Consider the following 55800-nt stretch of genomic DNA (forward strand, 5'->3'; position numbering starts at 1 on the left):
CAAGTGGCGTGCAGCCGGCTGCGGGTGGGACCCCGCCGGGCGGGGTGTCGTCGCCTGCGGCGCCGGGCGGTGCGACTCCGCCGGGTGGCGTGCACGTGCCCCCGGCGGTGGGCGGGATGCCGGCTGCGCCGGTGGTGGCTCCGGCAAGTGGCGTGCAGCCGGCTGCGGGTGGGACCCCGCCGGGCGGGGTGTCGTCGCCTGCGGCGCCGGGCGGTGCGACTCCGCCGGGTGGCGTGCACGTGCCTCCGGCGGTGGGCGGGGTGCCGGCCCTGCACCCGGCTGCGCCAGTGGTGCCTGCGGCGGCGACCCCGCCGGGCGGGGTGCAGTTGCCTCCGGGCGGCGTGCCGGTTTCGCACCCGGCTGCGCCGGTGGTGCCTCAGGTGGTGCCGAGTGCTGGTGTGCCCGCGGGTGGGACCCCGGCGGGCGGGGTGTCGGTTGCGCACGCGGCTACGCCGGTGCCGCCTTTGGCAGCTGGCGTGCAGTCGCCTGCGGCGGCGACTCCGCCGGGTGGCGTGCGCGTGCCTCCGGCGGCGGGCGTGACGCCGGCTGCGTCGCCGTCACCTTCGGCGGCCGGCGTGCAGTCGCCTGCGGCGGCGACTCCGCCGGGCGGCGTGCCGGCCCCGCACCCGGCTGCGCCGGTGGCGCCTGCGGTGGTGCCGCGTGCCGGTGTGCCTGCGGGTGGCGTACCGGCTGCGCCGGTGGCGCCTCCGGCGTTTGGCGTGCAGCCGGCTGCGGGGGCGACCCCGCCGGGTGGCGTACCGGCTCCGCCCGTCGCGCCGCCGGGAGCGACATCGGCCGCCGGGGTGCCCGTTGTCCCCGTCGCGCGGGTAATGGTGCCGCCCGGGGCGTACCCGGGCGGGCAGGCGGTGCGGCGGGGGCGGGGGAAAGTGGTGCTCGGGGGGTGGGTTGCCGCCGGGGCCGTCGTCGTGGGGGCCATCGCGTTCGGCGGCGGGTTCGGGCGCGGGGACAGCGTGGCCGCACGGCCCGACGCGGGGGCGGCCGCGAGCCCGAGCCCGAGCGCCAGCCCGAGTGCGGCGGCAGGCGCGGCCCGGGAGTACCGCGGGGTCGGGCTCGACGCGGGGAGCGGGCTCGTACTGGAGACCGATCCGCCGCAGGCCCGGCCCGGCGCCGAGAACGGCACGTTCGGTTACAGCCCGGACGGCGAGTCCTTCGTCTCCGACGGCGCCCGCGGCGCCCTCGTCCTCCTCGCCACCGAAGCCCCCGGCACCCTCGACGGCTGCCGCGACCAGGTCGACCTGGTGCCCTCCGTCAGCCGGCAGCAGCTCACCCCCGGCGCCCGCTTCTGCGTGATGGGCGCGGACGGCACCACCGCACTGGTGACGTTCCGTCAGTTCTCCGGAACCGCCGGCCCCACCGCCCACGCCACCCTCGACCTCACCGTGTGGCCCGCGCAGCAACTTTGACGCAGATTTCGCCGACCATGTGGCGCGAAAGGGCCCATTCGCGTTTACTGATCGACCCCGGACCCCATGACTCGGAGGCGCCGGGGCCTGAGTACGTGTGAGGCAGGGGCACATGGTGGTGGGGGAAACGCATGTGGTCGGCGCGGACCGCAGCGCATCGGGAGTACGGGTGGGGGCAGGGAGCGGCGGGGCGTTACGTGCCGCGGTGGCCCGCCTGGAAGGGGAACTGGCGGCGTACCGCCCGGCCTTACCCGATCGCGCCGTCGCCGAGGTCGAACTGGCCGACCTGGCACGGCAGGCCGCCGGCACCCCGGCGCCGGAACAGCTGCGGCACTCCCTGCTGCTGGTCGCGGCAGCGCTCGGCTCGGTCAGCGCGCTGCGGGCACCGCTGGCCGCCCTGCGCGATGCCGTCGAGCAGCAGCTCGCGTCCTAGGAAACAGCCGCCGCACTGCTCAGCGCCTGCGCCAACTCCCTTGCCACCCCGTGCAGTACGGGCACGATCTTCTCGGTGGCGGCGTCCGTGACCCGGCCCGCGGGTCCCGAGATGGAGATCGCCGCGGCCGTCGGGGACCCCGGCACGGTCACCGCCAGGCACCGCACACCGGCCTCCTGCTCGCCGTCGTCGACGGCGTAACCGTCGGCCCGGATGCGGTCCAGCTCGGTGAGGAAGGCGTCCGGCTCGGTGATGGTGCGCTCGGTCGCCGCGGGCATGCCCGTGCGGGCCAGCAGTGCGCGCACCTCGGCGGGCGGCACCTGCGCCAGCAGCGCCTTGCCGACCCCGGTGGAGTGCGGCAGCACCCGCCGCCCGACCTCGGTGAACATCCGCATCGAGTGCCGCGAGGGCACCTGCGCCACGTAGACGACCTCGTCACCGTCCAGCAGCGCCATGTTCGCCGTCTCGCCGGTGGCTTCGACCAGTTCCGCCAGGTACGGCCGCGCCCACGTGCCGAGCAGCCGGGACGCGGTCTCGCCGAGCCGGATGAGCCGCGGCCCGAGCGCGTAGCGCCGGTTGGCCTGCTGGCGTACGTATCCGCTGGCCAGCAGCGTCCGCATCAGGCGGTGGATGGTCGGCAGCGGCAGCCCGCTGCTCGCCGACAGCTCGCTCAGACCCACCTCGCCGCCCGCGTCGGCCATCCGCTCCAGCAGGTCGAAGGCCCGTTCGAGGGACTGGACGCCCCCGGCGCGGTCAGCAGACACGTGCGATCCCCTCTGGTCCGATCCTCGCGGAAGGTCACTTTCGCTGTGCGGAATCCTACCGCTCTTGACGCCCGGGCGAAGGGTATCCACCATGTCCGTCAACAGAACGTTGAATTCTCCCGCCGGGCAGTCAGGTGCCGGGCACACCCAGGAGGTCACCCGTTGGACGCCGTGGACGACTTGGTGCTGCGCTCGACCCGCGTCGTGACCCCGGACGGTGAGCGCCCGGCCGACGTCGAGGTCCGCGCCGGCGCCATCACCGCGGTCCGCGCCCACGACGCGCCGGTGCCGTCCGGCGTGCAGGTCGTCGACCTGGGCGACGACGTGCTGCTGCCGGGCCTGGTGGACAGCCACGTCCACATCAACGACCCCGGCCGCACGGAGTGGGAGGGCTTCGCGACCGCCACCGCGGCCGCCGCGGCCGGCGGGATCACCACCGTCGTGGACATGCCGCTGAACAGCATCCCGCCCACCACGACCACCGCCCACCTGGACGTCAAACGCGACACCGCCCGCGGCCGGGTGCACACCGACGTCGGCTTCTGGGGCGGCGCGGTGCCCGGCAACCTCGCCGATCTGCGCCCGCTGCACGACGCGGGCGTGTTCGGCTTCAAGTGCTTCCTGCTGCCGTCCGGCGTCGACGAGTTCCCGCAGCTGGCCCCGCCGGAGGTCGAGGCCGCGCTGACCGAACTCACCGGTTTCGGCGGCATGTTGATCGTGCACGCCGAGGACCCCGGCACGATCGGCGGCGCCCCGCAGCGGTCCGGGCGCCGCTACGCCGACTTCCTGGCCTCCCGGCCGCCGGCCGCCGAGGACCGGGCGATCGCGGGGCTGATCGAACTGGCGCGCAGGCTCGGCGCCCGCATCCACATCCTGCACCTGTCCTCCGCCTCCGCGCTGCCGCTGATCGCCGCGGCGAAAAGCGAGGGCGTCCGGCTGACGGTGGAGACCTGCCCGCACTTCCTCACCCTGACCGCGGAGGAAGTCCCGGACGGGGCAACGGAGTTCAAGTGCTGCCCGCCGATCAGGGAGGCCGCCAACCAGGACGCGCTGTGGCAGGCGCTCGCCGACGGCACCATCGACTGCGTGGTCTCGGACCACTCGCCCTCCACGATCGACCTCAAGGCGAAGGACACCGGGGACTTCGCCGCCGCCTGGGGCGGCATCTCCTCGCTGCAACTGGGCCTGCCCGCGGTGTGGACCGAGGCCCGCCGCCGCGGCCACACCCTCGCCGACGTGGCCCGCTGGATGTCCGCGGGGCCCGCGGCGCTTGCCGGCCTGCCGGCCAAGGGCGCCATCGCCGCGGGATACGACGCCGACTTCGCGGTGCTCGACCCGGACGCGGCCTTCACCGTCGACCCGGCACTGCTGCGGCACCGCAACCCCATCACCGCCTACGCCGGCCGCACCCTGCACGGCGTGGTCCGCGGCACCTGGCTGCGCGGACGGCCGATCGCGGCCGACGGCGGCGTCACCGGGCCGCCCACCGGCCGGCTGCTGACCGCGCGGCGGCCGTAGTCAAAGAGCCCCGGTAGCCGCGACACCCCGGCACGCGCGAGGGGTGACGCACCGGCGGACCGGTGGCGTCACCCCTCGTACGCCCGCAAGGAGCAGCCGTCAGGCCGCGCGGCGGGCCTTGCGGCGGTGGGCGGCGATGATCTCGGCGTAGCGCCGGCCGCTGCCCTTGATGGTGCGCTTCTGCGTGGTGTAGTCGACGTGGACAAGGCCGAAGCGCTTGTCGTAGCCGTACGCCCACTCGAAGTTGTCCAGCAGCGACCAGGCGTAGTACCCGGCGAGCGGGACCCCGCGGCGGACCGCGCGGGCGCAGGCCGCCAGGTGCTCGTCCAGGTAGGCGACCCGCTCGGGGTCGTCGATCTGGCCGTCGGCGCCCACGGTGTCGCGGTAGGCGGAGCCGTTCTCCGTGACGAAGATCTTGCTCGCGCCGTACTCCTCGGACAGCCGGACCAGCAGCTGCTCCAGGCCGTCCGCGTTGACCTCCCAGTCCATCGCCGTCCGCCGCACACCCGGCAGGTAGACCGACTTGGCGTGCGGGGCAGGCCCGGTCGGGTCGTCGGTGATGACGTTGCGGAAGTAGTAGTTCAGGCCCAGCCAGTCCAGCGGCGCGGCGATCGACTCCAGGTCGCCGTCCTTGATCGGCAGGTCCACACCGTAGAGGTCGACCATGTCCTGCGGGTAGCCGCGGCCGTGGATCGGGTCGAGCCACCAGCGGTTGGTGTGGCCGTCGGCCCGGCGTGCGGCCGCGACGTCGGCGTCGCGGTCGGTGGCCGGCTCGCACGGGCTGAGGTTGTTCACGATGCCGACCCGCAGGTCGGAGTGTGCGGCCCGCAGCGCCTGCACGGCCAGGCCGTGTCCGACGTGCAGGTGGTACGACGCGCGCACCGCCGCGGTCAGGTCCGTCCAGCCGGGGGCCATGGTGCCCTCCAGGTGGCCGATCCAGGCCGAGCACAGCGGCTCGTTGAGCGTCGCCCAGTCCTTGACGCGGTCACCGAGCGCCTCCGCGACCACGGCCGCGTAGTCGCCGAAACGTTCCGCCGTCTCGCGCTCGGGCCAGCCGCCCCGGTCCTGCTGGGCCTGCGGGAGGTCCCAGTGGTAGAGGGTGGCGTTGGGCGTGATGCCCGCTTCGAGCAACGAGTCGACCAGCCGGTCGTAGAAGGCCAGACCGGCCGCGTTGACCGCCCCGCCGCCCTGCGGCATGACCCGCGGCCAGGCGATGGAGAAGCGGTAGGAGTCGAGGTCGAGGGTCTTCATCAGACCCAGGTCCTCGGCCGTGCGGTGGTAGTGGTCGCAGGCGACGTCGCCGGTGTCGTCGCCGTCGATCTTGCCGGGGGTATGGGAGAAGGTGTCCCAGATGGACGGGGCCCGGCCGTCCTCGTCCACCGCGCCCTCGATCTGGTACGCGGCGGTGGCCGCTCCCCAGACGAAATCGGCGGGAAGAGCGCTGAGGTCGTTCACAAGCTGCCTTTCGGGAGGGGTTACTTGACGGCGCCGGCGGTCAGCCCGGCGACGAGGTAACGCTGCAGGAGCAGGAATCCGGCGACGACGGGCAGGCTCACGACGATGGAGGCCGCCATGACCTGGTTCCAGTACACGTCGTTCTGGGTGGCGTACTCGCGCAGGCCGACCGCCAGCGTCCTGGTGGACTCGTTGGTCATGACCGACGCGAACAGCACCTCGCCCCAGGCCGTCATGAACGCGTAGACGCTCACGGCGACGATGCCCGGAACCGCGGCCGGCACGACGACCCTGAACAGCGCGCCCAGCGGGCCGCAGCCGTCCACCTTCGCGGCCTCGTCGAGATCCCGCGGGATCGAGTCGAAGTAGCCCGCCAGCATCCAGATGGAGAAGGGCAGCGAGAAGGTGAGGTAGGTGATGATCAGGCCGAGCCGGCTGCCGTTGAGCGTGAGGCCCGTGCTGTTGCCGATGTTGACGAAGATCAGGTACAGCGGCAGCAGGAACAGGATGCCGGGGAACATCTGGGTGGACAGCACCGTCACGGTGAAGACCTTGCGGCCCAGGAACCGGTAGCGGCTCACCGTGTAGGCGGCGAAGATCGCCAGTATCACGGAGAAGGCCGTGGCGCTGATGCAGACGATCACCGAGTTCACGAAGTAGTGCGCGAGCGGGATCGTCTTCCAGATGTCGATGTACGGCTTGAACGTCAGGCTGTGCGGTATCCACTTGAACGAGCCCTGGACGTCCTGAAGGCTCTTCAGGGACGAGCTGAGCATCACGTACACGGGGACCAGCACGAAGGCCAGCAGCAGTGTCAGGACGACCCGCCGGGTCCACAGGAAGGACTTCGGCTGCGCCATCGGGGACGGCTGGTCGGTGAACCTAGACATCGTTCTCGCTCCTTCCCCTGGACGTGACCAGCAGGTACACGGCCGTCACCACGAGCAGGAAGAGCAGCAGCAGGACCGACATCGCCGAGCCGGAGCCGAAGTTCCAGTTGATGAACGAGGACTGGTAGATGTGGATCGAGATCAGGTCCGCCTGGTGCGGCGGGTTCTGACCGAACATCACGAACGGCGTGTTGAAGTCGTTGAACGTCCACAGGAAGAGCACCAGGACGATCACCTGGTTCACCGGCCGCAGCGACGGCATGGTGATCTTCCTGATCTGCTGCCAGACGCCGGCGCCGTCCATCGCGGCGGCCTCGTACAGTTCGCGCGGGATGTTCTGCAGACCGGCCATCAGCGCCAGGAAGGCGAACGGCCAGGACTTCCAGACCGACACGATGACCATCGCCCAGAAGCTGTTGTCGCCGATCAGCCAGAACGACTTGCTCGACGTCAGGTGCAACTGGTCGTGCAGGACGTGGTTCACCAGACCGGTGTCCTGCTGGAACATGAAGGTCCAGGTGATCAGCGCCGCGTACGCGGGCAGCGCGTACGGCACCAGGAAGAGGGTGCGGATCAGGCCGCGGCCGCGGAACTTGTCCTGGAGGAGGATGGCCGCGGCGGTGCCGAGCAGCCAGGACAGAGCGACCGACAGCAGGGTGTAGCACAGCGTCACCCAGAACGAGTGCAGCAGTGCCTCACCGATCGGCTGGTGGATCTTTACCGCGGCTTTGTAGTTGTCGAAGCCCGCCCAGGGGGCGCTGTTCCAGTGGTGGATGTAGAACAGCGTCAGGTTCTTGAAGCTGATCAGGATGCCGAAGAACATCGGCACGATGTGGATCAGCAGTTCGGCGAGAATGGCGGGCAGCAGGAGCAGGTAGGGCAGTCCGCCTTGGCGGAGCCGTTCGACGATACGCGGCCGGAGCCGGCCCCCGGCAGCGGACTTGCCGCTGCTGGGGCCGGCTTCGGGCGTGCGCCTCGGGGGGGCGGTGGCAGTCATGGAGGAAAGCCGATCCTTAGGACGCGGGCATCTGCTGCTGCGCCTTGGTCAGCGCGGCCTTGACGGAGTCGTCCGTCACGGCCTTGCCGGCTGCGGCGTCGGCGAACAGGCTCTTGACGGCGGGACCGACCAGGTTCTCGAACTGGCTCTCGTTGGCGACCTGCGGCAGCGGGGCGGCCGACTTGGCCAGCACCTCGGCCAGCACCTTCAGGTCCGGGGTCTGGAAGGCCGGGTCGCTCTGCGCCTCGGTGACCGGCGGGATCGAGCCGTACTTGCCGTTGAGCACCTTCTGCTCGTCGGTGCTGGTCATGAACTTCACGAACGCCTCGGCGGCGTCCTTGTGCTTGGTGTCCTTGAAGATCGCCATGTTGATACCGGCGACCATCGAGGTCACACCGGCGTCACCGGTGGCGCCCGCGGTCTGCACCGGCACCGGCACCACGCCGTACTGGTCGGGCTTCATGCCGTGCGAGGCGATCGACGCCGACGCGGTCTGCCACATCATCATCGCGGCCTTGCCGGTGGCGAAGTCGGTGATGGTCTGGTTCTGGACGTACTCGGCGTTGCCCTTCGCGGCGATCTTGTTCGCGGCGATCATGTCGACGTACTGCTTGACCGCGGCGACCTGCTGCGGGCCGGTGAAGGTCGGGGCACCCTTGTCATCGAACCAGGAGGCGCCGCGCTGCTTGGCCAGCACGAAGATGTGGTGGATGTTCTCCGCGCCGTTGGCGCCCTCGACGGCGATGCCGTAGTGGCCGCCCGTGGTGAGCTTCTTGCCGTCGGCGACCAACTCGTCCCACGTGGCGGGGGGGTTGGCGATGCCGGCGTCGGCGAACATCTTCTTGTTGTAGTACAGGCCGTACGCCATCGAGTACAGCGGCACGGCGGCCGGGTCCTGGCCCGCGGCACCGGCGGAGGCGATCGCGGCCGGGGCGAACCGGTCCTTGCCGCCGATGGTCTGGAAGGCGGCGTCGTCCCACGGCATGAGCGCGCCGGTCGCCTGCAGCGAGGCCGACCAGGTGTTGCCGATGTTCAGCACGTCGGGGCCCTGGCCGGAGGTGGCGGCCGCCAGGATGCGGTTGAGCAGGTCGGCCCAGCCGATGACCTCCAGCTTGACCTTGATGCCGGTGGACGCCTCGAACTTGTCCAGCTCGGTGGTCAGGGTCTTCTTGTCGGCGTCCAGGCTGGTGCCCTGGTTGCTGGCCCAGTACGTGATCGTCTGGCCCTTGAGGCTGTTGGCGTCGGCGGTCTTGCCGCTGCCGGAGCTGCCGCTGCTGTCGTCGTCGGAGCCGCCGCCGCACGCGGCGAGGGTGAGACCCAGCGCGGCCACGAGGGCGGTGGCCGCGAGGAGTCTGCTGGAGGTGCTGGATGAGCGCATGACGGGTTCCCTCTCAGGTGGGATCGCTTCAGGAAGTGAACAGCGCCTGTGTCTTAATTCAGGGCGTGATTTAACTTGTGAGAAAAGGTGGCGTCAAGACCTTGTGCAGCGATAGATTCACGCCGGACCCCCCGGGAGGGAGACGAGATGGCTGAGCGAGGCAAGCGCACCGTACGTGACCTGCGGCGCGGCAACCGCGCATCGCTTCTGCGTCATTTGTATTTCGAAGGTCCCCTGAGCCGCCAGGAGCTGGGCCGGGACACGGGTCTGAGCGCAGGGTCGATCAGCAACGTCGTTGGAGAGTTGATCGCGGACGGCATGGTCGAGGAGGCGGGAGCCGTCGAGTCGGACGGCGGCCGCCCCAGGATCCTGCTCCAGGTCGCCCCCGGGTACGGCTACGTGGTCGGCGTGGACGTCGGCGAGACCAGGGTCAGGGTCGAGCTCTTCGACCTCGCGCTGACCGAACGGGCCGCAGCCGACCTGCCGTTGTCCGACAGCGGCCACGACGTCGACCACGTCGTGCGCCTCGCGCTTGAGGGCATCGAGACGGTGGTCCGCGAGGCCGGCATCGACGATCGCGAGGTGCTCGGCGTCGGCATCGGCGTCCCCGGCATCGTCGCCCAGGCCGACGGGCCGGATGCCGTCCCCGGTGACGGCGAGGGCATCGTGGTGCACGGCCAGACCATCGGCTGGGACGCCGTACCGCTCGGCCGGCTGCTGCGGGCCGGCACCGCGCTCCCGCTGTTCATCGACAACGGCGCCAAGACCCTGGGCCAGGCCGAGATGTGGTTCGGCGCGGGGCGCGGCTCGGGCAACGTGGTGATCGCGCTGATCGGCTCCGGCGTCGGCGCCTGCGTCGTCACCAACGGCAAGCCCTACCACGGCGCCAGCAGCAGCGCGGGGGAGTGGGGCCACACCACCCTGCGGGTCGGCGGCCGCACCTGCCGCTGCGGCTCCCGCGGCTGCCTGGAGGCCTACGTCGGAGCCGAGGCGCTGCTCGGCCGCTGGCCCGGCACGCCCGAAGGGGTCAGCGAGGAGACCGCGCTGGCCGAGCTGCTCGCCGCCGCCGACCACGACCCCGAGGCCGACGCGCTGCTCGCCGAGGCCGCCGAATACCTGGGCGCGGGCATCGCCGACCTGATCAACCTCTTCAACCCGCACCGCATCGTGATCGGCGGCTGGGCCGGGCTCATGCTCGGCCCCCGGGTGCTGCCCACCGTCCGCGAGGTCGCCGCCGCCTACGCCCTGCACCACCCCTGCGCCCAGACCTCCATCGAGCTGGGCCGGCTCGGCCCGGACGCGGTCACCGTCGGGGCGGCCACCCTGCCGCTGGCCCGCTTCCTCGACACCGGCGGCGAGCGCCCGGTCGGCCTGCCGGCCCAGGCCGAGCCCGAGCGGCAGGGCGACCCCGGGGCCCTGCGGAACCGAATCGCCAGGGCGGTACGTTGACCGGACGGCGCGAAGAGCGCCGGTATCGCCCCATTCGGCCCCCCACGTCCCAAGGAGTACCGCTGTGACCCTGCAGCAGGAGATCGTCGGCAATGCCATGCAGATGGCCGTCTGCACCCTGAACCCGGGCCAGACGGTCTACTGCGAGGCCGGGAAGTTCCTGTTCAAGACGACCAACGTGTCGATGGAGACCCGCCTCGGCGGCCCCGGCACCCGGGGCGCGGGCGGCGCCCCCGGTGTCGGCCAGCAGGGCGGCGGCGGGATGGGCGGGCTGCTGCGGCAGGCCATGGGCACCGCGATGCAGGTCGGCCAGCGGGCGCTGGCCGGCGAGTCGCTGGCGTTCCAGTACTTCACCGCGTCCGGCGGCGAGGGCACCGTCGGCTTCGCCGGGGTGCTGCCCGGCGAGATGCGCGCCCTGGAGCTGACCGGGTCGCGGGCCTGGTTCGCCGAGAAGGACGCCTTCGTGGCCGCGGAGGAGACCGTGCAGTTCGGTATCGCCTTCGCCGGCGGCCGGCAGGGCATGAGCGGCGGCGAGGGCTTCATCCTGGAGAAGTTCACCGGCCACGGCACCGTGATCATCGCCGGCGCCGGCAACTTCATCGACCTCAACCCCGCCGACTTCGGCGGCCGCATCGAGGTCGACACCGGCTGCATCGTCGCCTTCGAGGAGGGCATCCAGTACGGCGTCCAGCGCATCGGCGGCCTCAACCGCCAGGGCATCATGAACGCGGTCTTCGGCGGCGAGGGCCTCTCGCTCGCCACCCTGGAGGGCAACGGCCGGGTCATCCTGCAGTCCATGACGATCGAGGGCCTGGCCAACGCGCTGAAGAAGGCGCAGGGCGGCGACAAGCAGGGTCCCACCGGTGGCCTGTTCTCCACGCACGCCGGGTGAGGTTGGCGGCCGCCCCTTCCCTCTCATGCTCCTCTCATGTCACGGTGCGGTGACAGCTGTCCGATGGACCGGCGGTGAGCCCCCGCGCGGCCGGTAGCGTGCTGATCGCGGTCCCCATCCACCGCGCCATCCGGGCAGTACCATCCGGCAGCACCGTCAGGAAGGACCGCTCCTCCGTGTACCGCTGGGAGACCACCAGGGCCGCACTCGCACAGCGCGTCTTCGCCACGATCCGCAGCCGTACCTACGACCAGGCCGCGGCCACCGCCGACACGCTGCTGTCGGCCGGGCTCACCACCCTGGAGATATCGCTCACCACGCCCTTCGCGCTCGAAGCGGTCACCACGCTGGTCCGCGAGGTCGGCGACGACGCGGTGATCGGGGCCGGCACGGTGGTCGACGCGGTGTCCGCGCGGATGGCGATCGACGCGGGCGCCCGCTTCCTGCTGGCGCCCAACCTGGACGAGGCGGTGCTGCGCACCGGCCACCGCTACGGGGTGCCGGTCTTCCCCGGGGTGGCCACCCCGACCGAGGCGGTGCGGGCGATGGAGCTGGGCGCGGACGCGCTGACGCTCTACCCCGCGTCCTCGATGACCCCGCGCTGGGTCGCGGACCTGCGCACGATACTGCCGCAGGCGCCGATCATCCCGATCGGCGGCGTCACGGTCGCCGAGGCCCCCGAGTGGATCGCCTCCGGCGCGGTGGCCGTCGGCATGGGCTCCGCCCTCACCGACGGCGACCGCCCCACGGTGACCAAGCGCCTCACCGACCTCCTGGACCGCCTCTCCGACCCGACGTAGGGCGCGGGGGGCGCGGCCGGAGCGGCGGCCCGCGGCACGTAAAATTGCGCGGCCGGGGGGAGGATCCCCCCACGTCAGCCTGGAGGCAGCCGTGATCGTCGCCGTACCCGGTTCGAAGTCCGTGACGGCACGCGCCCTCTTCCTCGCGGCGGCCGCCGAAGGGGAGAGCGTCCTGCGCAGGCCGCTGCTCTCGGACGACACCGACGGTTTCGCGCAGGGCCTGACGGCACTCGGCTACGACGTGCACCGCGCCGCGGACGAGTGGCGGATCACCGGCCGCCCGCAAGGCCCCGCCCGTGACACCGCCGAGGTCGACTGCCGCGACGCCGGTACCGCGGCCCGCTTCCTGCCCGCCCTGGCGGCGGCCGCCGAGTCCGGCACCTACCGCTTCGACGCCTCGGCCCAGATGCGGCGCCGCCCCGTCGCGCCGCTCACCGACGCGCTCCGCGCGCTCGGCGTGGACCTGACGCACGACGAGGCCGAGGGCCACCTCCCGCTCACCGTGCGGGCGGCCGGCATGAAGGGCGGCGAGGTGGTGCTCGACGCGAGCCTGTCCTCGCAGTTCCTGACCGCGCTGCTGATGACCGGGCCGCTGACCGCGGAGGGCCTGCGGATCAGGGTGACCGGCATCGTCTCGGTGCCGTACGTCGAGATCACCCTCGCGATGATGCGCAGCTTCGGCGTGCAGGTGACCCGCGAGGGCGACACCTTCGTCGTGCCGCCCGGCGGCTACCGGGCCGCGGACTACGCGGTCGAGCCGGACGCCTCTGCCGCCAGTTACGTCTTCGCCGCCGCCGCCCTCGCGGGCAGGACCGCGACCGTCCCGGGCCTCGGCAAGGGCGCGCTCCAGGGCGACCTGCAGTTCGTCGAGGTGCTGCGCGCGATGGGCGCGGACGTGGAGATCGGCGAGGACGCCACGACGGTGACCGGCACCGGCCGGCTCGCGGGCGTGACGGTCAACATGCGGGACATCTCCGACACGATGCCCACCCTCGCGGCGATCGCCCCCTTCGCAGACGGCCCCGTGCGGATCGAGGACGTCTACAACACCCGGGTCAAGGAGTGCGACCGGCTGGACGCCTGCGCGGAGAACCTCAGGGCGCAGGGCATCGCCGTCGAGACCGGCAGGGACTGGATCGAGATCCACCCCGGCACCCCGGCCCCGGTGGAGATCGCCTGCCGCGGCGACCACCGGATGGCGATGAGCTTCGCGGTCGCGGGCCTGCGGACGCCGGGCACCACCTTCGACGACCCGGAGTGCGTGAAGAAGACCTTCCCGGGCTTCCACGAGTTCTTCGCGGAGCTGCGGGCCGGCTGGGGCGTGTGAAGGACGCGGCGACTCGCCGACGGGACGACCGTGTCCCGAAGAAGCGTTTCGCCGCGTATGTCCGACTTTACGGTGGTCCCTGTTCGACTTCCCCTCCACGAAAGGGATCACCCGTGCGTATCCGTACGACTCTCGCCGCCGCAGCCTGCGCGGTCGGCATCGCGCTGTCCTTCCCGGTCTCGGCCCACGCGGCCGACGGCCAGTTCTACTACACCTACGGCGACGGCCAGGTCGGCGTCCTGGACAGCCCGGCCAGCGGCGAGTGCGTCACGCTGCCCGAGGTCGCCGACGAGAGCGTGCCGCCCGCCTTCGCGCCCCAGAACGCGACGGCGTCGACGGCGACCGTCTTCACCGGAACCGACTGCACCGGCGACTACTTCAGCCTGCGCCCGCAGGGCAACCCGGCCTCGCCGCGGCTGGTCCTGCGATCGGTCGTCTTCTCCTGACACGCGTCCCCGCCGGCCGGACGCGGCCGGCGGGGGCAGGGACCGGCGGGTCGCTCTCTCGGCCGGCCGTCATACAAGGGCGCCGCCCACCAGTTCGCGGCCGAGGTCGGCGACCCCGACGACCAGGCCCAGGCCCGCAAGATTCTCCTCTTCTTGGGCGGTCTGCTCCAAGAACCCCCAACGAAGTGGGTGGCGGGGATCGGTAGGCTCGGTGGCCATGAGTCAGAGCGGTTCGCAAGCGGCAGCCTTCTTTCGAGATGTTCGCCAGAGCCGAGTGGTCTGGCTCGTCCGGGGTGACGGCGGGAGCCCGACTCACCTCTCCGAGGACGGCAGGCGAAGTCTTCCGTTCTGGTCGACCTCGGCCCGCGCCGAACGGGCAGCGAAGATCTGGGGGCATGGGCTACGCGTTGGATCCATGCCCTTGGACACCTGGTGCGAGCGCGTACTGCACGATGCCACACGGGATGGACTCGTGATCGGCATCAACTGGAGCGGACCGCGCCTGGTCGGCTGGAGCTTCACTTCCGTTGAGGTTCTCAACCGGCTGGGGGCGCCTGACTAACCCACGGCATCGCTCGCCGGAGTGCGCAGCCGCCGCCGGCAGCTGAGGGCGCATCCGCAGCCGGCGGAACCAGTGCAGGTGGGCGAACGGGCGCTCCAAGAACCAGCGGTGCCTGCTGAGGCCGGGTTGGCGAGCCGGACGGGTACTGCCGGCGCATGGTGGCTCCCCGATCGTCCTGATTCGGTAACGACGTCCCGGGCTGGCGTGGTGTGTCCCTACTGTGGGCGATCTGCCGGGCAGGGGGCCCGGTCGTGAACCAGGGGACGCTCATGTACTACACCCGTACCGCTGCCGTGCTCGCCGCATCCGGGGCTGCCGCCCTCGCTCTGGCCGCAGCCCCGGCGCAGGCCGCCACCGGCTCGGTCCACCTGTACAGGATCTACTACAACAGCCCCGGCACCGACACCCGCTCGGGTGCGAGCCTGGACGCCGAATACATACAGATAAAGAACACCACCACGAGGAGCGTCTCCCTCAGGGGCTGGACCGTCACCGACGCCTCCGCCCACAAGTACGCCTTCAGCACCTACACCCTCGGCGCCGGAAAGACCGTCACCGTCCACACCGGCAAGGGCACCAACACCACCGCCAACCGGTACTGGGGCAGCGGCAACTACATCTGGAACAACGACAAGGACACCGCCACCCTCAGAACCTCCACCGGCGCCAGGGCGAGCACCTGCTCCTACAACAGCACCAAGGCCAGCTACAAGATGTGCTGACACGCTCTCGTGTCCGGGCTCGCCGGCTCAGAGCGGCGAGCCGGGCCACGAGGCGCCGACGGTGTACCGCCTCCTACCCGCCCTGGTGGAGCGTCACGGCGAACAACTGGAGCCGCGTCTGGTCGGGCAGGGTGATCGAGCGCGGCGTCCGGGCCGGGTCGAGCGCCAGCGTGTCGGCGTAGACGTCGACGCTCGGACCGTCGCGGCCCGCGTCGGCGCGGTAGCGGTACGGCGCCGCGACGGCGACGTCCTCGCCGGTCCGGGGGCCTGTGGCCCAGTCACCGACGTGCAGGGGCAGTGACGCGGTCGAGCCGTCGGCGTAGGTGACGGTGGCGGTGGCGTCCACCGCCCCGCCGCTCGCGGCGGACAGCAGGCGCAGGTCGCCGGCGTGAAGGCCGGGTAGGGGGAGTGTCTGGCCGTGCGCCGTGACCGTGTTGTCGGCCCCGTCGGTGCCGGAGGGGAAGGCGAACGGCGTCCCGGCCAGGACAACAGGACCGGCCGCGGGCAGCGTCTCGGCCGCGTAGCTCCACCCGAGCCCGTCGAAGTCGCCGTCACCGGGATGCGCGGCGGACGCGATCGAGTCGTGGTCGTACGCGGCGGTGAGGTCCAGCGTGCAGGCGTCGTCGGTCTGCTCGCAGCCCACCCGCTCGACATCGAGGGTCGCCTCCGCGGTGGCCGTGCCGCCGGTAGTCGTGCGGACGGTGAAGGTGACGCGGTGCGTGCCGGCCGCCGTCGTCGCCGGCACCTGGACTTCCTGCGGCAGGTCGAGCTGCGCGAAGCGCCCCTGGCTGGGAAGGGCGAACGAGCTCTGCCGGCTTGCGCCGTCGAGGGCGACGGAAAGCGTCCCGCGGACCGTACCCGGACCCTGGACGGTCGCGCGCGAGGTGAAGGACACGGTGGCCGGGCGGCCGGCGATCACGACGGTGCGGGCGGGCGCGGCGGCCACCGACAGCGAGCGTGCCGGCGGACCCTGCGGCGCCGGCCGCACCAGGCCGGGACGGCCGAGCGCGCTCAGGTCGATCGCGTCGGCCATGGCCTGGTAGCCGACGTCGCCGGGGTGCAGGTGGTCGCCGCTGTCGTACTCGGGCAGCATGCGGTGCGGGTCGGCCGGGTCGCGCACGGCGGCGTCGAAGTCGACCACCGCGTCGAAGGCGCCGCTGGACCGGATCCAGTCGTTGACGCCCTGGCGGGCGGCCTCCTCGTCGGGGTCGTAGGTGTTCCAGCCCTCGAAGGGCGTGACGGTGCCGCCCAGTACCCGCAGGCCGGCGGTGTGCGCCCGGTCGGCGATCTCCTGCAGACCCGCGATGATCTTGTTCGGGTCGAGCTGGTGCGGCGTCTGCTGGATGTCGTTGATCCCCTCCAGCACGATCAGTGTGCGGGCACCCGACCGCTGCAGGACGTCGCGGTCCAGCCGGGTCGTCGCGGCCACGCCGGCCCCGTCGAGCAGGATCCGGTTGCCGCTGATTCCGGCGTTGAGCACGCCGAACCCGGCGGCGGGGCCGTGGCTCGCGCTCAACCGCGCCGCCAGACGGTCCGGCCAGCGACGGTTGGCGTCGGTCGTGGAGTTGAACCCGTCCGTGATGGAGTCCCCGAGGGTGACCACGGCGCCGGCCTCGGCCCGGACCGGCTCCACGTCCACCTCGGTGACGTAGTGCCAGGACTGCGTGGTCGACGGCAGGCCGTCCGCACCGGTGTCGCTCGCGTGGTCGGTGCCGTCGGTGGCGAAGTAGGACGTCGTCGCCCCGAGGGAGTGGTAGGTCACCGGGCCGGACGGGTCGGGCGTGTAGGTGGTGACGAAGAGGTTGGCGGCGTCGGCGATCGGCAGGGCCACGGGGTCGCTGTAGCGCTCCTCGCCTGCCGCGATCGTCACGGCCCGGCTCCCGCCGAAGGTCACGTCCCGCAGGGTGCCGGGCGCTATCGCCGCGCTACCCGGCAGCCGCTGCAGGCCCACCGTGGTGTGCGCGAACAGGACGGGCTTGGTACCGAAGGCGTTGGACAGCTTCACCCGCACGCGCTGTCCGCTGACGCTCGTGTGGACGAGGTTGCGGATCGTGTATCCGGCGTAACCGGTCTCGCCCGTCCCGCCGTTGGCCGCGGCCGACCATGTCCCGACCCAACTGCCGTCCCTTGCGGGGGCCGACGCCGTTTCCGGTTCCGCCGCCGATGGTTCTGCCGGTGGGGATGCCGTTGCGGGTGCCGTCACTGGGGCCGCTGCCGCGGCGGACAACGGGAAAACCGCGGCCAGCACGAACAGCACGAACAGCGTTGCGTATCTGCGCATGGACACTACCTCCGAACTCGTCTCATTCCCGGTTCTTTCGGTGTGCGGCAAGCCCGTCGGCCGCCACGCCTCATCGAATGGCAACGTTGTCAACGCGTCTGACGGCCCGAAAGTAGCAGGACGCGGGCGTGCCGCCAAGGAGTCGGGAGCCGACGAGCGGGGGTTTATTTCCGGTCCTTGGGCTGGGGCGGGGTGATTGAGGTGTTGTCGGTGGTGGTCCGAGTGGTCCGAGTGGTCCGTGGGGTGGGACGCCTGCCGGCGCGGCCGTGCCGGGATCGGCCACGGCGCGGCCGCGCCGCCTCAGTCCGCCGAGTGGGTGGTGGTGCCGGGGTCGTCCGGCAGTGGGATCCAGCGGTGCGACCAGGCGATGATCGCTGACAGGGCGGGTTCCAGCGGGGCAGGGTTTCCCGGAGGCGACCGCTTACGTCCACGATCCCGCCGACGGCGGCCTGATAGCGCGACGCCGCCTGCGAGTGAAGGAGGACGCACCGCTAGCAGTGCACCTGCACGGCATGCGGATGCTGTGGGTCCACAAGTCGAGCGGCCGCTTCACCCCGTTGGTGACAGCCTACGACTGGCGCTGACCGGCCCGGACCCACGCCCGCGGTAGGGTCCAGGCATCCGGACGGCATGATCCACAGGGGGAGATCCACTATGAGCAGCAAGAGCACGGGGCACGAGGGGTTCTCGGCCGAGGAGCGGGCCGCGATGAAGGAGCACGCGGCCGAGCTGAAGACGGCGGCCCGCCGCAGCGCGCGGGGCGCCGACAAGGCGGCGGAAGCCGAGCGCGACGTGGTGGAGAAGATCGCCGAGATGCAGGACTCCGACCGGATCATGGCCGAGCGCGTCCACGCCGTCATCACCGCGAACGCGCCCTCCCTCGCCCCGAAGCTCTGGTACGGGATGCCCGCGTACGCGCGCGACGGCAAGGTCGTGTGCTTCTTCCAGAGCGCGGAGAAGTTCAAGGCGCGCTACGCGACCCTCGGCTTCAGCGACCAGGCGAACCTGGACGACGGCACGATGTGGCCGGCCGGCTTCGCCCTCACCGAGGTGACGCCCGAGGTGGAGCAGCGCATCGCGGCACTGGTGAAGCAGGCGGTGGCTTGAACCGTACGGGTGTCAGCCGACCAGCGCCCAGACGAGCTTGCCGACTCCCTGGCGTGAACTGACGCCCCACCGCCGCTCGGTGAGCACATCCACCAGCGCGAGGCCGCGGCCGCCTTCGTCGTCGTCCGCGGCCCGCTGCATCTGCGGCAAGCGGTCGTTGGCGTCGTGCACCTCGATCCGGATGCCGTCGGGCGTCCGCTCCAACCTGGTCTCCACCAGGCGCCCCGCCGGCGTACGGGCGTACCGCACGGCGTTCGTGAGCAGCTCGGAGAGCACCAGCTCCGCCGGCTCGGTGAGGTGGTCGAGCCCCCACGCGCTGAGCGTGCCCCGCAGCTCGCGCCGCGCCCGCCCGACAGAGCGCCCACTGAGCGGCCACCGGGCCACGACTGCGTCCGGGCGGGTGTCGACGCCGACCTGACGGTCCGTCGCGGACTGTTCCATGGGCTGCTCCTCCGTGCGTACTGCGGCACTCTGTGTGCCGGACTACGCACACAGTGACGTGTCCGGGGATAGCCTTGACAGGAGGCTGCCCTCTCCATCGGGCACTGGAGGAACGGGAGTTCCGCGTGAGCCGTGACCAAGACCCCGACCAGCCGGTGAGCCCGGCGGAGTTCTTCGGACGGGAGATCCAGCGACGCAGGGAGCTGATGGGCTTGACGCAGGCCAAACTCGGCGAGCAGATCGTGATGTCGCCACAGATGATCGCCCACTTCGAGGCGGCCCGCCGCAAGCCGCGCCTGGACGACGCGAAGCGCCTTGACCAGGCACTCTGTTCGGACGGCTTCTTCTTCCGCATGCGCCGAGCGCTGGATGACCGGCGGTTCGCCGACCACTTCGCCACTGCCGTGGAGTTGGAACAGCTCGCCACCGTGATCAAGTGCTTCGCACCGAGCCTGGTGCCCGGACTCCTGCAGACCGAGGACTACGCGAAGGCGGTGTTCCGGGCCGGGGCCGTGAACCCTACTGGGCGCGATGTAGAGAAGCTCGTGGCCAACCGGCTGGAGCGCGCCAAGATCCTGGACGGGCAGGGCGGCCCCTGTATGTGGGCGCTCCTGGACGAGCACGTCCTGCGGCGCCCCGTGGGCGGTCCGGCAACCATGGCCCGACAACTGCGTCATATCGCGGGACTCATCCGGCGTGGACGCGTCCGTACGCACGTCGTTCCGTTCTCGGCCGGAGCGCACGCTCTGCTGGAGAGCATGCTCGTCCTCATGTGCTTCGCCGACGCCCCGCCGGTGGCGTACGTTGAGGGAGTCCAGACCGGCCGGGTTCTGGACGATCCAGCGGTAGTCGACAAGTGCAGCTCTGCCTATGATCTCGCTCTGGGGGACGCCCTGTCGGCGGAAGACTCGCTGGCTCTCATCGAGGAAGTGGCGGACACATATGACCGGGACTGTTGAGCACGACCTCAGCGTTGTGCGCTGGCGCAAGTCGAGCTACAGCGGCGCCAGCAACGGCGACTGCGTCGAGGTCGCGGACGGCATCGTCGGCGCCGTGCCCGTGCGGGACAGCAAGGACCCGCAGGGTCCGGCCCTGGTTTTCCCGGCCGCAGCCTGGGCAGCATTCCTCGCCGATGTGAAGGCGGGCCGCTTCGCGGCCTGACGACCGTGCGTAGGACAAGGAGGGCCATGACCTCTTGGCACATCCCTGATGCGTCCGCGCTGACGACGTGGCGCAAGTCGAGCTACAGCGGCGGGGACAACGGCAGCTGCGTGGAGGTCGCGGACGGCGTCCCCGGGGTCATGCCCGTGCGGGACAGCAAGGATCCCCAGGGTCCGGCCCTGGTCTTCCCCGCTGCGGCGTGGGCCGCATTCGTGGCTGACGTCAAGGCGGGCCGCTTCGCGGCGTAGAGGGTCAGCGCGGGGTGTTCCAGAGGCGCACGTTCTGCGTGTCGCCGCTGGCGAGCCGCGTGCCGTCGGGACTGAAGACGACCGAGTGGGCCTCGCCGGACGAGCCGTGCCAGGTGGCCGTGGTGGTCGCGCTCGGGACATCCCAGAGCGCGACCTGGCGCCGTGAGCTGCCGGTGGCCAGCCTCGTGCCGTCGGGGGCGAATGCCAGGGACCTGATCCGGCCGCCGACGCCGTTCCAGGCGGGGACCGGGGACTGCGTGGCGACCTCCCACATCCGCACCCCGGAGTTGCCCGCGGCGGCAGCCAGCCGCGTACCGTCGGGGCTGAACGCGAGCGCGTGGATTCGGCCGTCGCCGCTGGGCCACTCGGCGACCGTCCCGCCCGCGGCGACATCCCACAGCCGGACGACCTTGTTGTTGCCGCCGGTTGCCAGGAGCCTGCCGTCGGGGCTGAAGGCCACCGCGTGGACGCAGCGGGTGTGCCCGCTCAACTCGGCGGTCGTGCCGCCCGATGCGGTGTCCCACAGCCGGACCGCCCCGTCGTCGCCCCCGCTGGCCAGCGTCCTGCCGTCCGGGCTGAACGCCAGCGTGCGGACCCAGCTGCGGTGGCCGGTCAGCGTCCTGGCGAAGGGGCGCCCCGCGGAGAGGTCCCACAGCCGTACGGTCTTGTCGTCGCCCGCGCTGGCCAGGGTCGTGCCGTCCGGGGCGAAGGCGAGTGCGCGGATCCAGCCCCTGTGGCCGTCCAGCGCGGTGCTGGTGACGCGGCCGGCGGCGAGCGCCCACAGCCGTACGGTCTTGTCGTCCCCGGCACTGGCCAGCGTCCTGTCGTCCGGGCTGAAGGCCACGGCCCTGACCAGGTCGGTGTGTCCCTCCAGCGCCTCGGGGTCGGAGATCCAGGTGACCGGGGGCCGTTCGCGGACGACCGCAGGCGCCGCCGGAACCGCGTCGCGCGGCACGTCGAGCAGGGCCAGCGCCTGGGCGGGCGCCGGGCGCCGGCCGGGGTCCTTCTGCAGCAGTTGGGTGATCAGCGGGGCGAGCCGGCCTGAACGCCGGGGCGGCTCGGCCTCGTCGTGGACCACCGAGGTCACCACGTCCGGCCGGAAGGGCAGTTCGCCCTCCAGCGCCTCGTACAGCGTCACGCCGAGCGAGAACAGGTCGCCCGCACCGCCCGCCTCGGCTCCGCCGATCCGCTCCGGCGCGACGAACCCGGGCGTGCCGACGAGCACGCCGACCGACGCCAGGGTGCCGTCCGCGCCCCGCGCGGCGATCCCGAAGTCCGTGAGCAGCACATCGCCGTTGCCCACGAGGATGACGGCGGCCGGCGTGATGTTGCGGTGGACGACGTCGGCCGTATAGGCGGCGGCGAGCACTTTGAGGACGGCCCTGGCCACGTCGGCCGCCCGGTCCACCGACAGCGGCCCGTGCGCGGCGAGGTGCTCGCGCAGCGAGCGCCCGTCGACCAGTTGCATGACCGTCCACGGTGCGTCGTCGTCGAGGACGGCGTCGTAGACGGCGACGACGTGCGGGTGGTCGCGCAGCCGCGCGGCGTTGCGGGCTTGCTGTGCCACCCGGGCGAACACCTCGGCGCGGTCGGATGTGGCGGGGAGCAGGAAGCGCTTGACCGCCACGTCGATCCGCAGGTGCTCGTCGTGCGCCCGCCACACCTCGCCCGCCGCGTCCGCCCCGAGCCATACGACCAGCCGGTAGCGGCCGCCGACCACCCGGCCCGGCTCCACCTGATCCGCCACGTTCCCTCGTCCCCCCACCGCAGTTGTCTCCCGCACCAGCAGCGTAGGGACCGCGGCCGCCGAACCGCCGTGCCCTGAAGGGGTTGTGACCATCACGCGACACACCCGCGCGACGGGGCCGCCCGCCGTTCTCCCGGCGGCCACCTGCATCGCCGCGGGGGCGTTGTCAGTGGCCGGCCGTAGGGTCGCAGGTGACGAGGGACCGTACCGCCGGGAGGCACCATGACCACGCTGGAGAATCGACCGCACACCGCCCTGCTCGTGATCGACGTCCAGAACGGCGTCGTGGCCGGGGCACACGACCGGGACACCGTCGTGGGCAACATCGCCGTCCTCGTCGACCGGGCGCGGGCCGAGGGCGCCCCCGTCGTGTGGGTGCAGCACAACAGCGACCAGCTGGTCAGCGGCACCGAGAGCTGGCATTACGTTCCGGAGCTGGTGCGGGCGGAGGCCGAGGCGCTGGTGCAGAAGACCTACCCCGACTCCTTCGAGGCGACCGACCTGGAGTCCGTCCTCGCCGGAGCGGGCATCGGCCGGCTGGTGGTCGCCGGCGCCCAGACCGACGAGTGCGTCCGGTCGACGCTGCATGGCGCGATCACCCGCGGCTACGACGTGACGCTGGTCGAGGACGCCCACACCACCGAGGACCTGACGTCCTTCGGCGCCCCGCCGCCGGACAAGGTCATCACCCACACCAACCTCTACTGGCGCTACCACACCGCCCCCGGGCGGCAGGCGGGCACGGTGACCACCGCCGACGCCGAGTTCGGCCCTGCGGCCAAGCCAGAGGAGTAGGGGGAGTCACCCGGCCGCACCCAGGACCTGGTCGACGCGCTTCATCATCTCGTCGTGCACGGACTTGGCCGCCCGGAAGTCTGCGGGGTGGGCCGCGATCCACTTCTGCTGGAAGCCGGCCTCCGCGGCCAGCCACACGTCGGTCAGATGCGTCTGCTGCTTGCAGGCCGCGTCGGCCGCTGCCATGGCCGACTCGGCGGGGGAGACGGTCGGCGCCCCGGCGTCGAAGCCGGGATTCCCCAAGGGGTCGGTGAAGGTGTAGCCCTTGGCGGCAAGGCACTTCGACCAGGCCGTGCGGGCGGCGACGACCGCGGGGTCCTGCTGCGACTGCTCGAAGGAGGTCGAGGCCAGCGCCCGCACGGCCTCCGTGTCGTCGCCCGTCGCCCCCTGCACGGTGAAGGTGGCGTCGCCCGCGCTCAGGCAGCCGTTGGGCGGTATTGGCTGCCCGGAGGCAGTGCGCAGCGCGGGCTTGCCTTTCGGGTCGGTGCCGAAGCGGACCTCCTGCTCCGCGGGGCTCTCCTTGCCCAGGCCGTGGTCGTCGGCCTCGTCCTGCGGCACCGCGGTGCCGCTCGCGGCGGACACCAGGTGGTAGCCGTAGCGGGCGGCGACGGCCACGTCGGTGACGCCGTATCGGCGCTTGTTCTCGTAGAGCCCGAAGTCTCCCAGGTGGTTGCGGGCGGTGCGCACGGCCACCGCCTTGTCGGCGGCGGCGTCGTAGCGGTAGCCGAAGCTGCGCATGCACCGGCCGGCGAGCACGCTGCGTGAGTGGTCCAGCCGGTCGCGCTCGGGGACGGTCAGCGCGTACGCGTCCACCGGCAGGGCGATCTGGTCGTGCGTCGGCCCGCCGCGGAGCGTGGCGAAAGCCCCGGCCGCGGGTTTCACGGCAGCGGTGGTGGTGGTGCCGCCGCTGCCCTGCCCCGAGCCGCAGCCGGCCACCGACGCCGCCACTGCCGCCGTCATCGCAGTGGCGGCGACGGCGAGGCGGCCGCGCCGACCGGAAGGGGAACTGCCGTACATGGACGTCCTTTGCCGCTGGAGGGTGGTGCGGCCGTCCCGGGCGGTGACGACGCTCACCGCGCCTGGGACGGCCGCACCCGCGAGGTGTGTCTGCCCGGGCGTCCGGTCAGACAACGAAGGAGTAGGCGGCCTTGTTGGTGTAGGCGAGCTTCCCGACCTGCCCGTGGGACTCGTGGTCGGAGTTCCCCGCGTAGCTGTAGCCGGCGTAGACGGTGCAGGAGTTGGGGGCGTAGGTGCTGCATGCGAGGGCTTGCGCCATGTGGTAGACGGCCGTGTTCTCACCGGTGCCCGACGAGCCGAAGTAGTAGCCGGTGAGGTCCTGGCTCGAACTGCTTGTGGACCAGATGGCGTACGTGCTCCCGACGCTCGGGCCGGCGAAGAAGCACGCCCTCTTCCCGGTCGCCTGGCAGCGCGCCGACGTGCCGTTCGCGCCGATGGCCGCCGTCAGGACCATCGGCCTGACGACGCTCGGCTTCGCCGACGAAGGGGCCGCCGCCTGGGCGGGCGCGGTGATCGCGACCGGGGCGATCACCGCCGCCGCACCGACCAGGACACTTGCCACACGACGATTCAGCATGGGGTTCTCCGTCCGTACAGATCCTATGAGGATCAAAATGACTAAGCTGCATGTTCGAATGCAGCGAATCGCCGGAAAATCTTCATCGTCCGACGTCAGGCTCCGTCCGGTCGAACTCAGGGGAAATATTCGACCCGCGGCAGGGAGATCATGACCACTGTCCGGATCAAAAGGGAACCAGCGGGAAGCGGTGACGCAGGTCACAGTCGGACCGCGTCACATGTGAGGCGCGAAGCTTTTCCGGCAAGCGGAACGACCCCGTTTCCGGGGTGCGCCTGTGCGGGCGTGAGAGCGCTTTCGGAAAGCGGAATCCGCGGCTGGTTTCCGGCTACGCGCGTACCGCCCACCCGGCGGGGCGGGCGGTGACGGATGTGACAAGCGTCACAGGGTGGGGCGGCTTCCTGGTGCCGGGCGGGACGCCTCGTAGGCGGTGCGGGCCGTGCGGGTGGCCGGGCGGGTCGAGACCTCGGCCACGGGCACGTCCCACCAGGCCTCGGCCGGCGGGGTGGGGCGGGCGGGGTCGGTCTCGACGTAGACCGCGGTCGGGCGGGGCGAGGTGCGGGCGGCGGCCAGCGCCGTCCGCAGCTCCTTCGCGCTGCCGGGGGTGAAGACCTCAAGGCCGAGGCTGGCCGCGTTCGCCGCCAGGTCGACCGGGAGCGGGGCACCGGTGAAGTCGCCGCCCGCGCCGGGGAAGCGGTAGGCCGTCGCGAAGCCCTCCGCGCCGACCTGGGCCGACAGGCCGCCGATCGAGGCGTAGCCGTGGTTCTGCACGATCACCAGGTTGACCGGCACGCCCTCCTGCACCGCGGTGACGATCTCCGTCGGCAGCATCAGGTACGTACCGTCGCCGACCAGCGCGAAGACCTCGCGGTCGGGTGCCGCGAGCCGTACACCGATCGCGGCCGGGATCTCGTAGCCCATGCAGGAGTAGCCGTACTCGACGTGGTACTGCTCCGGGTCGCGCGAGCGCCACAGCTTGTGCAGGTCGCCCGGCATCGACCCGGCCGCGTTGATCAGGACGTCCCGGTCGCCCAGCACCGCGTCGAGCGCGCCGATCACCTCGCCCTGCGAGGGCGGCCACGGCCCGTCCCCGTCGCCGAGGACCGCGTCGGTGACGGCCCGCCAGCCGGCGACACCGTAACTGCGCTGCGGGGCGCGGTAGTCAGCCAACTCGGCTGCCAGCGCCACGAGTCCCGCCCGCGCGTCGCCCACCAGCGCCAGACCCGACATCTTGTGGCCGTCGAACGCCGCCGCGTTGAGGTTGACGAAGCGCGCCCCGGGCGCGAAGAGCGAGCCCGACGCCGTGGTGAAGTCCGTCCAGCGGGTGCCGACGCCGAGCACCACGTCGGCCTCCCGCGCCGCCGCGTCCGCGGGGGCCGTCCCCGTGTGGCCGATCGCGCCCAGCGCCTGCGGGTGGTCCCAGCGCAGCGACCCCTTCCCGGCCTGCGTCTCCGCCACCGGAACACCGGTCGCGGCGGCGAACTCCGCGAGCTCGGGCGCGGCTTCGGCATGGCGCACACCGCCGCCCGCCACGATCAGCGGCCGCCGGGCCGACCGCAGCAGCGCCGCGGCCTCGGCGAGCGCCGCCGCGTCGGGCAGCGGCCGCCGTACGTGCCAGACCCGCTCGCGGAACAGCTCGTCCGGCCAGTCGTACGCCTCGGCCTGCACGTCCTGCGGCAGCGCCAGGGTCACCGCCCCGGTGTCCACCGGGTCGGTCAGCACCCGCATCGCCTGCAGCAGCGAGGCCGGCAGCATCTCGGGGCGCCAGATCCGGTCGAAGTAGCGGGACACCGGCCGCAGGGCGTCGTTGACCGACACGTCGTACGCCCACGGCACTTCGAGCTGCTGCAGCACCGGGTCGGCGGGCCTGGTCGCGAAGACGTCGCCGGGCAGCAGCAGCACCGGCACCCGGTTGACGGTCGCGAGCGCCGCCCCGGTGACCAGGTTCGTCGCGCCGGGGCCGATCGAGGTGGTGCAGGCCAGCGTGGACAGACGGTGTTTCACACGGGCGTAGCCGACCGCCGCATGCACCATCGCCTGCTCGTTGCGGCCCTGGTGGAAGGGCATCGCCTCCGGTCCCGCCTCCAGCAGCGCCTGGCCGACGCCGGCGACGTTGCCGTGCCCGAAGATGCCCCACATCCCCGCGACCGTGCGGTGCCGCACCCCGTCGCGCTCGGTGAACTGCACGGACAGGAAACGGATCAGCGCCTGCGCGACGGTGAGCCTCATGAGCCGTCCTCCCGAGACGGGGCTTCGTACAGCGGCAGCCGCGGGTCGACGTCCCGGCCCGCCCAGCTCTCGCGTACCCACGCGTGCGCCGGATCGTCGGTGATCAGCCAGGACCGCGAAGGGCCGGGACCCGCCATGACGTTGAGGTAGTACATGTCGTAGCCGGGCACCGCCATGCTCGGGCCGTGCCAGCCGTCCGGGATCAGCACGGCGTCACCCGAGCGGACCTCGGCCAGCACGTCGGTCGAGCCGTGCGGCGACGGGTAGACCCGCTGGTAGCCCATCGCGTCCTGCCCGCCGGACAGTTCGTAGTAGTAGACCTCTTCGAGCCGCGACTCGTGCGGCCCCGCTTCGTCGTGCTTGTGCGGCGGGAAGGACGACCAGTTGCCGCCCGGCGTGAGCACCTCGACCGCGATCAGCCGGTCGCACTCGAAGACGCCGGCCGCGGCGAAGTTGTTGACCTGGCGGCTCGCGCCGCCCGCGCCCCGCAGCTCCACCGGCACGCCGGACGCCGGGCCGTAACTGGCCGGCAGCCGGCGCGAGCAGCGCGCCCCGGCCAGCGCGAAGCGGCCGCCGGCCGCCGACGCGACGGTCGCGTGCGCGTCCCGCGGCAGGTAGCAGAAGTCCGTCACCCCGGAGAAGACGTCGGCGCGGCCGTGCAGCGCGAAGGCCTCACCGTCGGCCAGCACCGTGCACGCACCGGCCAGCGGCAGCACCACCCACTCGCTGTCCCCGGTCGTGAACTCCCGCTGCTCGCCCGGCTCCAGGGTGAACACCCGGAGCGCCGAATACGCCCAGCCCGCCGTCGTGGGGTCGATCCACAGGTCGTAGCCGTCCCGGGCGCCGCGGCCCGCGGGGAGGTGCGTCATGGCTGGTCAACTCCCGGGTGGGGGCCGCGGGTTCCGCCCGCGGCGGGCTGCTCGCGCAGGAACGACTCGATCTCCGCCCGGGTGGGCATCGCGTCGGCGCAGGCCAGCCGGGAGGCGACGATCGCGCCCGCCGCGTTGGCCGCCCGCAGCACCTCGGGCAGCGGGTCGGCCGCGAGCAGGCCCGCGCACAACGCGCCGCCGAAGGCGTCGCCCGCGCCGAGGCCGTTGACGACCTTCACCGGCAGCGGCGGTGCCACGTGCTGCTCCCTCGCGGTACGCACCAGGGCGCCCGCCGGCCCCTGCTTGACCACCGCCGTCCCCACCCCGCGGCGCAGCAGCAGCCCGGCCGCGGTCTCCGGGTCCGCGCTGCCGACCGCGACCTCGACCTCGGCGAGGTTGCCGACCGCGACCGTGGCGTACGACAGCGCGCGGGCGTAGAGCGCGGGGGCCTCGGCCGGGTCGGCCCAGAAGCCGGGCCGCCAGTCCAGGTCGAACCAGACCTCGCCGCCCGCGCGGCGCTCCAGCGCGGCGAAGACGGTGGAGCGGGTCGGTTCCACGGCCAGCGCGGAGCCGGTGATCCACAGGGCACGGGCGGTGCGGAGCGCCGCCGCGGTCGCGGGCTCGTCCAGCGTGGCGGGCGTCAGGCACTCGTCGGGCGCGACGGGGCGGCGGTAGAAGTGGATCGGGAAGTCGTCGGGCGGGAACAGCTCGCAGAACACCACGGGGGTCTGGGTGCCGGGCACGGTTTTCAGGAGGGCGGGGTCCACGGCGAAGCCGGTGAGGGCGGTGCGTACGAAGGTCCCGAACGGGTCGGGGGCGACGGCGCTCAGGACTGCCGTCCGCAGGCCGAGGCGGGACGCTGCCACCGCGACGTTGGCGGCGGTGCCGCCGAGGTATTTCGCGAAGCTTTGGACGTCGGCGAGGCCGACGCCGCTCTGCTCCGGGTAGAGGTCCACGCCGACGCGGCCGAGCGTGACCACGTCGTACGGGGCTGCGTCTTCCTCCCCGCTCGTCCTCCGGACGGGCTGGGTTTGCTCGGCCTCTTCCTTGGCCTCGGTCATGGCTGGGGGTTCCAGGACTGGAGCCAGGTCAGGGAGGTGCGGACGTCGGTCAGGGGGCCGGTGCCGGGTGGGGGAGGGGTGGGGAGGACGGTGTCCTGCTCCATCACGTACCAGCCGGCGTAACCCGCGGCCTCCAGGGACGTGAGCAGGGCCGGGAGGTCCAGGTCGCCCGCGCCGAGGGGGCGGTAGAGGCCCGCGTCGACCGCGGCTGTGTAGGTGGTGCGGCCGGCGCGGACCGCGTCCGCGGCCGCCGCGTCGACGTCCTTGAGGTGGACGTGCGCCACCCGCGCGGCCGCGCGCTCCGCGAGGGCGACCGGATCGGTGCCGCCGACCAGCAGGTGCCCGGTGTCCAGGCACAGGCCGATCCCGCTGCCGTCGAGCACCCGGTCGACCTCCTCGGGGCACTCGACGACCGTACCGACGTGCGGGTGCAGCGCCGCCGTGACGCCCAGCTCCGCGGCCAGCGCCGCGATCTCGTCCAGCCGGCCCAGCAGGGTGCGCCACCCGGCCGCGTCCACCTCGGGACGCCCGTCGTAGCCGTCGCGCCCGGTCGCCGCGGCCAGCACCAGCGTGCGGGCGCCTGCCGTGGTGAAGCGGTCGAGCGCGGCCCGTACGTCCGGCAGCGGGTCGTGGCCGGGGTCGTGCAGCACCGCGGGCACGAAGCCGCCCACCGCGGTGACGCCGTAGGCGGCGAGCAGCGGACCCGGCAGGAAGCCGTCCGGGCCGAACTCGCTCGCCGTGATGCCCAGCTCCTTCATCTCGCCGAGCACCCGGTCGGGGGTCAGCTGATGCCCCCAGCCGGGGACTTCGCACACCCCCCAGGAGATCGGCGCCGCCGCGATCCGGTCCCGCCTCACGCCACCCCTCCCTTCCGCCCGCCGCTCAGCGCCGGGCCGCGCGCGTCGCCCCGGCAGGCCCGGGCCGCCGCCTCGACCTCGGCGACCGGCACCGGGCGCCGCTCGCGCCGGGAGACCTCGCAGGCCTCGGCGACCAGCAGCGCCCGCAGCGCGTCCCGACCCTCGCAGGGATTGGCCTCCACCCCGCGCGCGACGCGCAGGAAGGTGTCCATTTCGGCACGGTAGGCCGAGCCGAAGCGGTCCAGGAAGCCCGACCAGGGATTGCGCGGCGGGGCGGCCGCGCCCGGTTCCACCGAGGTCAGCGGGGTGCGGGCGGCCACGCCGACCGCGACCTGGTCCTCGGTGCCGGCCAGCTCCATCCGCACGTCGTACCCGGCGGCGTTGTAGCGGGTCGCCGTCGCGGTGGCCAGCACCCCGCCCTCCAGGGTGAGCAGCACCGCCGCGGTGTCCGCGTCGCCCGCCGCCCGGAAGAAGTCGGCGCCGACGTTCGCCCCCGCCGCGTACACCTCGGTCACCGCCCGTCCGGTCACCCAGGCCAGCATGTCGAAGTCGTGGATCAGGCAGTCCCGGTAGAGCCCGCCGGACAGCGGGACGTACGCGGCCGGCGGCGGCGCCGGGTCGGAGCTGACGGTGCGTACGGTGTGCAGCCGGCCGAGCCGCCCCGCGGCGACGGCCTGCCGGGCGGCGGCGTAGCCGGGGTCGAAGCGGCGCTGGAAACCGATCTGCAGCACCGCGCCCGCCGCCTCGGCCGTGTCCAGCGCGGCGACCGTACCCGCCAGGTCGAGCGCGATCGGCTTCTCGCAGAAGGCCGGCACCCCCTCCTGCGCCGCCCGGGCGATCAGCCCCGCGTGCGCGGCGGTCGCCGAGGCGATGACCAGCGCGTCGGGCCGGGCCGCGAAGAGCCCGTCCACCGGCAGCGCGCGGCCCCCGGCGGCCGCCGCGACCTGCCGCGCGCGGCCCGGGTCCGCGTCGGCGACCAGCAGCTCGCCGACGTCGGGATGCGCCCGCAGCGTCCCGGCGTGGAAGCCGCCGATCCGTCCTGCGCCGATGAGTCCGATCCGCATACCTGCTCCTGCCCCTTCGGAAGAGGAGACGTGACGGCTGTCCGCGCCGTCCCAACCTTCCGCGCCACCCGCACCTGTGTCAACGCTTTGTCCGGACATAAGGACTTCCCGTCATGATGCCGTCCCGCTACGCTCCCAGCGTGCCCAAGCACGAGCCCGCACAGCTGCGGCTCGCCGTGGACCGGGCGAGCCCCGTCCCGCTGTACTTCCAGCTGGCCCGCCAGCTGGAGGCGGCGATCGAGGACGGTGAGCTCACCCCGGGCAGCCTGCTCGGCAACGAGATCGAGCTGGCCGCCAGCCTCGGCCTGTCCCGCCCCACCGTCCGCCAGGCGATCAGGTCGCTGGTCGACAAGGGCCTGCTGGTGCGCCGCCGGGGCGTCGGCACCCAGGTCGTGCACACCGGCGTGGCCCGCCCGATGGAGCTGACCAGCCTCTACGACGACCTCGCCGCCGCAGGACTGCACCCCACCACCCGGGTGCTGCACAACACCCGCGGCCCCGCCCCGGCCGAGGTCACCGCAGCCCTCGGGCTGCCGGAGTCCTGCCAGGTCAGCGTGGTGCACCGGCTGCGGCTCACGCGCGGAGAGCCGATGGCGTACCTGCGCAACTACCTGCCGAGCGACCTGCTCGACCTGCCCACGGGCGAGCTGGAGAGCAGCGGCCTGTACGCCCTGATGCGGCGGCACGGCATCACCCTGCACAGCGCCCAGCAGACCGTCGGCGCCCGGTCGGGTACCGCGGAGGAGTGCGGCCTGCTCGGCGAACCCGCCGGGTCGGCGCTGCTCACGATGCGCCGGGTCAGCTACGACGACCGCGGCCGGCCGGTCGAATACGGCGCCCACGTCTACCGGGCCTCGCGCTACACCTTCGAATTCCGGCTGCTGGTCCACGGCTGAGCCGTATACCGCAGGCCCAGCCCCCGCCCGAGCCGCCCTGCGGCAGGGACGCCGTAACTCTTGACGGATACTTGGCCCGCCGGGATGGTCGTCGCTCGAAGCGTTTCGCAGCACTCCCCTCACGGCTGTACCAGGAAGAGCAGGGAAAGGCGGGGCCTCGTGGCGATGGCAAGGGCGGGAACGAAAGCGCTGGGCGCACTGCTGGCGGTGGTGCTCGGCGCGGCCGGCCTCGCCGGATGCAGCAGCACCGGCGGCAAGCGCGCGGAGGACCGGGCCAAGAAGCTCGCGGCGAACGGGTCCGCGGTGGACACCCCGAAGTGGACCGTGGCGATGGTCACCCACTCGGGGGCGGGCGACACCTTCTGGGACATCGTCCAGAGCGGTGCCAAGCAGGCAGCGGCCAAGGACAACATCAAGTTCGTCTACTCCAGCAGCGACCAGGGCGACCAGCAGGCCCAGCTCGTGCAGGCGGCCATCGACCAGCACGTCGACGGCCTGATCGTCACCCTCGCCAAGCCCGACGCGCTGAAGGCGGCCGTCGCCAAGGCGGTCAGCGCCGGCATCCCGGTGATCACCATCAACTCCGGCGCCGCCCAGTCCAAGGAGTTCGGCGCGCTCACCCACATCGGCCAGGACGAGACGATCGCCGGCAACGCGGTCGGCGACGAGCTGAACACCCGCGGCAAGCAGCACGCCCTGTGCGTCCTGCACGAGCAGGGCAACGTCGGCCTGGAGCAGCGCTGCGCGGGTGCCAAGGAGAAGTTCCACGGCAAGATGGACAACCTCTACGTCAACGGCACCAACATGCCCGACGTGCTGTCCGCGATCCAGGCCAAGCTCCAGTCCGACAAGTCTATCGACTCCGTCGTCACCCTGGGCGCCCCCTTCGCCGACACCGCGGCCAAGGCCAAGTCGCAGTCCGGCTCCAAGGCCGAGATCGACACCTTCGACCTGAACCCGCAGGTCGCGACCTCGCTGAAGAACGGCACCATCGGCTTCGCCGTCGACCAGCAGCCGTATCTGCAGGGCTACGAGGCGGTGGACCTGCTGTGGCTCTACCGCTACAACAAGGACACCCTCGGCGGCGGCCAGGCGGTGCTCACCGGCCCGCAGATCGTCACCAAGGACGACGCCGACGCGCTGCTGTCGTACGCCAAGCGGGGGACCCGATGACCGGCCTGGTCCTGACCGCCGACGAGCGGCTGGCGCCGCGGTCCATGGCGCGGCGGCTGCTCGGGCGGCCGGAGCTGGGGGCGGTCGTCGGGGCCGCGGCCGTCTTCGTGTTCTTCTCCGTCGCCGCCGACTCCTTCCTGCAGTGGTCCAGCTTCGGCACCGTCCTCTACGCCTCCTCCACCATCGGGATCATGGCGGTGCCCGTGGCGCTGCTGATGATCGGCGGCGAGTTCGACCTGTCGGCCGGTGTGATGGTGACCAGCTCCGCGCTGGCCTCCTCGATGTTCAGCTTCCAGATGACCGCGAACGTGTGGGTCGGCATCGGCGTCTCGCTGCTGGTGACGCTGGCGTTCGGCGCCTTCAACGGCATCATGCTGGTGCGCACCAAACTGCCCAGCTTCATCATCACGCTGGGCACCTTCCTGATGCTGACCGGCCTGAACCTGGGCCTGACCAAGCTGATCAGCGGCACGGTGGCGACCAAGTCGATCGGCGACATGGAGGGCTTCCCCGCCGCGCACGACGTCTTCGCGTCGCACTGGACCGTGGGCTCGGTCGACCTCCAGGTGACCATCCTGTGGTGGTTCGGCCTGGTCGCGGTCGCCACCTGGGTGCTGCTGCGCACCCGGGCCGGCAACTGGATATTCGCGGCCGGCGGCAACGCCGACGCGGCCCGCGCGGTCGGCGTCCCGGTGGCGCGCACCAAGGTCGGGCTGTACATGGCGGTGGCCTTCTGCGCCTGGATCTCCGGCCAGCACCTGCTGTTCTCCTTCGACGTGGTCCAGTCGGGGGAGGGCGTCGGCAACGAGTTCCTCTACATCATCGCGGCCGTGATCGGCGGCTGCCTGATGACCGGCGGCTACGGCAGCGCCATCGGGTCCGCGGTCGGCGCGTTCATCTTCGGCATGACCAACAAGGGCATCGTCTACGCCCAGTGGAACCCTGACTGGTTCAAGTTCTTCCTCGGGGCGATGCTGCTGCTCGCCACCCTGCTCAACGTCTGGGTCCGCAGGCGGGCGGAGGCCACCGCATGACCGCGATCACCGACAAAGGCACCGGCACCGGCAAGGCGGCGGCGCCGCTCGTCGCGCTGACCGACGTCTCGAAGTCCTACGGGAACGTCCGCGCCCTGCGGGACGTCTCTCTGGAAGTGCACGCCGGAGAGATCACCTGTGTCCTGGGCGACAACGGTGCGGGAAAATCCACCCTCATCAAGATCATCGCCGGGCTGCACCCGCACGACTCCGGCGGCTACGCCGTCGCCGGCGAGCAGGTCAGGCACGCCTCGCCGCGTGACGCCCTCGACCGCGGCATCGCCACCGTCTACCAGGACCTGGCCGTGGTGCCGCTGATGCCCGTATGGCGGAATTTCTTCCTCGGGTCCGAGCCCACCAGGGGCCGCGGCCCGCTGCGCCGCCTCGACGTCGCCGAGATGCGCGGGACGACCCATGCCGCGCTGCTGCGGATGGGCATCGACCTGCGCGACGTCGACCAGCAGATCGGCACCCTTTCGGGCGGCGAGCGGCAGTGCGTGGCCATCGCCAGGGCCGTGCACTTCGGCGCCAGGGTACTGGTGCTCGACGAGCCCACCGCCGCCCTGGGCGTCAAGCAGTCCGGGATGGTGCTCAAGTACGTGGCCGCGGCCCGCGACGCCGGGCTCGGCGTCGTGCTGATCACCCACAACCCGCACCACGCCTACCTGGTCGGCGACCGCTTCATCCTGCTGAAGCGGGGCACGATGTCGGGCAGCCACCTCAAGCGGGACATTACGCTTGACGAGCTGACCCGGGAGATGGCCGGGGGCAGCGAGCTGGACGAGCTGACGCATGAGCTGAGCCGCACACCGGCGGCCGGCAAGGCGGCGGCCGGGGACCCACCGGCCGAGGACCTGCCGGCTGCCACCGACCCGGAGAAGCGCGCTTGAGTGCCAATCGTGAACGTGTGTACCGCGGCAGTGCCGCCCGAGCGACGGTGTGGCGCAACGTCAGCGGCGCCGAGCGCCGGGAGAGACGCAGCCACCTGACGGCCCCCAGGGTGCCGACCGTCGGCATCGACATCGGCGGCACCAAGGTGATGGCCGGGGTGGTGGACGCCGACGGGGTCATCCTCGAACAGCTGCGCACCGAGACCCCCGACAAGTCCAAGAGCCCCAAGGTGGTCGAGGACACCATCGTGGAGCTGGTCCTCGACCTGTCGGAGCGGCACGACGTGCACGCGGTCGGCATCGGCGCGGCCGGCTGGGTGGACGCCGACCGGTCCCGCATCCTCTTCGCCCCGCACCTGTCCTGGCGCGACGAGCCGCTGCGCGAGCGGCTCGCGGACCGGCTGCTGGTCCCCGTCATGGTCGACAACGACGCCAACACCGCCGCCTGGGCCGAGTGGCGCTTCGGCGCCGGGCGCGGCGAGGCCGACCTGGTGATGATCACCCTGGGCACCGGCATCGGCGGCGCGATCCTGGAGGACGGCCAGGTCAAGCGGGGCCGCTACGGGGTCGCAGGCGAGTTCGGCCATATGCAGGTGGTGCCGGGCGGGCACCGCTGCGCCTGCGGCAACCGCGGCTGCTGGGAGCAGTACAGCTCGGGCAACGCGCTGGTCAGGGAGGCCCGCGAGCTGGCCGCCGCCGACTCGCCGGTCGCCTACGGCATCATCGACCGGGTCGGCGGCCACGTCGGGGACATCACCGGGCCGCTGATCACCGAGCTGGCCAGGGCCGGCGACCCGATGTGCGTCGAGCTGTTCCAGGACATCGGCCAGTGGCTCGGCGTCGGCATCGCCAACCTCGCCGCCGCGCTCGACCCGTCCTGCTTCGTCATCGGCGGCGGCGTCAGCGCCGCGGACGACCTGCTGATCGCCCCCGCGAGGGACGCCTTCCGGCGCACCCTGACCGGCCGCGGCTACCGGCCGGAGGCCAGGATCGCCAAGGCCGAACTGGGACCCGAGGCCGGCATGGTCGGCGCCGCGGACCTGGCCCGGCTGGTCGCCCGCCGCTTCCGCCGCGCCAACCGGCGGCGCGTCGAGCGCTACGAGCGCTACGGCAGGTTCGCGGGCCGGCAGGAGGCCGACTCGTGACGACGACCCCCGAGCGGGAGGCCGTACCGCAGTATTCGGACGGCGACGGGACCGCCGCCGTGCCCGCCGACGGCAGCACCGACACCGAGCGGGCGCCCGGCGGACCCGGCGGCGAAGGCCCGGGCGGTCCCGGCGGCGAAGGCCCCGGGGGCAGACGCGGCAGCGGCGGGGGCTCCGCGCTGCCGCCGCCGCGCGACCTGCCCAGCTGGGTGCGCTGGGTGGTGGTGCCGCTGCTGGTGCTCGTCCCGCTCGGCTACGTGATCATCTCCGCCGCGCAGAGCCGCAACAGCGGCCAGGACGTCCAGAAGCAGGCCGCCGCACGCCATCTGACCTGGGTCGTCCCCAGCGAGCTGCAGCGCCGCATCTACCAGGTGCCGATCCCCGACGGCACCGTCCACGACGGCTACCTGGAGACCAACTCCTGGGACACCAGCGAGTTCTACTGCCAGTTCACCACCACCGCCGGCGGCCTCGACACCTTCCTGGCCCAGCTCGGCACCAGCAGGGCCGCACTGCGCGACGGCAAGGTCGCGATCAGCGACGAGCAGGCCGCGCAGGTCGGCTGGAACTTCGACATCCCCGACCACGACTGGTCCGGGATGTCCTCCCACCAGGCCGGGGACAAGCCGGACCACGACATCACGGTCGACCTCACGCACGCCGACACGCCCGTCGTCTACGTCGTGTCGACCGTCAACTTCCAGCACGGCTTCGGGGGTGGGTGACCCGGTGGCCCCAGGAGTCGGTAGCGTGAAGCGATGAGCGAGCTGACGACCGACGCGCCCTTCGGCGCCGCAGCCGACTATGCGGCCGGCTACCCGGCGGACCGCATGGCCGACTACGACGACATGGACGACATGTACGCAGGAGCGCCTCCGCTGCAGTACCGCTTCGACGGACCGGAGAGCGCCCCGGTGATCGTGCTCGGCCCCGCCCTGGGCGCGACCTGGCACATGTGGGACCGGCAACTGCCGATGCTCACCACCGACTGGCGGGTGCTGCGCTACGAGCTGCCCGGGCACGGCGGCGCGCCCGCCGAGCCCGCGTCGTCCGTGGACGACCTGGCGCGGCGGCTGCTCGCCGTCCTCGACGACGAGGGCATCGACACCTTCGGCTACGCCGGCTGCGCGCTCGGCGCGGCCATCGGCGCCCGGCTGGCGCTGCTGCGGCCCGACCGGGTCGCCGCGCTCGCCCTGGTGTCGGCCGCCGCCCGCTTCGGCAGCGCCGACACCTGGCGGCAGCGCGGTGTCGTGGTCCGCGCCAACGGCCTGGACCGCACCGCGCAGACCGGCCCCAAGCGCTGGTTCACCGACGCCTTCCTGGCCACCCAGCCGGCGATCACCGAGTGGGCCGTGCAGATGGTCGCCAGCACCGACCCGGCCTGCTACGTGGCCGCGTGCGAGGCGCTCGCCGCCTTCGACATCCGCGACTCGCTCGGCAGCATAGGAGTGCCCACCCTGGTGGTGGCCGGCGCCGACGACACCGAGACACCGCCCGCCGACGCCCGGCTGCTGGTCGCCGGCATCCCCGACGCGCGGCTCGCCGTGGTGCCCGCCACCGGCCACCTGGCGCCGGTCGAGGAGCCCACAGCGGTCGGCGAGCTGCTCGCCACCCACTTCGGCACCGCCTGGCAGGACCACGCCCCCGCCGCGGTGCCGCTGCCCCCGCCGCCGGTCTCGCCGGTGCCGCCCGCCCGGCTGCCGGCGTCGGTGCCGCCCGACCGGCTCGCCGAGGGCACCCGCATCCGCGGCGAGGTCATCGGCGGCAGCGCGGCCACCGACCGGCCGCTGGCGCCCGCGGGCGACGGCTTCGGCAGCGGCTTCGACGCCTTCGCGACCCGCTACTCGTGGGGCGAGATATGGTCCAGGCCCGGTCTCGACCGGCGGACCAGGGCCTGCGTCACGCTCACCGCACTGACCGCGACCGGCCAGCTCGCGGAACTGGCCGACCACGTCAGGGGTGCGCTGCGGATCGGCCTGAGCCCGGCCGAGATCGAGGAGGTGCTGATGCACACCGCGGTCTACTGCGGGCTGCCCGCCGCACGCGCCGCACTGGCAGCGGCACGCACCGTGGTCGAGCAGGAGACCGGCGCGCAACCGTAGCAGGATGGGATACGGGCGCCGCCGCCCTGCGCGGCGCCGCAGGAAGCCACGACCCCGGGGGTGCGTACGCGCTCCCGGGTACCGAGAGTCCGACCGACGCGTACCGGCGAGGGTGGAATCCAGTGAAGCTGACCAAGAAACGTCACTCCTGCGTCCGGATGGAGAAGGACGGGCTCACGCTCGTCATCGACCCGGGTGTCTTCAGCGAGCAGGACGCGGCGGCCGGCGCCGACGTCATCCTGGTCACCCACGAGCACCCCGACCACTTCGACCCCGGCCGGCTGCGGGCCGCCCTCGACGCCGACCCGGCGGCCGAGCTGTGGACGCTGGCCAGCGTCGCCGACCAGCTCGCCGCGGCCTTCCCCGGCCGGGTGCACACCGTCGGCCACGGCGACACCTTCACCGCCGCCGGCTTCGACGTCCAGGTGCACGGCGAGCTGCACGCCGTGATCCACCCCGACCTGCCGCGGATCACCAACGTCGGATACCTGGTGGACGGCGCGGTCTTCCACCCCGGCGACGCCCTCACCGTGCCCGGCTACCCGGTCGACACGCTGCTGCTGCCGGTGATGGCGCCCTGGAACAAGATCTCCGAGGTCATCGACTACGTGCGTGAGGTCAAGCCGCGGCGGTCCGTCGACATCCACGACGCGCTGCTGACCGACCTGGCCCGGCCGCTGTACGACACCCAGCTGACCAATCTCAGCGGCGCCGACCACCTGCGGCTCGCGCCGGGCGACGGCACCGCGACCTGACCGACCAGGGCGTACGGTCCGTTGTCGTACCCAGCCGCTAGGTTGGTGGGTATGCGCATCGCGACCTGGAACATCAACTCGATCACTGCCCGGCTGCCCCGGCTGCTCGGCTGGCTGGAGAGCAGCGGCACGGACGTCGTGTGCGTCCAGGAGACCAAGTGCAGCGACGAGCAGTTCCCCTACGACGAGCTGCGCGAGCTGGGGTACGAGGCGGCGGTCAACGCCGACGGGCGGTGGAACGGGGTCGCGCTGATCTCCCGGGTGGGCCTGGCCGACGTGGTCAAGGGCCTGCCCGGCGGCCCCGCCTACGAGGGGGTGCAGGAGCCGCGGGCGGTGTCGGCGACCTGCGGCGGCAAGGTCCGGCTCTGGTCGGTCTACGTGCCCAACGGCCGTGAGGTCGGCCACCCGCACTACGCGTACAAGCTCCAGTGGTTCGAGGCGCTGCGCGCCGCGGTGGCCGACAACGCGGCGGGCGAGCTGCCGTTCGCGGTCCTCGGCGACTACAACGTGGCACCGGCCGACGAGGACGTCTGGGACCTCTCGGCCTTCGAGGGCCAGACGCATGTCACCGCCCCCGAGCGCGAGGCGCTGGCCGCGCTGCGCGGCACCGGCCTGACCGACGTGGTGCCGCGCCCGCTGAAGTACGACCACCCGTTCACCTACTGGGACTACCGCCAGCTGGGATTCCCCAAGAACCGCGGCATGCGCATCGACCTGGTCTACGGCAACGGGCCGTTCGCCAAGGCGGTCTCCGACGCGTACGTGGACCGCGAGGAGCGCAAGGGCAAGGGCGCCTCCGACCACGCCCCGGTCGTGGTCGACCTCGACGTCTGACACCCGGCGCCCCGCGCCGCGCGCCTGGTGCCGCGGCGCAGCGCGCGGTGCGACGCTGGGGGGATGGACATCCCGCTGATCGGCCAGTGGCGCAAACGGCACGCGGTACCCCGCGGTTTCGCCGTCTTCGGCAACGAGGACCGGCCCGACCCCGCGATGCTGGCCGAACTCCTCGGCGAGTGCCCGCTGCTGCGGGCCAGGGCGGCCGACGACGGGGTGGAGCTCGACGACACCGCCGCCTCCCTGAGCGCCCTGGACCAGCTCGTGCCCAACTGGCGCGACGAGGAGGAGCAGGCGCTCGACCGGCTCGGCAACGACGCGGGCCTCTACCTCGGCACGGTCATCGTCCGTACCGTCCCCGGCGCGCGCTGGCAGGTGTGGCCCAACGGCCGCCCGGTGGTCCGCCTGGCGACCGGCCGCGAGATCGACACCGTCGAAGTCGGCCACGGCTGGGCGGAGAACGGCAGCCCGGAACTGTCACAGGTACTGGCCGAGACAGCGGAGGACTGACGCACGAGCTGTCGCAGTGGGTGGTCGGGGAACGAGGCCGTCCGCGGAGACGGTGAGCAGGAAGGCCGACCGGCAGAGCCGAGGAACGGGCGGCGCGTCCACCAGGTGACGTACCGTCACCCGAAACGGTGGCACGGCCGCCACCAGGGGGGAAGGCCAGGCGTGTCAGGGGCGTGGTCGCCCGGCCGCGGTGCGGCATATGTGCATCATGGCGGCAGACGTTCCCTCGATACAAAACTCACCCCTCAGCCTGGCACCGGAGGCACCACGTGGACTCCCTACAGCAGCTGCCGAACATCGGGGCGGTGCTTGCCGACCGTCTCCGCCGAGCCGGCGTCGACGACGCGGGCGAACTGCGCCGGCTGGGATCGGGCAGGGCCTTCGAGAAGATCCGCCCCGACCTGCCGGACGACGCCCAGACCCACACCCTGCTGGCCCTGGAAGGCGCCCTGCGCGGCATGCGGTGGACCGCCATCCCGCAGACCGAGCGCGACACGCTCGTCCACCGCGTGCTCGGCTGAGCGCCGCGTATGCCGGCGGAACCACTGATCGTCCTGAGCGGGGTCAACAAGCACTTCGGCCGGCTCCACGTGCTCAAGGACATCGACCTGACCGTCGGACGCGGTGAGGTCGTGGTGGTCGTCGGCCCCTCGGGTTCCGGCAAGTCCACCCTGTGCCGGGCGATCAACCGGCTGGAGCCGGTGGAGGCCGGCACCATCACCGTGGACGGGCAGCCGCTGCCCGCCGAGGGCCGCGCACTGGCCCGGCTGCGCGCCGACGTCGGCATGGTCTTCCAGTCCTTCAACCTCTTCGCCCACCGCACCGTGCTCGACAACGTGATGCTCGCGCCGCTGAAGGTCCGCCGCCGCGGCAAGGCCGATGCCCAGCGCAAGGCCCGCGAACTCCTCGACCGGGTCGGCCTGCTGGCGCACGCCGGCAAGCTGCCCGCCCAGCTGTCCGGCGGCCAGCAGCAGCGCGTCGCGATCGCCCGCGCGCTGGCCATGGACCCCAAGGCGATGCTCTTCGACGAGCCGACCTCGGCCCTCGACCCCGAGATGATCAACGAGGTGCTCGAAGTGATGCAGCAGCTCGCCGAGGAGGGCATGACGATGGTCGTGGTCACCCACGAGATGGGCTTCGCCCGCTCCGCCGCGGACCGGATGGTCTTCATGGCGGACGGGCAGATCATCGAGGACCGCGTGCCGGAGGACTTCTTCACCGACCCGCGGACCGACCGCGCCCGCGACTTCCTGTCCAAGATCCTCCACCACTGACCGGGCGCCCCGTGACCCCGATGCGCCGCGGCCCGCGGCCCCGCGGCGCACTCCTGCTCGTACCGGCCGCCCTCGTCCTCGTCCTCGCCCTCGCCTGCGGCTGCGGGCGGCAGGGCAGCCCGCCGGCCAAGGGGCCGCGCCCCGGCGCCCTGCCCGCCTACCGCGTCGACACCGCCTTCTCGCTGCCCTCCTCGCCCACCTGGACCCGCGCCCACCGCCGCGGCCGGCTCGTCGTCGGCGTCAAGGACGACCAGCCGTACCTCGGCGAGCGCGACCCCGCCACGGGGGCGTACTCCGGTTTCGACATCGAGATCGCCAGGATGACGGCCGCCTCGCTCGGCTTCGCCGCCGACGAGATCGGCTTCAAGGCCATCGCGTCGGCCAACCGGGAGACCTCGCTGAGCAACGGGCAGATCGACATGTACGTCGGCACGTACACCATCAACGCGCTGCGCAAACGGCAGGTGGGCTTCGCCGGCCCCTACTACCTGGCGGGGCAGGGCCTGCTGGTGCGCACCGGCGAGCACGACATCACCGGGCCGCAGGACCTCAAGGGCAAGAAGGTCTGCTCGGCCGCCGGCTCCAGCTCGATCCAGCGCATCGAGGCCGACTACCCCGACGCCACCCCGGTCACCTACGACACCTACTCGGTGTGCGTGGACAACCTGCTCACCTACCAGGTCGACGCGGTGACCACCGACGACTCGATCCTGCTGGGCTACGCCGCCAAGGCACCCGAGGAGATGAAGGTGGTCGGCAAGCCCTTCTCGCAGGAGCCCTACGGGATCGGCGTGTCCAAGGGCGACACCGCGCTGCGGCTCGCGCTGGACGGCGCCATCGTCGCCCACGAGCGCGACGGCGACTGGAAGCGGGCCTACGACGCCACCCTCGGCCTGTCGGGGGTGCCCGCGCCCACCCCGCCGCCGGTCGACCGCTACTGACGGGAGCGACGTGTGAACGTGCTGACGCAGAACTTCTCGCTCTACGGGAAGGGCCTGTGGGGCACCGTCCAGCTCACCCTGCTCGCCGGCGCCCTCGCGCTGGCCGTCGGGGTGCTGATCGCCGGCTTCCGGGTCTCCCCGGTCAAGGCGCTGCGGGTGTTCGGCACCGCGTGGGTGACCGTGCTCCGCAACACCCCGCTGACCCTGCTGTTCTTCGCGGTGCTGCTCGGCCTGCCGCGCTTCGGCGTCGTGCTGCCCTTCATGGTCTTCGCGGTGCTGGCGCTCGGCGCGTACACCTCGGCCTTCGTCTGCGAGGCGGTGCGGGCCGGCATCAACACCGTGCCGCTCGGCCAGGGCGAGGCTGCCAGGAGCCTGGGGATGTCCTTCACCCAGACCCTGTCGCTGGTGGTGCTGCCGCAGGCCGCCCGCTCGGTGATCCCGCCGATCGGCTCGACGCTGATCGCGCTGGCGAAGAACTCCGCGATCGCCGGCTCCTTCTCGGTCGACGAACTGCTCGGCACCTACAAGCCCCTCAACGAACTGGGCTACAGCATCGTGTGGACCTTCGTGTGGATCGCGGTGGGCTACCTCATCGTCACCCTCAGCCTGGCCGGCGTCTTCGCCCTGCTGGAGAGGAAGCTGGGGGTCGCCCGATGACCGCGAGCAGCGCCCTGTACGACATCCCCGGCCCCCGGGCGCTGGCCAGGCACCGGCTGTACGCGTGGATCACCAGCGCGGTGCTGGCCCTGCTGGTGGCGTTCGTCGTCTACAAGCTGGTGGACACCGGGCAGTTCTCCGCCGTCAAATGGCGGCCCTTCACCTACGAGGGCATCCAGCGGCTGCTGCTGAAGGGGCTGGCGAACACCCTCAGGGCCTTCGGCTGGGCCGCGCTCGCCTCGCTGGTCTTCGGGGTGGTCTTCGCCGCCGGGCGGCTGTCCGACCACCGGGTGCTGCGCTGGGCGAGCACGCTGGTGGTGGAGTTCTTCCGGGCGATGCCGCTGCTGGTGATGATCTTCTTCATCTTCATCGCGCTCAAGCTGGACCCGCTGCTCGCCCTGATCATCGGCCTGACCCTCTACAACGGCTCGGTGCTCGCCGAGGTCTTCCGCGCCGGGGTCAACGCGGTGCCGCGCGGCCAGCGCGAGGCGGCCTACGCGCTGGGCATGCGCAAGACCCAGGTCATGACGTACGTGCTGGTGCCGCAGGCGGCCAGGGCGATGCTGCCGGCGATCATCAGCCAGCTGGTGGTGGCTCTCAAGGACACCTCGCTGGGCTACCTCATCACCTACCAGGAGTTCCTCTACTCGGGGAAGCTCATCGCCACCAACCTGGACTACGACCTGCCGTTCATCCCGGTGGTGATGGTGATCGCCCCCGTCTACATCGGCATGTGCATGCTGCTGTCCTGGTCCGCCAACCGGATCGCCCGGCACGAGCGGCGCAGCCCCAGGACCAAGGGCACCGAGGTCACGACGCAGCTGCCCGACGAGATCTGAGCGTCCTCGACCGCAGGTGAGGGGCAGGTGGGGCGGAATTCCGGTTTGTCCTGCCCGCGGCCGGGCAGCCGCACCGTTGGGACGGATCGACCCTGCGAGGAAAGAGACGGTGCCATGAACGACACGATCACCCACACCCCCCTCATGAGCGACACCGACCTCGCCGAGCTGGCGCAGCAGCTTCGAGTGGACTCCGTCCGGGCGGCCGCGGCGGCCGGCTCAGGCCACCCCACGTCCTCGATGTCCGCCGCCGACCTGATGGCCGTCCTGCTCGCCCGGCACCTGTCCTACGACTTCGACCGGCCCGACAACCCCGGCAACGACCACCTGATCTTCTCCAAGGGACACGCGTCCCCGCTGCTGTACTCCGCCTACAAGGCGGTCGGCGCCATCACCGACGACGAGCTGCTGACCTTCCGCAAACTCGGCAGTCGCATGGAGGGCCACCCCACCCCCCGGCTGCCCTGGGTCGACGTGGCCACCGGGTCGCTGGGCCAGGGCCTGCCCATCGGCGTCGGCGTCGCCCTCGCCGGCAGCCGCCTCGACCGCCTGCCGTACCGCACCTGGGTGCTGTGCGGGGACAGCGAGATGGCCGAGGGCTCGCTGTGGGAGGCCTTCGAGCACGCCGGCATCGAGGGCCTCGACCACCTCACCGCGATCATCGACGTCAACCGGCTCGGCCAGCGCGGCCCCACCCGGCACGGCTGGGATCTGGACGCCTACGCCCGCAGGATCCGCGCCTTCGGCTGGCACACCGTGGAGATCGACGGCCACGACATCGCCGCGATCGACGAGGCCATGACGTCCGCAGAGAACACCCGCGGCGCCCCCACCGCGATCATCGCCCGTACCCGCAAGGGCAAGGGCGCCACCGAGGTCGAGGACAAGGAGGGCAAGCACGGCAAGCCGCTGTCCGACCCGGCGGCGGCCATCCGCGAGCTCGGCGGCCTGCGCGACCTGCGGGTCGAGGTCCAGCGGCCGCCGGACGCCGAGCCGGCCGCCCGCGGCGGCGGCGACCCGCACACCTCGCTGCCGCGCTACGCCACCGGCGGCGACCCGGTGGCCACCCGCACCGCCTTCGGCGAGACGCTGGCCGCGCTCGGCTCGCTGCACGACGACGTCGTGGTCCTCGACGGCGAGGTCGGCGACTCCACCAAGGCCCAGCTCTTCGCCGCCGACCACGCCGAGCGCTACTTCGAGTGCTACATCGCGGAGCAGCAGATGATCGCCGCGGCCGTCGGCATCGGGGTGCGCGGCTGGACCGCCTACGCCTGCACCTTCGCGGCCTTCCTGACCCGCGCCCACGACTTCCTGCGGATGGCCGCGATCAGCCGCTCCACGATCAACGTGGTCGGCACCCACGCGGGCGTCGCGATCGGCGAGGACGGCCCGTCCCAGATGGCGCTGGAGGACCTGGCGATGATGCGGGCCGTCCACGGCACCACCGTGCTCTACCCCTGCGACGCCAACCAGACCGTCCAGCTGGTCACCGCCATGGCCGACCGCCCCGGCATCAGCTATCTGCGGGCCACCCGCGGCGAAAGCCCGGTGATCTACGGCCCCGGCGACGCCTTCCCGGTCGGCGGCAGCAAGGTGCTGCGCTCGCACCCCGACGACCAGGTCACCCTGATCGGCGCCGGCGTCACCGTCCACCAGGCGCTCGCCGCCGCCGACCAGCTGGTCGCCGACGGCGTCCGCGCCCGGGTCATCGACCTGTACTCGGTCAAGCCGGTCGACACCCAGACGCTGCGCACGGCGGCCGAGGAGACCGGGCGGTTCGTGATCGTCGAGGACCACCACCCCGAGGGCGGCCTCGCCGACGCGGTCATGGAGTCCTTCGGCAACGGCCACCCCGCCCCCCGGCACACCCGGCTCGCCGTCCACACCATGCCCGGCTCCGCGACGCCCGCCCAGCAGCTCGACGCGGCCGGCATCAGCGCCCCCGCCATCGCGGCCGCCGCCCGCAAGCTCGCCGCGACCTGAGCCCCCCCGCAGCCGCGCGCGTACGCCCGGTACCGCGCCGGCCGTCCTCGAACACCCGTACCCGAAAGGAAAGTGACGCCCGAGTAGCTTGGCGGCCTCCCGCCCATTGACACCGACCCCTGCTGCCCTGAGCCTTGATCGACGTCAGAGTCGACGCAGGGGAGGGGCCGCATGGCCGCCAGGTTTGGCATGGGCAGCAGCAGCGCGGACACGGGCGTGGAGGAGGCGGCGCCGCAGCGGACCGCACCGCTGCGGCGCAGGGCGGTAGGACTGGGCGCCGCGGCCCTGAGCGGCGCCCTCGCACTGACCGCGGCGGCCGTCACCCCGGCCGCCGCCCACTCCGGCGGGCAGCAGGGCGCGGGGCACGGCAGGCCGGCCGTCCACTACGTGGCGCTCGGCGACTCCTACACCTCGGGACCCGCGATACCCACCCAGGTCGACGCGAACTGCGCCAGGTCGAACCAGAACTACCCGTCGCTGGTCGCCGCCGCCGGGCAGTACGCGAGCTTCACCGACGTCAGCTGCGGCGGCGCCACCACCGCGCAGATGTGGCAGGCGCAGGGCACCAACGGCCCGCAGCTGGACGCCGTCAAGGCGGACACCACCCTGGTCACCCTGCAGATCGGCGGTAACGACGTCGGCTTCGGCTCGATCATCGCCACCTGCGCGGGCCTGAGCGTCACCGACCCCGCGGGCAGCCCCTGCGAGCAGCACTACCGGGCGAGCGGCATCGACCAGCTCACCGTCAACGTCGTCAAGACCGCGCCGAAGGTCGCCCAGGTGCTGCGGGACGTCCACCGCAGGGCCCCGCACGCCCGGGTCGTCGTGGTCGGCTACCCCGACCTGCTCCCCGACGACGGCGTCGGCTGCTTCCCCGCCGTGCCCTTCGCGGCCGGCGACTTCCCGTACCTGCGGGACACCGAGAAGCAGCTCAACGCCATGCTGCGGATCGAGGCGCTCTTCGGCGGCGCCGAGTACGTCGACACCTACCGGCCGACTGTGGGCCACGACATGTGCAAGGCGCCCGCCGACCGCTGGATCGAGCCGCTGGCGCCCGCCTCGCCCGCCGCCCCCGCCCACCCCAACGCCAAGGGCGAGCAGGTGATGGCGCAGGCCGTGGCGTCCCGGGTCGGCGACCCCGGCCGCCGCCGCTGACCTGCCCCCGCGGGGCCCGAGCCAGTCCTCGCAGGTAAGGCGACCCTGAGTCGCGGGCGCGCGCGGCGTCATGGATCATCGATTCATGCCGGTCCTGATAGCCGCGTGCGCCTTCGCGATGACCCTCGTCGGCGGAGTCGTCGCCCAGCACATCGGGGACCGCCGCCACCTCGTCCTCGGACTCGCCGCCGGGCTGATGCTCGGTGTCGTCGGTTTCGATCTGCTGCCCGAGGCGCTGGAGACCCAGCCGAGGGTGGTCTTCGGGGTGCCCGCGGCCCTGCTGATGTTCGTCGCCGGCTTCCTCGCGCTGCACATCATCGAGCGCTCGGTGGCCATCCACCGCGCCCACGAGGGCGAGTACGCGCCGCACGCGCACGGCCACGGGCACGCCCACGACCCGGTCAAGGGCATCGGCATCACCGCGGCCGCGGCCCTGGTCGGCCACAGCGTCATGGACGGCTTCGCGATCGGCGCCGCCTTCCAGGCCGGCAGCACCGTCGGCATCGTGGTCGCCATCGCCGTCGTCGCCCACGACTTCGCCGACGGCTTCAACACGTACACGATCACCCGGATGTACGGGAACGGGCAGCGCCGGGCGCAACTGCTGCTCGGCGCCGACGCGATCGCCCCGGTGGCCGGTGCGGCCGTCACGCTGGCCTTCACCATCCCGTCCGGGGCGCTCGGCCTCTACCTGGGGTTCTTCGCAGGCTTCCTGCTCTACCTGGCGACCTCCGACATCCTCCCGGAGGCGCACAGCCCGCACCCGTCCAGCTCCACGCTGCTGTGCACGGTCGCCGGCACCGGCATCATGTGGCTGGTGATCGGTCTCGCTGACTGAACTTCTTGGACGTCGCGGCGGCCTGCTTGGTGACGTCGGACACCAGCTCCACCACGTCCGAGCCGTACGCCTGGGAGTTCACCACCCGCAGCAGCAGGCAGAAGGTCGAGTCCACCCCGTGCTTGCGGGCCAGCCGCACGTGGTGCCGGGCCAGATACCGGACGGCCGCCTGGTTGGCGATACCGCGCTGGCCCGATGACAGGAAGACCGGGCGGTCGTTGCCCGTGTCGCCGGCCGACGCCAGCCGGGCCAGCAGGACGTACTCGACGGCGCCCTTCTCCAGCTTGTACGTCTCGCCGCCGACGGTTATCGCGCCCTGCTCGGGACCGGGAGCCGGATCGACGTTGATCTCGACGCCCGGCAGCATCGACCGCAGATGCGCCCCGAGCCGCAGGTTCTCCGCCGGGCCGCCGATGCAGAACTCGGTGCGTGCGCCGAAGCCCTGCCAGGCGGTGTCGTGCGCGAGCACCTCCGCGTGCGCCCCGCACTCCTTGATCACCGCGGCCAGCTCCAGCAGCGCGAAGGCGTCGTGCCGCGCCACGCTCCAGCCGCGCGAACCCGGGTCGCGCGGCACCACCAGCAGGCACTCGGAGTCCTTCGGCAGCCCGAAGAAGCGCTGCTTGCGTTCCAGCCGGCGGCGCCACAGATAGCTGCGGGCGAACCAGCCGAGCGCCACGCAGACGGCGGCAGCGGCCAGGCCAAGGACGAGATTGCGGAGGTCGTCGCTCATGGCGCGGCATCGTAGCGGTGTTCGAGCGGTGCCGACTACGGTGCGGCCCGCGCCCGGCCGCCCCGGTGCCGCGCCTCGACGCCCCGGTCAGGCCGGGAGCAGCCCCAGGATGTCCGCGGTGCTGCCCGTCTCGCCGAGCCGCGGGAAGATCGTCCCGACGGAGCGCTCGTGGGCGGCGGCGTCGGTGTCGGTCACCGCGTCGGTGGCCACCGTGACGTGGTAGCCGTGCTCGTAGGCGTCACGGGCGGTGGACTCCACGCCGATGCTGGTGGAGATCCCGCACAGCACGATCTGGGTGACCCCGCGGCGGCGCAGCTCCATGTCGAGCCCGGTGCCGTAGAAGGCGCCCCACTGCTGCTTCGAGACGGTGATGTCCGACGGCTGCCGGTCCAGCTCGCCGACCAGGTCGGCCCAGCCCTCGGGGAAGGTGACGGCGCCGCCGGGGCCGCCGTCGGTACGGCCGGGCGCCACACCGGTGACGTTCACCAGCACCACCGGCAGCCCCGCCTTGCGGAAGGCGGCGGCCAGCTGCGCGCTGCGGGCGACGACCTCGTCGGCCGGGTGGGCGGTGGGCAGCGCGACGATGCCGCTCTGGAGGTCGATGACGACCAGCGCGGTACGGGGGTCGAGGGTGGTGGCGCTCATTGCGGGACATCTCCTGTGGGGTCACTGTGGTGCGGATTGCCGTGCTGCGGGTCGCTGTGGCCCACCAGGCGGTGGAGCAGCGGGAGGGCGGCAGCCAGGGTGCGGTGCTCGTCCGGGGTCAGCCGGGTGTCGATCGCCTCGGCCAGCCAGCCGCGGCGGGCCGCCCGGCCGGAGCCCAGCAGCTCCGTGCCGGCGGCGGTCAGCGAGAAGACCACCTGCCGGCCGTCGGTGGGGTGCGGGGTGCGGGCGACGAGGCCGCGCTCCTCAAGGGCGGCCAGCGTCATCCGCATCGACTGCGGCCTGACCAGCTCGCTGCGGGCGAGCGTGGCCGTTGTCGCGGGACCCTGCCGCCCCAGCCGGCCCATCACCGACTGCTGCGAGGGGGTCAGCTCGGCCTCCGCGGACGCCGCCCGCAGCCGCCGGCCCAGCTGGGCGACCAGCGTGGTCAGCTCGTCTGCGGTGCGTACGCGGTCGGCTCTCGGCATACCCCCACCGTAGAAGTCGGGCAGGAAAACTTGCAAGTTTGCCTGTCGAGTCGGTGGCGGATCCTGTCACCGCCGGAAAACATTCCGTAGCAGCGCCGTAACGCAACGGGTGTCGAATGCCGGACGGACGGGGGCCCGGCCCGCGGCGGAGGAGGGTTTGGTGACGGCGGACTTTGCGAACTACTTCCGGTCCCTGGTGGCGGCGCTAGGCGAACGCCCCGGCTGGTACGGGCTGTACGCCGCCCGCGACCCCGAGGCCGGGCGGGGGATACCGCCCTGGGACGTGGTCAGGACCGTGCTGCGCGACCTCGCGGTCAACGCGGGTGTCGAGGACGTCGACCCGGCCGAGGCGGGGCGGGCGTACGCGCTGTACCGCGCCGCGCTCGCGGCTGAGGACGCGGAGCCGGGCGCGGAGGTCCGGCTGAGCTCCCGGCTGGCCGCGGCCGAGGAGGCCCGCGAGTCCGCCATGACCCGCGCCCGCGAGGCCGCCCGCGCCTACGCCCACCACTCCACCCCCGCCCGCGCCCAGGCCCTGTCCTGGACCCGCGACGACCTGACCCGCGCCACCACCCGCTGCAAGGAGCTCCACGACCGCCTCACCACGCTCCCGGGCGCGCGGCCCGTGCCGCCGAGCGGGACGGCTACGCCCGTGCCCGAGCCCGGGGGGCCGGTCGCGCCGCGGGGCGCGCGGTTCGCCGGGGCGCCCCAGCAGGCCGCGGAGCCCGCGCGCGCGGTCGTCGATCCGCGGTGGGTCGCGGAGGCGCGCCAGGAGGCAGCGAGGCTCGGCCGGCTCCGGCAGACGGGGGAGAGCGGTGCCGCCTACCTCGTGCTGTGCGCGGCGGCGGAAGGGCCGGCGGAGCGTATCCCGTACGTCGTAAGGGAGCTGGAGCGGACCGGACTGGCCGCGGACGTGGCGACGCTGCTCTGGGAGATCGCGGCGCTCCCGCCGCAGGCGGTCGCCGAGGCGGTGGCCGCGCTTGCGGCGGACGGGCGGGCCGAGGACTCGCGGACCCTCCTCCACCAGGTCGCGGCCCGTGCGGCGGGAGATGTGGCGCTGGTCGCCGACCTCCTGCACGGCGCGGGACTCGGCGCCGAGGCCGGCGAACTCCTCGAAACCGTCGCCCGCGCCCGCACCGCCGACGCCGCAGCCGCGGTGGCCCGCGCCCGCCCGGCCCTCACCGCCGCCCTCCTGGCCGCAGCCGCCCGCGTCTCCCCACCCTGCCACCGCGACCTGGCAGCAGCCCTCACCCGCCCCTGACCCGCAACGGGTGCGCTCAGCAGGCATCGCGACGCGAGGGGGCAGCTCCGCCAGGGGCGCGGGGAACTGCCCGCAAAGCCACGACGGCGGGGCCGGCAAGCGTCGCCACAGCAAGTGGCACCCCCCCCTCAGGCCCGCGGCACATCCATCTCGTCGAAGCGGGTTTCGGCGAAGACGAAAGCCGCCCGGCTGACGCCGAACGGCTCCTGGAAGGGATGGTTGAGCTGGGCCGCGAGGACGATGGCGAAGGCGACCGCGGCGCCCGCGAAGGAGACCGCGACGAGGTGCCGCGCCGTCGCCGTGACGCCGAGGACCGCGGGGAAGGCGATCAGGAAGGCCCCGGCGACGACCATCGCCAGCCAGACGACCCGCGGTATCCCCGCCTTGACCGCGGCGGCGCGGTCGGAACGCGCCTCGTACACGGTCGCCAGCGCCGACTGCGCGGCCGCCTTCGCCGTCTGCTGCTCGGGCCTCATCGCGACCGCCCCCCGGACGGCGGCCCGTACCCGGTCGAGCGCCAGCCAGGCCGCCGCACTGGTGCGCCCGTGCGCAAGCTCGGGGAATTCCGCGGTGCGCACGTCGACGGTGTACTGCCGCAGCAGCCCGCGTACGGCCGTGCGGTCCGCGGTGGCGAGGCCGCCCGCGGCCCAGTACGTATCGGTCAGCGCACGCGCCTCGTCGTACGTACCGCCCCGCGCACTGCTGAGCGCCGACCAGCTGCCGGCCACCTGGAAGCCGGTCAGCAGGATGAAGGAGCTGAGCAGCACCGCACCGATGAGGCTCAGGGCCTGCCCGCCGACCTCCCCGTCCGCCGTGTCGCGGACTCTTCCGAGGAAGCGGCCGAGGCAGAAGGCGAAGGCGGCCCCGCCGAGGGTGGACACGACGGAGACGAGATAAGGGGACATGGAACTCCCAGGGGTTGCGAGCGAGGGGCAGGCGGCCGTCAGTGCCGGCGCCGGATGTGGCGGTACGGGAGGGCCGCGAGCAGCGCGGGCAGCAGGACGACCGCCATCGTCATCAGCCACCAGCGCGAGGTGTCGCCCGGACCTTGTCCGTACGGCTCGCCGGCGAGCGGCGGCGGCCCGTACCCGGCGGTGGGGCCGGAGCCCGGCAGGCTCGGGCGCGGCGACGTCCGCGCGGGGGAGGAGGCGGACGGGACCGGCGCCGCGGGGGCCGCACCCGGCGTCCGAACCGCTGCCTCGGCCGGCGCGGGTGCTGTCGCCCTGGGACCGGCGGACGCCGGGGGCACCGCAGGAGCCGACGACGTCCCCGTGACCGGCGCAGTCGCGGGCGGAGTCACCGCAGGCGCCCCCGGTGTGGTCGGCGCCTCCGTCACCGGAGGCGTCGCGGGCGGAGTCACCGGCGGCGCCCCCGGAGCCCCGCACGAACCCCCCGTCCGCACCGTCACCCGCCCCTGCGGCAGCAGCAGCGGGGCGGTCAGCCGCAGAACCTCCGTGACATGCCCGTCGCTGCCGCACACCGCCACCGCGATCCCGCAGCCGCCCGCCCGGCCGCAGCCGATGTCCACCGCCACCCCGCCGGACCGCGAGGCCGCCGGAGCCGGGGGCGGCGCGGCCGGCGCGGGTGCGGCGAGCAGCACCACCGCAGGCGCGGCCAGCACGGCGGCGGCCAGCCCCGCCCGCGCACGACGTACGACTTTCACGATCAGTACGGTAAATGCGCATATCCCACCCGCTCAGCCGAACGGCGGACTATGGCGCGAAGTGCTCCCCGGCCCCCGGCCGCCGTTCGATTCGGCCGCCCGCCGCGGTCCTGCCGCGTCGGGGCGCGTCCTTCGAACGCCGCGCGCGCCCCCGCCGGCGCCGTGAGCTGCTTCAAGCCACCGTGCCGGTCGCAGTGCGCCGTATGGGTCGGCCGCGCGCGAAACAGGGGTGACGTCAGGCGGTAACGGCGGGGGCCTTGTCAGAGTGGGGCGAGGGATTTACGTTCGTCGGACGGCGGGGATCTACGTGCGTAGAACCGGCGTGACGTCGCGTCAGAGGAGCTGCTGCCATGAGCAATGTCGTGCGTGCCGCGCTGGTCCAGGCGACCTGGACCGGCGACACCGAGACGATGATCGCCAAGCATGAGGAACACGCCAGGGCCGCCGCCGCGCAGGGTGCGAAGGTGATCGGCTTCCAGGAGGTCTTCAACGCCCCCTACTTCTGCCAGGTGCAGGAGGCCGAGCACTACCGCTGGGCGGAACCGGTGCCGGACGGGCCGACGGTACAGCGAATGCGCGAACTCGCCCGCGAGACGGGCATGGTGATGGTCGTGCCGGTCTTCGAGATCGAGCAGCCGGGCGTCTACTTCAACACCGCCGCGGTCATCGACGCCGACGGCAGCTACCTCGGCAAGTACCGCAAGCACCACATCCCGCAGGTGAACGGCTTCTGGGAGAAGTACTACTTCAAACCCGGCAACCTCGGCTGGCCGGTCTTCGACACCGCGGTCGGCCGGATCGGCGTCTACATCTGCTACGACCGGCACTTCCCCGAGGGCTGGCGCGCGCTCGGCCTGGCGGGCGCCCAGCTCGTGTACAACCCCAGCGCCACCAGCCGCGGCCTGTCGGCGTACCTGTGGCAGCTGGAGCAGCCGGCCGCCGCCGTCGCCAACGAGTACTTCGTCGCCGCGATCAACCGGGTCGGCCGCGAGGAGTACGGCGCCAACGACTTCTACGGCACCAGCTACTTCGTCGACCCGCGCGGGCAGTTCGTGGACGGCACCGCCTCCGACGCGAAGGAGGAACTGCTGGTCCGGGACCTGGACTTCGGCCTGATCGACGAGGTCCGCAACCAGTGGGCCTTCTACCGCGACCGCAGGCCCGACGCCTACGGCGACCTGACGGAGGCCTGAGCCGATGGCGACCGAGACCGCAGGCGCGCACGAGGCGCTGTACGCCAGGCACCGCCAGGTGCTGCCCGAGTGGCTGGCCACGTACTACACGCAGCCGATCGAGCTGACGCACGGCGAGGGCCGGCACGTGTGGGACGCCGAGGGCAACCGCTACCTGGACTTCTTCGGCGGCATCCTCACCACGATGACCGCGCACGCGCTGCCCGAGGTCGCCGCGGCGGTCGCCGGGCAGGCCGGCCGGCTGCTGCACTCCTCGACGCTGTATCTGAGCAGCCAGGCCGTGGAGTTGGCCGAGCGGATCGCCCGGTTGTCGGGCATCCCCGACGCCCGGGTCTTCTTCACCACCTCCGGTACCGAGGCCAACGACACGGCGCTGCTGCTGGCGACGTCGTACCGCCGCTCCAACCAGATCCTGGCGCTGCGCAACAGCTACCACGGCCGGTCCTTCAGTGCGATCGGCATCACCGGCAACTCGGCCTGGTCGCCGACCAGCCTGTCCCCGCTGCAGACCCTCTACGTGCACGGCGGGGTGCGCAGCCGCGGGCCGTACGCGCACCTGTCGGACGCGCAGTTCATCGCCGCGTGCGTGGCCGACCTGGAGGACGTGCTCGGGCAGGCGGGCGGCACGGTCGCCGCGCTGATCGCCGAACCCGTGCAGGGCGTCGGCGGGTTCACCCTGCCGCCGGACGGGCTGTTCGCGGCCTTCAAGCAGGTGCTCGACCGGCACGGCATCCTGTGGATCACCGACGAGGTGCAGACCGGCTGGGGCCGTACCGGCGAGCACTTCTGGGGCTGGCAGGCGCACGGCAAGGCCGGGCCGCCCGACATCCTCACCTTCGCCAAGGGCATCGGCAACGGCATGTCGATGGGCGGTGTGGTGGCCCGCGCCGAGGTGATGAACTGCCTGACCGCCAACTCGATCTCCACCTTCGGCGGCAGCCCGGTCACCGCCGCGGCGGCACTGGCCAACCTGGGCTACCTCATCGACCACGACCTGCCGGGCAACGCCCGCCGGGTGGGCGGCCTGCTCAAGTCCCGCCTCGACGCCATCGGGGCCGGCCTCGGCGTGGTCCGCGAGGTGCGCGGGCGCGGCCTGATGCTGGGCGTCGAACTCGTCGTACCCGGCACCGACCAGCCCTCGGCGCAGGCCGCCGGCATGGTCCTCGAAGCGGCCAGGGAGCAGGGCCTGCTGATCGGCAAGGGCGGCAGGGCCGGCAACGTGCTGCGGATCGCGCCGCCGCTGTCGCTGACCGTCGCCGAGGCCGAGGAGGGCGCGGCCGCGCTCGAATCGGCGCTGAAGGCGGCGCAGACCGCACTGGAGAGCCCGAGCGGCACGGCCACGGGAGGCGTCACCGTATGAGCACCGGCACCCGTACCGTCATCCGCGGCGGCCTGGTCGTCACCGCCGCCGACGAGATGCACGCCGACGTCCTGATCGAGGGCGGCAGGATCGCCGCGCTCGCCGCCCACGACAGCGACACCGCGGCCGGCTGGACCGCGGGCACCGTCATCGACGCGACGGGGAAGTACGTCATCCCCGGCGGTGTCGACGCGCACACCCACATGCAGATGCCCTTCGGCGGCACCACCGCAGCCGACACCTTCGAGACCGGCACCAGGGCCGCCGCCTGGGGCGGCACCACCACCATCGTGGACTTCGCGATCCAAAGCATGGGCTCCTCGCTGCGGGCCGGACTCGACGCCTGGCACGCCAAGGCCGACGCCCAGTGCGCGATCGACTACGGCTTCCACATGATCGTCGCCGACGTCAACGACAAGACGCTCGCCGAGATGGACACCCTGGTCGAGGAGGGCGTCACCAGCTTCAAGATGTTCATGGCCTACCCGGGCGTCTTCTACAGCGACGACGGGCAGATCCTGCGCGCCATGCAGCGCGCCTCGGGCAACGGCGGCCTGGTGATGATGCACGCGGAGAACGGCATCGCCATCGACGTCCTGGTGCAGCAGGCGCTCGCCGCGGGGCGCACCGACCCCCGCTACCACGGCGAGGTGCGGCACGCGCTGCTGGAGGCCGAGGCCACCCACCGCGCCATCCAGCTCGCCCGGGTCGCCGGGTCCCCGCTCTACGTCGTGCACGTCTCCGCCGAGCAGGCCGTCGCGGAGCTGACCGCGGCCCGCGACCTGGGCCTGCCGGTCTTCGGCGAGACCTGCCCGCAGTACCTGTTCCTGTCCACCGACAACCTGGCGGAGCCGGACTTCGAGGGCGCCAAGTACGTGTGCAGTACGCCGCTGCGCCCGCGCGAGCACCAGGCCGCGCTGTGGCGCGGG

57 protein-coding genes (1 of these 57 cut by a window edge) are annotated in these 55800 nt (G+C 72.7%); 37 read left to right on the forward strand and 20 right to left on the reverse strand.

The genetic code is table 11. The features are described 5' to 3' along the window. The first annotated feature begins 887 nt into the window (after nt 1-887). Together NFU81_RS25280 and NFU81_RS25285 are read left to right on the forward strand one after the other, a co-directional pair. Nucleotides 888-1424: a hypothetical protein gene (locus NFU81_RS25280; protein ID WP_251493984.1), complete on the forward strand. Its 537-nt coding sequence runs from the start codon at nt 888-890 to the stop codon at nt 1422-1424. A gap of 112 nt (nt 1425-1536) precedes the next feature. Next, a complete protein-coding gene (locus NFU81_RS25285) occupies nt 1537-1857 on the forward strand; it encodes a DUF5955 family protein (protein ID WP_251493987.1) in 321 nt (106 codons plus the stop codon). On the opposite strand, the gene NFU81_RS25290 is transcribed toward NFU81_RS25285, so the two are convergent. Beyond that, entirely contained in the window at nt 1854-2621 is a 768-nt protein-coding gene (locus tag NFU81_RS25290; RefSeq protein WP_251493990.1) for an IclR family transcriptional regulator, read from the reverse strand. The genes NFU81_RS25285 and NFU81_RS25290 overlap by 4 nt on opposite strands. A gap of 162 nt (nt 2622-2783) precedes the next feature. On the opposite strand from NFU81_RS25290, the gene allB reads away from it, so the two are divergent. After that, nucleotides 2784-4139 (forward strand): allantoinase AllB, encoded by a 1356-nt coding sequence (gene allB, locus NFU81_RS25295; RefSeq protein WP_422665287.1) that lies wholly within the window; start codon nt 2784-2786, stop codon nt 4137-4139. 99 nt (nt 4140-4238) lie between these two features. Here the strand turns inward: allB and NFU81_RS25300 are convergent, their stop codons facing one another. Genes NFU81_RS25300 through NFU81_RS25315 form a run of 4 tightly spaced genes read right to left on the reverse strand, consistent with a single transcriptional unit; the run spans nt 4239 to nt 8859 of the window. After that, nucleotides 4239-5594, reverse strand: a complete 1356-nt coding sequence (locus tag NFU81_RS25300) for a GH1 family beta-glucosidase (RefSeq protein WP_251493993.1) — start codon at nt 5592-5594, stop codon at nt 4239-4241. A 20-nt stretch (nt 5595-5614) separates the two neighbouring features. Beyond that, nucleotides 5615-6454 (reverse strand): carbohydrate ABC transporter permease, encoded by an 840-nt coding sequence (locus NFU81_RS25305; protein ID WP_251494517.1) that lies wholly within the window; start codon nt 6452-6454, stop codon nt 5615-5617. A 22-nt stretch (nt 6455-6476) separates the two neighbouring features. Then, complete coding sequence (locus NFU81_RS25310; protein WP_251493996.1) at nt 6477-7481, reverse strand: carbohydrate ABC transporter permease; 1005 nt, start codon at nt 7479-7481, stop codon at nt 6477-6479. A 16-nt stretch (nt 7482-7497) separates the two neighbouring features. Next, nucleotides 7498-8859 carry an ABC transporter substrate-binding protein gene (locus tag NFU81_RS25315; RefSeq protein ID WP_251493999.1) on the reverse strand — a complete coding sequence of 454 codons (1362 nt, stop codon included), beginning with the start codon at nt 8857-8859 and terminating at the stop codon, nt 7498-7500. A gap of 147 nt (nt 8860-9006) precedes the next feature. On the opposite strand from NFU81_RS25315, the gene NFU81_RS25320 reads away from it, so the two are divergent. The 7 genes from NFU81_RS25320 (at nt 9007) to NFU81_RS25350 (ending at nt 15057) form a co-directional block, all read left to right on the forward strand. Continuing rightward, nucleotides 9007-10308 carry an ROK family transcriptional regulator gene (locus tag NFU81_RS25320; protein ID WP_251494002.1) on the forward strand — a complete coding sequence of 434 codons (1302 nt, stop codon included), beginning with the start codon at nt 9007-9009 and terminating at the stop codon, nt 10306-10308. A gap of 64 nt (nt 10309-10372) precedes the next feature. After that, the gene (locus NFU81_RS25325; protein ID WP_251494004.1) at nt 10373-11200 is read left to right on the forward strand and encodes an AIM24 family protein; all 828 of its coding nucleotides are present in this window, start codon (nt 10373-10375) and stop codon (nt 11198-11200) included. A 176-nt stretch (nt 11201-11376) separates the two neighbouring features. Next, nucleotides 11377-12000 carry a bifunctional 4-hydroxy-2-oxoglutarate aldolase/2-dehydro-3-deoxy-phosphogluconate aldolase gene (locus NFU81_RS25330; protein WP_251494006.1) on the forward strand — a complete coding sequence of 208 codons (624 nt, stop codon included), beginning with the start codon at nt 11377-11379 and terminating at the stop codon, nt 11998-12000. Between the two features lie 91 nt (nt 12001-12091). Continuing rightward, a complete protein-coding gene (gene aroA / locus NFU81_RS25335; RefSeq protein ID WP_422665288.1) occupies nt 12092-13327 on the forward strand; it encodes a 3-phosphoshikimate 1-carboxyvinyltransferase in 1236 nt (411 codons plus the stop codon). Nucleotides 13328-13440: 113 nt separating this feature from the next. Further along, nucleotides 13441-13773 carry a hypothetical protein gene (locus NFU81_RS25340; protein ID WP_251494008.1) on the forward strand — a complete coding sequence of 111 codons (333 nt, stop codon included), beginning with the start codon at nt 13441-13443 and terminating at the stop codon, nt 13771-13773. A 217-nt stretch (nt 13774-13990) separates the two neighbouring features. Further along, nucleotides 13991-14335, forward strand: a complete 345-nt coding sequence (locus tag NFU81_RS25345; RefSeq protein WP_251494011.1) for a DUF2750 domain-containing protein — start codon at nt 13991-13993, stop codon at nt 14333-14335. Between the two features lie 251 nt (nt 14336-14586). After that, nucleotides 14587-15057 (forward strand): lamin tail domain-containing protein, encoded by a 471-nt coding sequence (locus NFU81_RS25350; RefSeq protein ID WP_308208322.1) that lies wholly within the window; start codon nt 14587-14589, stop codon nt 15055-15057. A 73-nt stretch (nt 15058-15130) separates the two neighbouring features. Here NFU81_RS25350 and NFU81_RS25355 read toward each other — a convergent pair whose 3' ends face one another. Then, nucleotides 15131-17338 (reverse strand): SGNH/GDSL hydrolase family protein, encoded by a 2208-nt coding sequence (locus tag NFU81_RS25355; protein ID WP_251494013.1) that lies wholly within the window; start codon nt 17336-17338, stop codon nt 15131-15133. Between the two features lie 654 nt (nt 17339-17992). Here NFU81_RS25355 and NFU81_RS25360 point away from each other — a divergent pair. Further along, a complete protein-coding gene (locus NFU81_RS25360; RefSeq protein WP_251494015.1) occupies nt 17993-18445 on the forward strand; it encodes an iron chaperone in 453 nt (150 codons plus the stop codon). Nucleotides 18446-18457: 12 nt separating this feature from the next. Here NFU81_RS25360 and NFU81_RS25365 read toward each other — a convergent pair whose 3' ends face one another. Then, a complete protein-coding gene (locus NFU81_RS25365; RefSeq protein ID WP_251494017.1) occupies nt 18458-18886 on the reverse strand; it encodes an ATP-binding protein in 429 nt (142 codons plus the stop codon). A gap of 125 nt (nt 18887-19011) precedes the next feature. Between NFU81_RS25365 and NFU81_RS25370 the strand changes: the two genes are divergently transcribed. From NFU81_RS25370 to NFU81_RS25380, 3 genes are read left to right on the forward strand one after another with little or no spacing between them, the layout of a single operon-like run. Beyond that, nucleotides 19012-19845, forward strand: coding sequence for a helix-turn-helix domain-containing protein (locus tag NFU81_RS25370; RefSeq protein ID WP_251494020.1), 834 nt, complete (start codon nt 19012-19014; stop codon nt 19843-19845). Beyond that, a complete protein-coding gene (locus NFU81_RS25375) occupies nt 19829-20047 on the forward strand; it encodes a DUF397 domain-containing protein (protein WP_251494022.1) in 219 nt (72 codons plus the stop codon). The genes NFU81_RS25370 and NFU81_RS25375 overlap by 17 nt, the downstream gene beginning before the upstream one ends. Before the next feature lie 26 nt (nt 20048-20073). Next, a complete protein-coding gene (locus NFU81_RS25380; RefSeq protein WP_251494023.1) occupies nt 20074-20295 on the forward strand; it encodes a DUF397 domain-containing protein in 222 nt (73 codons plus the stop codon). Nucleotides 20296-20299: 4 nt separating this feature from the next. Here NFU81_RS25380 and NFU81_RS25385 read toward each other — a convergent pair whose 3' ends face one another. Continuing rightward, the gene (locus NFU81_RS25385; RefSeq protein ID WP_251494026.1) at nt 20300-22042 is read right to left on the reverse strand and encodes a WD40 repeat domain-containing serine/threonine protein kinase; all 1743 of its coding nucleotides are present in this window, start codon (nt 22040-22042) and stop codon (nt 20300-20302) included. 222 nt (nt 22043-22264) lie between these two features. Here NFU81_RS25385 and NFU81_RS25390 point away from each other — a divergent pair, with 222 nt between their 5' ends. Next, entirely contained in the window at nt 22265-22837 is a 573-nt protein-coding gene (locus NFU81_RS25390; RefSeq protein ID WP_251494029.1) for a cysteine hydrolase family protein, read from the forward strand. 6 nt (nt 22838-22843) lie between these two features. On the opposite strand, the gene NFU81_RS25395 is transcribed toward NFU81_RS25390, so the two are convergent. The 7 genes from NFU81_RS25395 to NFU81_RS25425 all read right to left on the reverse strand — a co-directional run bounded on the left by NFU81_RS25395 (nt 22844) and on the right by NFU81_RS25425 (nt 30511). Then, nucleotides 22844-23854, reverse strand: coding sequence for a hypothetical protein (locus NFU81_RS25395; protein WP_251494031.1), 1011 nt, complete (start codon nt 23852-23854; stop codon nt 22844-22846). Between the two features lie 106 nt (nt 23855-23960). Then, on the reverse strand, nt 23961-24431 hold the full coding sequence (locus NFU81_RS25400; RefSeq protein ID WP_251494034.1) for a hypothetical protein: 471 nt from the start codon (nt 24429-24431) through the stop codon (nt 23961-23963). A 381-nt stretch (nt 24432-24812) separates the two neighbouring features. Continuing rightward, nucleotides 24813-26660 carry a 3D-(3,5/4)-trihydroxycyclohexane-1,2-dione acylhydrolase (decyclizing) gene (gene iolD, locus NFU81_RS25405; protein ID WP_251494037.1) on the reverse strand — a complete coding sequence of 616 codons (1848 nt, stop codon included), beginning with the start codon at nt 26658-26660 and terminating at the stop codon, nt 24813-24815. Beyond that, a complete protein-coding gene (gene iolB, locus NFU81_RS25410; RefSeq protein WP_251494040.1) occupies nt 26657-27529 on the reverse strand; it encodes a 5-deoxy-glucuronate isomerase in 873 nt (290 codons plus the stop codon). Before iolB ends, iolD begins: the two co-directional genes overlap by 4 nt. Beyond that, nucleotides 27526-28590, reverse strand: coding sequence for a 5-dehydro-2-deoxygluconokinase (gene iolC / locus NFU81_RS25415; protein WP_251494042.1), 1065 nt, complete (start codon nt 28588-28590; stop codon nt 27526-27528). The genes iolB and iolC overlap by 4 nt, the downstream gene beginning before the upstream one ends. Continuing rightward, complete coding sequence (locus NFU81_RS25420) at nt 28587-29447, reverse strand: TIM barrel protein (protein ID WP_251494045.1); 861 nt, start codon at nt 29445-29447, stop codon at nt 28587-28589. Before NFU81_RS25420 ends, iolC begins: the two co-directional genes overlap by 4 nt. Next, nucleotides 29444-30511, reverse strand: a complete 1068-nt coding sequence (locus tag NFU81_RS25425) for a Gfo/Idh/MocA family protein (RefSeq protein ID WP_251494048.1) — start codon at nt 30509-30511, stop codon at nt 29444-29446. The genes NFU81_RS25420 and NFU81_RS25425 overlap by 4 nt, the downstream gene beginning before the upstream one ends. 116 nt (nt 30512-30627) lie before the next feature. Between NFU81_RS25425 and NFU81_RS25430 the strand changes: the two genes are divergently transcribed. From NFU81_RS25430 to NFU81_RS25515, 18 genes are all read left to right on the forward strand, one after another. Then, nucleotides 30628-31407, forward strand: a complete 780-nt coding sequence (locus NFU81_RS25430; protein ID WP_251494549.1) for a GntR family transcriptional regulator — start codon at nt 30628-30630, stop codon at nt 31405-31407. Nucleotides 31408-31572: 165 nt separating this feature from the next. Next, on the forward strand, nt 31573-32580 hold the full coding sequence (locus NFU81_RS25435; RefSeq protein ID WP_251494553.1) for a sugar ABC transporter substrate-binding protein: 1008 nt from the start codon (nt 31573-31575) through the stop codon (nt 32578-32580). After that, complete coding sequence (locus tag NFU81_RS25440; RefSeq protein ID WP_251494051.1) at nt 32577-33614, forward strand: ABC transporter permease; 1038 nt, start codon at nt 32577-32579, stop codon at nt 33612-33614. Before NFU81_RS25435 ends, NFU81_RS25440 begins: the two co-directional genes overlap by 4 nt. Further along, nucleotides 33611-34504: an ATP-binding cassette domain-containing protein gene (locus NFU81_RS25445; RefSeq protein WP_251494054.1), complete on the forward strand. Its 894-nt coding sequence runs from the start codon at nt 33611-33613 to the stop codon at nt 34502-34504. Before NFU81_RS25440 ends, NFU81_RS25445 begins: the two co-directional genes overlap by 4 nt. Continuing rightward, complete coding sequence (locus NFU81_RS25450; protein WP_251494057.1) at nt 34501-35649, forward strand: ROK family glucokinase; 1149 nt, start codon at nt 34501-34503, stop codon at nt 35647-35649. The genes NFU81_RS25445 and NFU81_RS25450 overlap by 4 nt, the downstream gene beginning before the upstream one ends. Then, nucleotides 35646-36374 (forward strand): hypothetical protein, encoded by a 729-nt coding sequence (locus NFU81_RS25455; RefSeq protein WP_251494060.1) that lies wholly within the window; start codon nt 35646-35648, stop codon nt 36372-36374. Before NFU81_RS25450 ends, NFU81_RS25455 begins: the two co-directional genes overlap by 4 nt. A gap of 33 nt (nt 36375-36407) precedes the next feature. After that, a complete protein-coding gene (gene pcaDC / locus NFU81_RS25460) occupies nt 36408-37751 on the forward strand; it encodes a bifunctional 3-oxoadipate enol-lactonase/4-carboxymuconolactone decarboxylase PcaDC (RefSeq protein WP_308208323.1) in 1344 nt (447 codons plus the stop codon). A 122-nt stretch (nt 37752-37873) separates the two neighbouring features. Then, nucleotides 37874-38506: an MBL fold metallo-hydrolase gene (locus NFU81_RS25465; protein ID WP_251494063.1), complete on the forward strand. Its 633-nt coding sequence runs from the start codon at nt 37874-37876 to the stop codon at nt 38504-38506. Between the two features lie 51 nt (nt 38507-38557). Further along, nucleotides 38558-39340: an exodeoxyribonuclease III gene (locus NFU81_RS25470; protein WP_251494066.1), complete on the forward strand. Its 783-nt coding sequence runs from the start codon at nt 38558-38560 to the stop codon at nt 39338-39340. Nucleotides 39341-39403: 63 nt separating this feature from the next. Continuing rightward, complete coding sequence (locus NFU81_RS25475) at nt 39404-39850, forward strand: DUF6278 family protein (protein WP_251494069.1); 447 nt, start codon at nt 39404-39406, stop codon at nt 39848-39850. Nucleotides 39851-40119: 269 nt separating this feature from the next. Then, entirely contained in the window at nt 40120-40371 is a 252-nt protein-coding gene (locus NFU81_RS25480) for a TfoX/Sxy family DNA transformation protein (RefSeq protein ID WP_033175794.1), read from the forward strand. 9 nt (nt 40372-40380) lie between these two features. Then, entirely contained in the window at nt 40381-41124 is a 744-nt protein-coding gene (locus tag NFU81_RS25485; RefSeq protein ID WP_251494071.1) for an amino acid ABC transporter ATP-binding protein, read from the forward strand. A 20-nt stretch (nt 41125-41144) separates the two neighbouring features. Then, complete coding sequence (locus NFU81_RS25490) at nt 41145-42065, forward strand: glutamate ABC transporter substrate-binding protein (protein WP_251494558.1); 921 nt, start codon at nt 41145-41147, stop codon at nt 42063-42065. Between the two features lie 12 nt (nt 42066-42077). Next, nucleotides 42078-42722, forward strand: coding sequence for an amino acid ABC transporter permease (locus NFU81_RS25495; protein ID WP_251494074.1), 645 nt, complete (start codon nt 42078-42080; stop codon nt 42720-42722). Further along, entirely contained in the window at nt 42719-43561 is an 843-nt protein-coding gene (locus tag NFU81_RS25500) for an amino acid ABC transporter permease (protein WP_251494077.1), read from the forward strand. Before NFU81_RS25495 ends, NFU81_RS25500 begins: the two co-directional genes overlap by 4 nt. A 144-nt stretch (nt 43562-43705) precedes the next feature. Beyond that, nucleotides 43706-45544: a transketolase gene (locus NFU81_RS25505; RefSeq protein ID WP_251494560.1), complete on the forward strand. Its 1839-nt coding sequence runs from the start codon at nt 43706-43708 to the stop codon at nt 45542-45544. Nucleotides 45545-45715: 171 nt separating this feature from the next. Then, nucleotides 45716-46699, forward strand: a complete 984-nt coding sequence (locus tag NFU81_RS25510; RefSeq protein ID WP_251494080.1) for an SGNH/GDSL hydrolase family protein — start codon at nt 45716-45718, stop codon at nt 46697-46699. Nucleotides 46700-46784: 85 nt separating this feature from the next. Continuing rightward, on the forward strand, nt 46785-47537 hold the full coding sequence (locus NFU81_RS25515; RefSeq protein ID WP_251494083.1) for a ZIP family metal transporter: 753 nt from the start codon (nt 46785-46787) through the stop codon (nt 47535-47537). Here the strand turns inward: NFU81_RS25515 and NFU81_RS25520 are convergent. The 3 genes from NFU81_RS25520 to NFU81_RS25530 form a co-directional block, all read right to left on the reverse strand. Next, a complete protein-coding gene (locus NFU81_RS25520) occupies nt 47506-48267 on the reverse strand; it encodes a hypothetical protein (RefSeq protein ID WP_251494086.1) in 762 nt (253 codons plus the stop codon). The two genes, NFU81_RS25515 and NFU81_RS25520, sit on opposite strands and share 32 nt — an antisense overlap. Before the next feature lie 87 nt (nt 48268-48354). Continuing rightward, entirely contained in the window at nt 48355-48912 is a 558-nt protein-coding gene (locus NFU81_RS25525) for an isochorismatase family protein (RefSeq protein ID WP_251494089.1), read from the reverse strand. Continuing rightward, the gene (locus NFU81_RS25530; protein ID WP_251494092.1) at nt 48909-49397 is read right to left on the reverse strand and encodes a MarR family winged helix-turn-helix transcriptional regulator; all 489 of its coding nucleotides are present in this window, start codon (nt 49395-49397) and stop codon (nt 48909-48911) included. Before NFU81_RS25530 ends, NFU81_RS25525 begins: the two co-directional genes overlap by 4 nt. 160 nt (nt 49398-49557) lie before the next feature. Here NFU81_RS25530 and NFU81_RS25535 point away from each other — a divergent pair, with 160 nt between their 5' ends. Then, nucleotides 49558-50655, forward strand: a complete 1098-nt coding sequence (locus tag NFU81_RS25535; protein WP_251494094.1) for a hypothetical protein — start codon at nt 49558-49560, stop codon at nt 50653-50655. A 128-nt stretch (nt 50656-50783) separates the two neighbouring features. Here the strand turns inward: NFU81_RS25535 and NFU81_RS25540 are convergent, their stop codons facing one another. Then, nucleotides 50784-51560 (reverse strand): bestrophin-like domain, encoded by a 777-nt coding sequence (locus NFU81_RS25540; protein ID WP_251494097.1) that lies wholly within the window; start codon nt 51558-51560, stop codon nt 50784-50786. A 38-nt stretch (nt 51561-51598) separates the two neighbouring features. Then, complete coding sequence (locus NFU81_RS25545) at nt 51599-52318, reverse strand: hypothetical protein (protein ID WP_251494100.1); 720 nt, start codon at nt 52316-52318, stop codon at nt 51599-51601. 350 nt (nt 52319-52668) lie between these two features. Here NFU81_RS25545 and NFU81_RS25550 point away from each other — a divergent pair, with 350 nt between their 5' ends. The 3 genes in view from NFU81_RS25550 to hydA are tightly spaced (at most 4 nt apart) and all read left to right on the forward strand, a layout consistent with a single transcriptional unit that may run on beyond the window. Further along, on the forward strand, nt 52669-53511 hold the full coding sequence (locus NFU81_RS25550; protein ID WP_251494102.1) for a nitrilase-related carbon-nitrogen hydrolase: 843 nt from the start codon (nt 52669-52671) through the stop codon (nt 53509-53511). A gap of 4 nt (nt 53512-53515) precedes the next feature. Further along, complete coding sequence (locus NFU81_RS25555; protein ID WP_251494104.1) at nt 53516-54871, forward strand: aspartate aminotransferase family protein; 1356 nt, start codon at nt 53516-53518, stop codon at nt 54869-54871. Continuing rightward, nucleotides 54868-55800 carry the 5' portion of a dihydropyrimidinase gene (gene hydA / locus NFU81_RS25560; protein WP_251494107.1) on the forward strand. 474 nt of this gene lie beyond the right edge of the window, so 933 of the gene's 1407 nt are visible here — the first part of the coding sequence; the start codon lies at nt 54868-54870; its stop codon lies beyond the right edge, outside the window. The genes NFU81_RS25555 and hydA overlap by 4 nt, the downstream gene beginning before the upstream one ends.

Origin of the sequence: Actinacidiphila cocklensis (assembly GCF_907177275.1) — a bacterium.
Lineage (GTDB): Bacteria > Actinomycetota > Actinomycetes > Streptomycetales > Streptomycetaceae > Actinacidiphila > Actinacidiphila cocklensis.

Excerpts from the sequence above, each read along its gene's own strand:
- NFU81_RS25315 (WP_251493999.1), bottom strand. The coding sequence starts at position 8,859 with ATGCGCTCATCCAGCACCTCCAGCAGACTCCTCGCGGCCACCGCCCTC.
- NFU81_RS25530 (WP_251494092.1), bottom strand. The coding sequence starts at position 49,397 with ATGCCGAGAGCCGACCGCGTACGCACCGCAGACGAGCTGACCACGCTG.
- iolD (WP_251494037.1), bottom strand. The coding sequence starts at position 26,660 with ATGAGGCTCACCGTCGCGCAGGCGCTGATCCGTTTCCTGTCCGTGCAG.
- NFU81_RS25305 (WP_251494517.1), bottom strand. The coding sequence starts at position 6,454 with ATGGCGCAGCCGAAGTCCTTCCTGTGGACCCGGCGGGTCGTCCTGACA.
- NFU81_RS25485 (WP_251494071.1), top strand. The coding sequence starts at position 40,381 with ATGCCGGCGGAACCACTGATCGTCCTGAGCGGGGTCAACAAGCACTTC.
- NFU81_RS25360 (WP_251494015.1), top strand. The coding sequence starts at position 17,993 with ATGAGCAGCAAGAGCACGGGGCACGAGGGGTTCTCGGCCGAGGAGCGG.
- NFU81_RS25395 (WP_251494031.1), bottom strand. The coding sequence starts at position 23,854 with ATGTACGGCAGTTCCCCTTCCGGTCGGCGCGGCCGCCTCGCCGTCGCC.
- NFU81_RS25400 (WP_251494034.1), bottom strand. The coding sequence starts at position 24,431 with ATGCTGAATCGTCGTGTGGCAAGTGTCCTGGTCGGTGCGGCGGCGGTG.
- NFU81_RS25375 (WP_251494022.1), top strand. The coding sequence starts at position 19,829 with ATGACCGGGACTGTTGAGCACGACCTCAGCGTTGTGCGCTGGCGCAAG.
- NFU81_RS25310 (WP_251493996.1), bottom strand. The coding sequence starts at position 7,481 with ATGACTGCCACCGCCCCCCCGAGGCGCACGCCCGAAGCCGGCCCCAGC.
- NFU81_RS25500 (WP_251494077.1), top strand. The coding sequence starts at position 42,719 with ATGACCGCGAGCAGCGCCCTGTACGACATCCCCGGCCCCCGGGCGCTG.
- NFU81_RS25505 (WP_251494560.1), top strand. The coding sequence starts at position 43,706 with ATGAGCGACACCGACCTCGCCGAGCTGGCGCAGCAGCTTCGAGTGGAC.
- NFU81_RS25285 (WP_251493987.1), top strand. The coding sequence starts at position 1,537 with ATGGTGGTGGGGGAAACGCATGTGGTCGGCGCGGACCGCAGCGCATCG.
- NFU81_RS25440 (WP_251494051.1), top strand. The coding sequence starts at position 32,577 with ATGACCGGCCTGGTCCTGACCGCCGACGAGCGGCTGGCGCCGCGGTCC.
- NFU81_RS25525 (WP_251494089.1), bottom strand. The coding sequence starts at position 48,912 with ATGAGCGCCACCACCCTCGACCCCCGTACCGCGCTGGTCGTCATCGAC.
- NFU81_RS25355 (WP_251494013.1), bottom strand. The coding sequence starts at position 17,338 with ATGCGCAGATACGCAACGCTGTTCGTGCTGTTCGTGCTGGCCGCGGTT.
- NFU81_RS25515 (WP_251494083.1), top strand. The coding sequence starts at position 46,785 with ATGCCGGTCCTGATAGCCGCGTGCGCCTTCGCGATGACCCTCGTCGGC.
- NFU81_RS25345 (WP_251494011.1), top strand. The coding sequence starts at position 13,991 with ATGAGTCAGAGCGGTTCGCAAGCGGCAGCCTTCTTTCGAGATGTTCGC.
- NFU81_RS25445 (WP_251494054.1), top strand. The coding sequence starts at position 33,611 with ATGACCGCGATCACCGACAAAGGCACCGGCACCGGCAAGGCGGCGGCG.
- iolC (WP_251494042.1), bottom strand. The coding sequence starts at position 28,590 with ATGACCGAGGCCAAGGAAGAGGCCGAGCAAACCCAGCCCGTCCGGAGG.
- NFU81_RS25425 (WP_251494048.1), bottom strand. The coding sequence starts at position 30,511 with ATGCGGATCGGACTCATCGGCGCAGGACGGATCGGCGGCTTCCACGCC.
- NFU81_RS25365 (WP_251494017.1), bottom strand. The coding sequence starts at position 18,886 with ATGGAACAGTCCGCGACGGACCGTCAGGTCGGCGTCGACACCCGCCCG.
- pcaDC (WP_308208323.1), top strand. The coding sequence starts at position 36,408 with ATGAGCGAGCTGACGACCGACGCGCCCTTCGGCGCCGCAGCCGACTAT.
- NFU81_RS25490 (WP_251494558.1), top strand. The coding sequence starts at position 41,145 with ATGCGCCGCGGCCCGCGGCCCCGCGGCGCACTCCTGCTCGTACCGGCC.
- NFU81_RS25555 (WP_251494104.1), top strand. The coding sequence starts at position 53,516 with ATGGCGACCGAGACCGCAGGCGCGCACGAGGCGCTGTACGCCAGGCAC.
- NFU81_RS25390 (WP_251494029.1), top strand. The coding sequence starts at position 22,265 with ATGACCACGCTGGAGAATCGACCGCACACCGCCCTGCTCGTGATCGAC.
- NFU81_RS25510 (WP_251494080.1), top strand. The coding sequence starts at position 45,716 with ATGGCCGCCAGGTTTGGCATGGGCAGCAGCAGCGCGGACACGGGCGTG.
- NFU81_RS25550 (WP_251494102.1), top strand. The coding sequence starts at position 52,669 with ATGAGCAATGTCGTGCGTGCCGCGCTGGTCCAGGCGACCTGGACCGGC.
- NFU81_RS25470 (WP_251494066.1), top strand. The coding sequence starts at position 38,558 with ATGCGCATCGCGACCTGGAACATCAACTCGATCACTGCCCGGCTGCCC.
- iolB (WP_251494040.1), bottom strand. The coding sequence starts at position 27,529 with ATGACGCACCTCCCCGCGGGCCGCGGCGCCCGGGACGGCTACGACCTG.
- NFU81_RS25540 (WP_251494097.1), bottom strand. The coding sequence starts at position 51,560 with ATGTCCCCTTATCTCGTCTCCGTCGTGTCCACCCTCGGCGGGGCCGCC.
- NFU81_RS25435 (WP_251494553.1), top strand. The coding sequence starts at position 31,573 with ATGGCAAGGGCGGGAACGAAAGCGCTGGGCGCACTGCTGGCGGTGGTG.
- NFU81_RS25430 (WP_251494549.1), top strand. The coding sequence starts at position 30,628 with ATGCCGTCCCGCTACGCTCCCAGCGTGCCCAAGCACGAGCCCGCACAG.
- NFU81_RS25475 (WP_251494069.1), top strand. The coding sequence starts at position 39,404 with ATGGACATCCCGCTGATCGGCCAGTGGCGCAAACGGCACGCGGTACCC.
- NFU81_RS25320 (WP_251494002.1), top strand. The coding sequence starts at position 9,007 with ATGGCTGAGCGAGGCAAGCGCACCGTACGTGACCTGCGGCGCGGCAAC.
- NFU81_RS25520 (WP_251494086.1), bottom strand. The coding sequence starts at position 48,267 with ATGAGCGACGACCTCCGCAATCTCGTCCTTGGCCTGGCCGCTGCCGCC.
- NFU81_RS25380 (WP_251494023.1), top strand. The coding sequence starts at position 20,074 with ATGACCTCTTGGCACATCCCTGATGCGTCCGCGCTGACGACGTGGCGC.